General features: G+C 43.6%; 51 protein-coding genes (2 of these 51 running past the window's edge). 36 read left to right on the forward strand and 15 right to left on the reverse strand.

The window, feature by feature from the left end; all coding sequences use genetic code 11:
• Positions 1-133 carry the final stretch of a FixH family protein gene (locus ACUXV2_RS05045; RefSeq protein WP_446245958.1) on the forward strand. The gene continues 620 nt to the left of window position 1, outside the view, so 133 of the gene's 753 nt are visible here — the last part of the coding sequence; its start codon lies off the left edge, out of view; its stop codon occupies positions 131-133.
• Between the two features lie 155 nt (positions 134-288).
• Here ACUXV2_RS05045 and yhfH read toward each other — a convergent pair whose 3' ends face one another.
• Entirely contained in the window at positions 289-423 is a 135-nt protein-coding gene (yhfH, locus tag ACUXV2_RS05050; protein ID WP_175988265.1) for a protein YhfH, read from the reverse strand.
• A 195-nt stretch (positions 424-618) separates the two neighbouring features.
• Between yhfH and ACUXV2_RS05055 the strand changes: the two genes are divergently transcribed.
• The 4 genes from ACUXV2_RS05055 (at position 619) to ACUXV2_RS05070 (ending at position 6,725) form a co-directional block, all read left to right on the forward strand.
• Positions 619-1,353: an MBL fold metallo-hydrolase gene (locus ACUXV2_RS05055; RefSeq protein WP_446245959.1), complete on the forward strand. Its 735-nt coding sequence runs from the start codon at positions 619-621 to the stop codon at positions 1,351-1,353.
• Positions 1,354-1,363: 10 nt separating this feature from the next.
• Complete coding sequence (locus tag ACUXV2_RS05060) at positions 1,364-2,350, forward strand: lipoate--protein ligase (protein WP_446245960.1); 987 nt, start codon at positions 1,364-1,366, stop codon at positions 2,348-2,350.
• Between the two features lie 234 nt (positions 2,351-2,584).
• Positions 2,585-4,993 carry a M14 family zinc carboxypeptidase gene (locus ACUXV2_RS05065; protein WP_446245961.1) on the forward strand — a complete coding sequence of 803 codons (2,409 nt, stop codon included), beginning with the start codon at positions 2,585-2,587 and terminating at the stop codon, positions 4,991-4,993.
• Between the two features lie 175 nt (positions 4,994-5,168).
• Positions 5,169-6,725, forward strand: a complete 1,557-nt coding sequence (locus ACUXV2_RS05070) for a fatty acid--CoA ligase family protein (protein ID WP_446245962.1) — start codon at positions 5,169-5,171, stop codon at positions 6,723-6,725.
• Between the two features lie 202 nt (positions 6,726-6,927).
• On the opposite strand, the gene ACUXV2_RS05075 is transcribed toward ACUXV2_RS05070, so the two are convergent.
• A complete protein-coding gene (locus tag ACUXV2_RS05075) occupies positions 6,928-7,242 on the reverse strand; it encodes a hypothetical protein (protein ID WP_446245963.1) in 315 nt (104 codons plus the stop codon).
• Positions 7,243-7,444: 202 nt separating this feature from the next.
• Here ACUXV2_RS05075 and ACUXV2_RS05080 point away from each other — a divergent pair, with 202 nt between their 5' ends.
• The 3 genes from ACUXV2_RS05080 (at position 7,445) to ACUXV2_RS05090 (ending at position 11,041) form a co-directional block, all read left to right on the forward strand.
• Positions 7,445-8,221 carry an enoyl-CoA hydratase-related protein gene (locus ACUXV2_RS05080; protein WP_446245964.1) on the forward strand — a complete coding sequence of 259 codons (777 nt, stop codon included), beginning with the start codon at positions 7,445-7,447 and terminating at the stop codon, positions 8,219-8,221.
• 496 nt (positions 8,222-8,717) lie between these two features.
• Complete coding sequence (locus ACUXV2_RS05085; protein ID WP_446245965.1) at positions 8,718-9,686, forward strand: nuclease-related domain-containing protein; 969 nt, start codon at positions 8,718-8,720, stop codon at positions 9,684-9,686.
• Positions 9,687-9,790: 104 nt separating this feature from the next.
• Positions 9,791-11,041, forward strand: coding sequence for a YeeE/YedE family protein (locus tag ACUXV2_RS05090; RefSeq protein WP_446245966.1), 1,251 nt, complete (start codon positions 9,791-9,793; stop codon positions 11,039-11,041).
• Positions 11,042-11,084: 43 nt separating this feature from the next.
• On the opposite strand, the gene ACUXV2_RS05095 is transcribed toward ACUXV2_RS05090, so the two are convergent.
• A complete protein-coding gene (locus tag ACUXV2_RS05095; RefSeq protein ID WP_446245967.1) occupies positions 11,085-11,642 on the reverse strand; it encodes a helix-turn-helix domain-containing protein in 558 nt (185 codons plus the stop codon).
• Positions 11,643-11,746: 104 nt separating this feature from the next.
• On the opposite strand from ACUXV2_RS05095, the gene ACUXV2_RS05100 reads away from it, so the two are divergent.
• The 3 genes from ACUXV2_RS05100 to ACUXV2_RS05110 all read left to right on the forward strand — a co-directional run bounded on the left by ACUXV2_RS05100 (position 11,747) and on the right by ACUXV2_RS05110 (position 14,538).
• Entirely contained in the window at positions 11,747-12,472 is a 726-nt protein-coding gene (locus ACUXV2_RS05100; protein WP_446245968.1) for an AzlC family ABC transporter permease, read from the forward strand.
• Entirely contained in the window at positions 12,465-12,776 is a 312-nt protein-coding gene (locus ACUXV2_RS05105) for an AzlD domain-containing protein (RefSeq protein ID WP_446245969.1), read from the forward strand. Before ACUXV2_RS05100 ends, ACUXV2_RS05105 begins: the two co-directional genes overlap by 8 nt.
• Before the next feature lie 493 nt (positions 12,777-13,269).
• Entirely contained in the window at positions 13,270-14,538 is a 1,269-nt protein-coding gene (locus ACUXV2_RS05110) for a M48 family metallopeptidase (protein ID WP_446245970.1), read from the forward strand.
• A gap of 36 nt (positions 14,539-14,574) precedes the next feature.
• On the opposite strand, the gene ACUXV2_RS05115 is transcribed toward ACUXV2_RS05110, so the two are convergent.
• Positions 14,575-15,237, reverse strand: coding sequence for a DUF421 domain-containing protein (locus ACUXV2_RS05115; protein WP_446245971.1), 663 nt, complete (start codon positions 15,235-15,237; stop codon positions 14,575-14,577).
• 116 nt (positions 15,238-15,353) lie between these two features.
• A complete protein-coding gene (locus ACUXV2_RS05120; RefSeq protein WP_446245972.1) occupies positions 15,354-15,590 on the reverse strand; it encodes an IDEAL domain-containing protein in 237 nt (78 codons plus the stop codon).
• A gap of 197 nt (positions 15,591-15,787) precedes the next feature.
• On the opposite strand from ACUXV2_RS05120, the gene ACUXV2_RS05125 reads away from it, so the two are divergent.
• Positions 15,788-16,321 (forward strand): competence protein ComK, encoded by a 534-nt coding sequence (locus tag ACUXV2_RS05125; RefSeq protein ID WP_446245973.1) that lies wholly within the window; start codon positions 15,788-15,790, stop codon positions 16,319-16,321.
• A gap of 48 nt (positions 16,322-16,369) precedes the next feature.
• Here ACUXV2_RS05125 and ACUXV2_RS05130 read toward each other — a convergent pair whose 3' ends face one another.
• Positions 16,370-16,774, reverse strand: coding sequence for a hypothetical protein (locus tag ACUXV2_RS05130; protein WP_446245974.1), 405 nt, complete (start codon positions 16,772-16,774; stop codon positions 16,370-16,372).
• Between the two features lie 210 nt (positions 16,775-16,984).
• Here ACUXV2_RS05130 and ACUXV2_RS05135 point away from each other — a divergent pair, with 210 nt between their 5' ends.
• The 4 genes from ACUXV2_RS05135 (at position 16,985) to ACUXV2_RS05150 (ending at position 23,774) form a co-directional block, all read left to right on the forward strand.
• Positions 16,985-18,952: a S9 family peptidase gene (locus tag ACUXV2_RS05135; protein ID WP_446245975.1), complete on the forward strand. Its 1,968-nt coding sequence runs from the start codon at positions 16,985-16,987 to the stop codon at positions 18,950-18,952.
• 269 nt (positions 18,953-19,221) lie between these two features.
• On the forward strand, positions 19,222-19,863 hold the full coding sequence (locus ACUXV2_RS05140) for a TVP38/TMEM64 family protein (protein ID WP_446245976.1): 642 nt from the start codon (positions 19,222-19,224) through the stop codon (positions 19,861-19,863).
• Positions 19,860-20,420 carry a signal peptidase I gene (gene lepB, locus ACUXV2_RS05145; protein WP_446245977.1) on the forward strand — a complete coding sequence of 187 codons (561 nt, stop codon included), beginning with the start codon at positions 19,860-19,862 and terminating at the stop codon, positions 20,418-20,420. Before ACUXV2_RS05140 ends, lepB begins: the two co-directional genes overlap by 4 nt.
• Positions 20,421-20,561: 141 nt before the next feature.
• Entirely contained in the window at positions 20,562-23,774 is a 3,213-nt protein-coding gene (locus tag ACUXV2_RS05150) for a BTAD domain-containing putative transcriptional regulator (protein WP_446245978.1), read from the forward strand.
• Positions 23,775-23,819: 45 nt separating this feature from the next.
• On the opposite strand, the gene ACUXV2_RS05155 is transcribed toward ACUXV2_RS05150, so the two are convergent.
• Positions 23,820-25,334: an HD domain-containing phosphohydrolase gene (locus ACUXV2_RS05155; RefSeq protein WP_446245979.1), complete on the reverse strand. Its 1,515-nt coding sequence runs from the start codon at positions 25,332-25,334 to the stop codon at positions 23,820-23,822.
• Positions 25,335-26,113: 779 nt separating this feature from the next.
• Between ACUXV2_RS05155 and ACUXV2_RS05160 the strand changes: the two genes are divergently transcribed.
• The 12 genes from ACUXV2_RS05160 to ACUXV2_RS05215 all read left to right on the forward strand — a co-directional run bounded on the left by ACUXV2_RS05160 (position 26,114) and on the right by ACUXV2_RS05215 (position 38,717).
• Positions 26,114-27,334, forward strand: coding sequence for a substrate-binding domain-containing protein (locus ACUXV2_RS05160; protein WP_446245980.1), 1,221 nt, complete (start codon positions 26,114-26,116; stop codon positions 27,332-27,334).
• A gap of 105 nt (positions 27,335-27,439) precedes the next feature.
• The gene (locus ACUXV2_RS05165) at positions 27,440-28,204 is read left to right on the forward strand and encodes an ABC transporter ATP-binding protein (protein ID WP_446245981.1); all 765 of its coding nucleotides are present in this window, start codon (positions 27,440-27,442) and stop codon (positions 28,202-28,204) included.
• Positions 28,188-28,895: an ABC transporter ATP-binding protein gene (locus tag ACUXV2_RS05170; RefSeq protein WP_446245982.1), complete on the forward strand. Its 708-nt coding sequence runs from the start codon at positions 28,188-28,190 to the stop codon at positions 28,893-28,895. The genes ACUXV2_RS05165 and ACUXV2_RS05170 overlap by 17 nt, the downstream gene beginning before the upstream one ends.
• A gap of 13 nt (positions 28,896-28,908) precedes the next feature.
• Entirely contained in the window at positions 28,909-29,769 is an 861-nt protein-coding gene (locus tag ACUXV2_RS05175; RefSeq protein ID WP_446245983.1) for a branched-chain amino acid ABC transporter permease, read from the forward strand.
• A gap of 4 nt (positions 29,770-29,773) precedes the next feature.
• Entirely contained in the window at positions 29,774-30,772 is a 999-nt protein-coding gene (locus ACUXV2_RS05180; RefSeq protein WP_446245984.1) for a branched-chain amino acid ABC transporter permease, read from the forward strand.
• A 13-nt stretch (positions 30,773-30,785) separates the two neighbouring features.
• A complete protein-coding gene (locus ACUXV2_RS05185) occupies positions 30,786-31,823 on the forward strand; it encodes a 3-oxoacyl-ACP synthase (protein ID WP_446245985.1) in 1,038 nt (345 codons plus the stop codon).
• Positions 31,810-32,721: an intracellular short-chain-length polyhydroxyalkanoate depolymerase gene (gene phaZ, locus ACUXV2_RS05190; RefSeq protein WP_446245986.1), complete on the forward strand. Its 912-nt coding sequence runs from the start codon at positions 31,810-31,812 to the stop codon at positions 32,719-32,721. Before ACUXV2_RS05185 ends, phaZ begins: the two co-directional genes overlap by 14 nt.
• Positions 32,718-33,461, forward strand: a complete 744-nt coding sequence (fabG, locus tag ACUXV2_RS05195; protein ID WP_446245987.1) for a 3-oxoacyl-ACP reductase FabG — start codon at positions 32,718-32,720, stop codon at positions 33,459-33,461. Before phaZ ends, fabG begins: the two co-directional genes overlap by 4 nt.
• Before the next feature lie 44 nt (positions 33,462-33,505).
• Positions 33,506-34,681 carry a thiolase family protein gene (locus tag ACUXV2_RS05200; protein ID WP_446245988.1) on the forward strand — a complete coding sequence of 392 codons (1,176 nt, stop codon included), beginning with the start codon at positions 33,506-33,508 and terminating at the stop codon, positions 34,679-34,681.
• Positions 34,682-35,066: 385 nt separating this feature from the next.
• Positions 35,067-36,161 carry an endonuclease gene (locus tag ACUXV2_RS05205; protein WP_446247002.1) on the forward strand — a complete coding sequence of 365 codons (1,095 nt, stop codon included), beginning with the start codon at positions 35,067-35,069 and terminating at the stop codon, positions 36,159-36,161.
• 471 nt (positions 36,162-36,632) lie between these two features.
• Positions 36,633-38,162, forward strand: a complete 1,530-nt coding sequence (locus tag ACUXV2_RS05210) for a class I adenylate-forming enzyme family protein (protein ID WP_446245989.1) — start codon at positions 36,633-36,635, stop codon at positions 38,160-38,162.
• 6 nt (positions 38,163-38,168) lie between these two features.
• Positions 38,169-38,717, forward strand: coding sequence for a GNAT family N-acetyltransferase (locus ACUXV2_RS05215; protein ID WP_446245990.1), 549 nt, complete (start codon positions 38,169-38,171; stop codon positions 38,715-38,717).
• A 30-nt stretch (positions 38,718-38,747) separates the two neighbouring features.
• Here ACUXV2_RS05215 and ACUXV2_RS05220 read toward each other — a convergent pair whose 3' ends face one another.
• Positions 38,748-39,908, reverse strand: coding sequence for an MFS transporter (locus ACUXV2_RS05220; RefSeq protein WP_446245991.1), 1,161 nt, complete (start codon positions 39,906-39,908; stop codon positions 38,748-38,750).
• Between the two features lie 170 nt (positions 39,909-40,078).
• Here ACUXV2_RS05220 and addB point away from each other — a divergent pair, with 170 nt between their 5' ends.
• The 3 genes from addB (at position 40,079) to ACUXV2_RS05235 (ending at position 47,736) form a co-directional block, all read left to right on the forward strand.
• A complete protein-coding gene (addB, locus tag ACUXV2_RS05225) occupies positions 40,079-43,567 on the forward strand; it encodes a helicase-exonuclease AddAB subunit AddB (RefSeq protein ID WP_446245992.1) in 3,489 nt (1,162 codons plus the stop codon).
• Positions 43,560-47,327 carry a helicase-exonuclease AddAB subunit AddA gene (gene addA, locus ACUXV2_RS05230; protein ID WP_446245993.1) on the forward strand — a complete coding sequence of 1,256 codons (3,768 nt, stop codon included), beginning with the start codon at positions 43,560-43,562 and terminating at the stop codon, positions 47,325-47,327. Before addB ends, addA begins: the two co-directional genes overlap by 8 nt.
• A 103-nt stretch (positions 47,328-47,430) precedes the next feature.
• Positions 47,431-47,736, forward strand: coding sequence for an HNH endonuclease (locus ACUXV2_RS05235; RefSeq protein ID WP_446245994.1), 306 nt, complete (start codon positions 47,431-47,433; stop codon positions 47,734-47,736).
• A gap of 100 nt (positions 47,737-47,836) precedes the next feature.
• Here the strand turns inward: ACUXV2_RS05235 and ACUXV2_RS05240 are convergent, their stop codons facing one another.
• The 6 genes from ACUXV2_RS05240 to ACUXV2_RS05265 all read right to left on the reverse strand — a co-directional run bounded on the left by ACUXV2_RS05240 (position 47,837) and on the right by ACUXV2_RS05265 (position 49,868).
• Positions 47,837-48,055: a spore germination protein gene (locus ACUXV2_RS05240; RefSeq protein WP_032089211.1), complete on the reverse strand. Its 219-nt coding sequence runs from the start codon at positions 48,053-48,055 to the stop codon at positions 47,837-47,839.
• Between the two features lie 68 nt (positions 48,056-48,123).
• On the reverse strand, positions 48,124-48,582 hold the full coding sequence (locus tag ACUXV2_RS05245) for a spore germination protein GerPE (protein WP_446245995.1): 459 nt from the start codon (positions 48,580-48,582) through the stop codon (positions 48,124-48,126).
• Between the two features lie 7 nt (positions 48,583-48,589).
• Positions 48,590-48,769 (reverse strand): spore gernimation protein GerPD, encoded by a 180-nt coding sequence (locus tag ACUXV2_RS05250; protein ID WP_446245996.1) that lies wholly within the window; start codon positions 48,767-48,769, stop codon positions 48,590-48,592.
• On the reverse strand, positions 48,750-49,373 hold the full coding sequence (gerPC, locus tag ACUXV2_RS05255) for a spore germination protein GerPC (RefSeq protein WP_446245997.1): 624 nt from the start codon (positions 49,371-49,373) through the stop codon (positions 48,750-48,752). Before gerPC ends, ACUXV2_RS05250 begins: the two co-directional genes overlap by 20 nt.
• Positions 49,374-49,400: 27 nt before the next feature.
• A complete protein-coding gene (locus tag ACUXV2_RS05260; RefSeq protein WP_446245998.1) occupies positions 49,401-49,634 on the reverse strand; it encodes a spore germination protein GerPB in 234 nt (77 codons plus the stop codon).
• Positions 49,635-49,646: 12 nt separating this feature from the next.
• Positions 49,647-49,868 carry a spore germination protein gene (locus ACUXV2_RS05265; protein ID WP_172248996.1) on the reverse strand — a complete coding sequence of 74 codons (222 nt, stop codon included), beginning with the start codon at positions 49,866-49,868 and terminating at the stop codon, positions 49,647-49,649.
• 128 nt (positions 49,869-49,996) lie between these two features.
• On the opposite strand from ACUXV2_RS05265, the gene ACUXV2_RS05270 reads away from it, so the two are divergent.
• The 4 genes from ACUXV2_RS05270 to ACUXV2_RS05285 all read left to right on the forward strand — a co-directional run bounded on the left by ACUXV2_RS05270 (position 49,997) and on the right by ACUXV2_RS05285 (position 55,707).
• Positions 49,997-51,184, forward strand: coding sequence for a DUF418 domain-containing protein (locus ACUXV2_RS05270; protein WP_446245999.1), 1,188 nt, complete (start codon positions 49,997-49,999; stop codon positions 51,182-51,184).
• 41 nt (positions 51,185-51,225) lie between these two features.
• Positions 51,226-52,119 carry a fumarylacetoacetate hydrolase family protein gene (locus ACUXV2_RS05275; RefSeq protein WP_446246000.1) on the forward strand — a complete coding sequence of 298 codons (894 nt, stop codon included), beginning with the start codon at positions 51,226-51,228 and terminating at the stop codon, positions 52,117-52,119.
• A 77-nt stretch (positions 52,120-52,196) separates the two neighbouring features.
• The gene (locus tag ACUXV2_RS05280; RefSeq protein WP_446246001.1) at positions 52,197-52,556 is read left to right on the forward strand and encodes a YisL family protein; all 360 of its coding nucleotides are present in this window, start codon (positions 52,197-52,199) and stop codon (positions 52,554-52,556) included.
• Positions 52,557-52,770: 214 nt separating this feature from the next.
• Complete coding sequence (locus tag ACUXV2_RS05285; protein ID WP_446246002.1) at positions 52,771-55,707, forward strand: bifunctional diguanylate cyclase/phosphodiesterase; 2,937 nt, start codon at positions 52,771-52,773, stop codon at positions 55,705-55,707.
• 157 nt (positions 55,708-55,864) lie between these two features.
• On the opposite strand, the gene ACUXV2_RS05290 is transcribed toward ACUXV2_RS05285, so the two are convergent.
• Positions 55,865-56,428, reverse strand: a complete 564-nt coding sequence (locus tag ACUXV2_RS05290) for a DUF2777 family protein (RefSeq protein WP_446246003.1) — start codon at positions 56,426-56,428, stop codon at positions 55,865-55,867.
• Positions 56,429-56,576: 148 nt separating this feature from the next.
• Between ACUXV2_RS05290 and asnB the strand changes: the two genes are divergently transcribed.
• On the forward strand, positions 56,577-57,671 hold the 5' portion of the coding sequence (gene asnB / locus ACUXV2_RS05295) for an asparagine synthase (glutamine-hydrolyzing) (RefSeq protein WP_446247003.1). 762 nt of this gene lie beyond the right edge of the window; only the first 1,095 of its 1,857 coding nucleotides appear in the window; its start codon is at positions 56,577-56,579; the stop codon falls past the right edge of the window.

Here is a 57,671-nt window from a genome sequence, read left to right on the forward strand (position 1 = left end):
TGCCGCTGATGAAGCAGGTATTTATAATGGTTCTTATGCCTTCCCTGAGAAGGGGAAGTATAACGTTCAGGTCCATGTGACCAAAGGGGAAGAAATTCACGAACACACCATGCAGACAGTAGAAGTCAATTAACAGTAAAAAGGATGCTCTTAATTAAAAGAGCATCCTTTTTATTATCCAGTTCCGTCGGCCAGTCCCCTTGAGAAGTCAAAGAACGTCATTTCTGACAGGTTTCACTCTTCGGATGGATACATCCGTTTCCTTTAGCAACTAGCAACCTTTGATTCCTAGTATTCGTAATCGGTTGTACATTTCTCGCAGTAAATACCGTAGCATTCATGCTGCTCTTCAATTACTTCCCCACATTGTGCACAAGACTTAGGCGGCAAATTTCGAAAGAATTCCATAATATTTTTTACCATGTTCATCACCCTCCGTAATTTTTATTCACCCGTCATTTGTTTGTGTTATATAACTGGTGTGTTAATTTATTTTATTGTATTATAACAGTATGAATCCCGTCAATGATTTATTTCAAATTGGGCGGAAAAAATGAAAAAATAGGCAGAATGCAGTATAGTAGGGTTGTATGACAAATTTCGCCGGGGAGGTTCAATATGAAACTGACCATCATCGGTCATTGGGGTGGCTATCCGAAGGCAGGCGAAGCCAGCACAGGGTATTTGCTCGAACACGATGGCTTTACATTATTAGTGGATTGCGGGAGCGGGGTACTCTCTCATTTGCAAAAATATATTGATCCAACTGAATTGGATGCCGTACTAATTTCCCATTATCATCCGGATCACATCGCTGACATCGGCGTACTGCAGCATGCTTTATTAATACAGTACTTTCTAGGAAAATCAAAAGGCACGTTGCCGGCTTATGGCCATAATGAAGATGCTCATGGTTTCAGGTCACTTACATATAAACAATTCATGGAAGCTCACGAGTACAATGAGAATTCCAAATTAACGATCGGACCATTCTCCGTCACATTTGTGAAGACCAAACATCCGGTCCCATGTTACGGTATGCGAATTGAAGCGGATGGAAAATCCATTTTCTACACAGCGGACTCAGCCTTCAAACATTCCTTTGTGACGTTTGGACAGGATGCAGATCTGCTGCTTTGTGAGTGTAATTTCTATGGCGGGATGGATGCTTCGGGTGCAGGTCACATGACAAGCCTGGATGCAGGAAGGCTTGCTCATGAATCTGGGGCGAAGAAGCTGATTCTGACCCATCTTCCTCATTTTGGTGACCTTGAACAATTAGTCTCAGAATCGAAAACAATCTACAAAGGTGAGGTACAGCTCGCCAAACAGGGTATGGAAATCGTCATTTAGGAGGATTACAATGTTATTTATCGATAATAAAGGGATCACAGATCCAAGAATCAACCTGGCAATTGAAGAGTATGCATTGAAGAATCTTGACATCAACGAAAGCTACTTATTGTTCTATATCAATGAACCTTCAATCATCATCGGTAAAAATCAAAATACGATCGAAGAAATCAATACAGAATATGTGGAAAAAGAAGGGCTTCACGTAGTGAGGCGTCTTTCAGGCGGAGGTGCCGTATACCACGACCTCGGTAACCTTAACTTCAGTTTCATCACGAAAGATGACGGTGAAAGCTTTCATAACTTCCAAAAATTCACGGAACCCGTTGTGCAAGCCTTAAACAAGCTTGGTGTCAATGCTGAACTGAGCGGACGGAATGATTTGCTGGCAGAAGGAAGAAAAATATCAGGAAATGCCCAGTTTTCTACAAAGGGGCGTATGTTCAGTCACGGAACGTTATTGTTTGATTCAGAAATGGAAAACGTTGTATCTGCCCTTAAAGTGAAAAAGGATAAAATTGAATCAAAGGGAATCAAATCCATCCGCAGCCGGGTCGCAAATATCTCTGAGTTCCTTCCTGAAAAAATGACCATTGAAGAGTTTCGTTCCACGCTTCTTGATTATATTTTTGATGGAAGCGATGTAGAAGAATATGTGCTGACAGAAGAAGATTGGAAAAACATCCATGAACTTTCCAAAGAACGTTATCAGAATTGGGAATGGAACTATGGAAAATCCCCGAAATTCAATCTGCAGCATTCACACCGTTTCCCGGTTGGCCAGATTGATGTTCGCTTGGAAGTGAATAAGGGCTCCATAGAAAATTGTAAAATATACGGAGACTTTTTTGGAGTCGGCAACGTTGATGAAGTTGAAGATAAGTTGACTGGCACACGATATGAACGGAAGGAGATCGCACAAGCTTTGGAAGGTGTGGATATCCAACACTATTTTGGAAATATAACAAAAGAAGAATTTGTTGATTTGGTGTATTAATACAGGAAGATGTTGAAAAGTGCTCCCGTTTTGGGCAGCACTTTTTTTATTTTCACAGAGTAGATTACTCCGTGAATGAAATCTTAATTTCTAAGAGTTCAGGGGTGAACACATATTGAAGTTTTTAATGGATTTGGTAGGATTCTACCACTAAAAATATAGAACTAAATATTTATGTACCAAGTTGAATTATTATTCTATCATTATAGTATTACATAATTTGGAGGTACATACATGAAAAACAAGTTTATTGCAGGAATTGCTAGTTTTACGCTGCTGGCTTCGACCCCTTTCAACGTAATGGCCGAATCTCCCCAAACGGTCATCCAAAACACCCAACTAGAGGAAAAAGAGAAAAGCTTATTCAATAGTGAGCACTATGATTTTGTGAAGTACTCACAGATAGAAGGAAAACTGGATGCTCTTGCCAAGGAGAGCAGCCGGATTACCGTTGAAAAGAGCGAAACAAAGTCTGCTCTTGGGCAGGATATGTATGTCGTGACAGTGTCCGATCCTTCTGCAAAAGGAAAATTCGGATTTTATAAAGGTCTGCGGAAAAAAATGATCCAATCACCTGAAAAAGCTCAGGATTTCATCGATAAGCACCCCGATCTAAAAGTACCGGTCATGATAAACGGTTCCATCCACGGGACCGAGTTTGTAGGCACTGACGCAGTTCTTCAGTTAATTGAACGATTTGCAACCGACAATGACGAGGAGACAAAAACGATTCTTGAAGACCATATTCTCATTTTCAACGTGACAGCCAATCCGGATGGGCGTATCGGTGCAACCCGCTTCAACGGGAATGGGATCGATCTCAATCGTGACTTCATCACTCAGTCCCAGCCTGAAACGGAACATATGGTGGATTTGATCACGGAATGGAATCCGATGGTGTTCCTTGATCTTCATGGATATGTGAAGGGGTACGGCGGACCTTCAAAACCTGGTTTAATTGAGCCGTGCACCCCTCCCCATAATCCAAACTATGAATATGATCTGTATTCAAAATGGGCCATGAGTCAGGCGGAAGCAATGGAAGCAAGCATAGTAGGAAATAAGGCTGACTATGATAATACCAATACAGAGACATCAAAAGTAGATTATCAGAATATGGAGGGTACATACATCCCGCAGCGTGATGATTCGGCAGGATGGGACGATTATCCGCCAATCTTCACTCCGATGTATGCTATGTATCATGGGGCATACGGATTTACGCTTGAAGCACCGACAAATGATTGGGATGGAGTCAAGTGGACGTATGATGCTGTAATGGGAGCGTTGAACTTTGCAAGTGAAAATAAAACGGAAATGGTAAAAGATCAAATTGAAGTGTTCAAGCGCGGCGTCCAATTTGATCATCCCTTCCACAAAGAAGGTCATTTCCCGTCAGCGTATATTTTACCTAGTGACGTACAAGATCAAACGGCCACTCAAAAAGCTGTAGAGCACCTTCAAGAAAATGATATTACCGTGGAAGAAGTAAAGAAAGAGTTTACGTATGAGGGTGTGAACTATCCGAAAGGAACGTACATCGTCCGGATGGATCAGGCGAAAGCAGGACTTGCCAACACCATGCTTTGGGATGGTGAAGATATCACAGAAGATACGCCGAGCATGTATGACATTTCCGCATGGAACCTTCCGGAATTATGGGGATTCGAAGCAGTTGAGGTCAGCAGTGAAGATCAACTGAATGTGAAGTCCAATGAAGTGCGTGTACTTGATTCGAAAGGTGAAGTGATTGGTGACGGACCATTCGCCATTCCAAATTCTTCAGTGGAATCTGTATCGCTGGCAAATCAGTTATTAAATGATGGCCACACTTTATACAGAGGCAGCGATGGTACATTATATGCTGACAGTTCAGCTAAATCAGAGCTTCAGGGGCTCGTAAAAGATTCAGCTGTCATAATCTCCACCGAAGCCATCCCGGAGGATGCAAAAGAAATGACCGCCCAGACTGTTACAATCCTTAAAGATGGCGGAATCAATAAAGCTCAATCACATTCCGGGACCAAACTGGCACTTAAGCGTATGGGATTCCAAGTTGTTGAAAAGACTCCTGTGCAGGTAGCAGAAGAAGGATTGGGAGATAGTGATGTCTTCATTTATAATGGAAAGTCAAACTTGATTTCTTATGAAAACAGTACTGCCAATAAGGAGTTTGGTTTACAGGACGAAGCTCAATATGAAGAGTTTAAAGCAAACGTGGAAAGCTTTGTTGCTCGAGGTGGAAACTATCTGGCCATCGGGGCAGGCGCTTCCCAAGCATCTACTAAACTTGGCCTCAGTGATGTAGAAGTAAAAACGGGCGGCTCAAACAGCAATGGAATCGTTCAGCTGACACACGGGGATTCAACTTATACAGCCGGGTATAATGCCGGGGATCTAGGGTTTGTCTACCAGCCGACCTGGTACTCAAATACTGAAAACAAAGAAGTGTTATCAAGCTATAAAGATAGTGAAGATTTCTTCATGGCAGGTCATTGGAAAGGCAGAGAGCAGGCTCAGGGCAAACCGGTCATGGTGAAAGACGGGAATGTCCTGTTCATCGGCTTGGAACCAACGTTCCGCGATCATACAGATTACCTGTTCCGACTGGTGTCAAACGCCATTTTTGCCGGATCGAACTAATCATGATGCAGAGGAAGACTGTCCTGGTAAGGGCAGTCTTTTCCTATTTTCCATCAACTTTTTTATGAAGCGGGGGACTTGTATTAATAGTATTCTTTATATAAAATATATTTTGAATACTTTTAATAATTAGATGAATGACCATTCATTCATTTTACAAAGGGGAGGGATTTCAATGAATATTTCATCACGATTGGAACAAATTGCTCTGGAAAATTCGGATAAGACAGCTTATCATTTCCTGGCTCACTCGAGTACATACGGAGAATTAAATGCTGCTGTGTCCAAATTTGCAAGCGGCATGGAGCAGCTGGGGTTGAAAAAAGGGGATCATATCGCACTTGTGCTTGGGAACTCACCACATTTTGTCATAGGGTTGTATGGGGCGCTTCGCCTCGGACTAAAGGTCATTCCCGTTAATCCGATTTATACACCTGACGAAATCGGCTATATCCTTAAGAACGGGGATGTTAAAGCCGTCGTTACATTAGATCTGCTTCTCCCATTGATTGAGAAGATGCAGCATCTTTTGCTTGATGTGCAGAACTTCATTCTTTGTGAATCTGGTGATGAACGGGCAAAAGGGATTGATCTAGAAAAACTTTCTTCGGTAAATCCAAAATTGAAATCGTTTACAGAGGTCCTGACAAATGGAGAGATGGGCTTTAAAGGACCCCAAATCGATGAAGAGGAAGTCGCCATCATCCTATACACTTCCGGCACAACCGGAAAGCCTAAAGGAGCGATGCTGACACATAAGAATATTTATTCAAATGCTATGGATGTCGGAAGCTACCTGAAGATGAATGAAGAAGACAGAGTCATCACCGCTCTTCCGATGTTCCACGTTTTCTGTCTGACCGTCGTCTTGAATGCACCATTGATGACCGGGGCGACATTATTGATTGTCCCGCGCTTCAGTCCAAGTGATATTTTTGCCCTTTCGAAAGAGTATCAGCCGACTGTGTTTGCCGGTGTTCCGACGATGTACAACTTTCTTTATCAATATCCTGAAGGCAATCCGGAAGATTTATCTTCGCTGCGACTATGCATATCCGGTGGTGCCTCTTTACCGGTTGCCTTACTTAAAAACTTCGAAAAGAAATTCAATGTTATGATTTCGGAAGGGTACGGATTATCAGAAGCATCTCCTGTCACATGCTTCAATCCACTGGACCGTCCCAGAAAACCTGGTTCAATCGGAACCTCCATCATGAACATTGAAAATAAAGTAGTCGATGAACTCGGAGATGAAGTTCCTGTCGGACAGGTGGGAGAACTGATCGTAAGGGGTCCGAATGTCATGAAAGGCTATTATAAAATGGAAGAGGAAACAGCGGCAGCCATCCGTGACGGCTGGCTGTATACCGGGGACCTGGCCCGGATGGACGAAGAAGGCTACTTCTATATCGTAGACCGCAAAAAAGAATTGATCATCGTCGGCGGCTACAACGTCTATCCGCGTGAAGTGGAAGAGGTTCTCTATAATCATCCTCAAATTGTGGAAGCTGCAGTCATCGGTGTACCTGACCCTGAAATGGGAGAAGCAGTAAGCTGTTATGTAGTCAAAAATGACCCATCACTCACGGAAGACGCAGTAAAGGAATATTGCAAAGAACATTTGGCAAAGTATAAGCTTCCTTCTCATATTGAATTCCTCGACGAACTACCAAAAAATACAACTGGGAAGATATTGAGAAGAGCGTTGAAAGAGCAAGTGCTTCAATCTTAATAATAAACTGTTCCTAAAGGATTGTTCCTTTTCGTACAAAGTGCAGAAGTGTTGGGATGTGCCCTTTTAGAACACAATCTTTAATGAGATAAGGACATGCCCATGTAACGGTAGTTGCCTGTGTATAGTGCATCATCAATGTTTGTAAAAAAAAACTGATAAAAAGCTGTTCAGTGTAAACTGAGCAGCTTTTTTATTCCTGCTATTTCATTGCTTTACTTTGCTGGAGAAGCTTTGATTCACCTTTCTCCCACTTTTCTACCTGTTCAATGGCTTGTTCCGGGGTAAAGCCCTGCCCTACTAATACTCCTGATAAAATAAATTCCTGAAATAGATGAGTCAGGTTAATTCCTTCTTCTACCTCTGTAAGAGCACGGTCCACTAGAGGCTGGATGTACTCAACCCACTGATCTGGAAGACTTTTAGCCTCTCTAAAAGTATGAGTATTCCAATCTGTCCCTCCATGGGAATATTGATTATGCTGAGGATGATAGTTATGGTTAAAACCATAGTACATACTAAATGCAGCTCCTTATTAGATAAGTATCATTGTCAGTTTATGGAGTAGGCATGTATCTGTTGTGCCTATTTTAAAAGCATTGCCACTGATATGATTAGCTATTTTGCTCACACATCCAACATTTATGAAAGGGTTTTCTCTTTTTTTGTCGAATGATACATACTGAGAAACTACTATACAAACAAAGGGGAGAACCATCTTGGAATCTATCTTATTGGAACAAAAGGGGCATACTGCCATTGTAACGATCAACCGTCCAGAGGCGATGAATGCCTTTAATTATGATACGTTAAATGAATTACAGCAGGTAGTGGACTCACTGCGCATCAATCCTGATGTACGAGTTGTGATTTTTACAGGAAGCGGTGACAAAGCATTCAGCGTGGGGGCTGATTTAAAGGAGCGTAAAACGTTAACCGAAGCGCAAGTGCTTAGAAATGTATATAAAATAGGAGAAGTCTTTCAATCCGTTGCCACCCTTCCTCAGCCGACGATTGCAGCAATGAACGGTTACGCATTCGGCGGGGGAATGGAGCTTGCCCTCGCTTGTGATTTCAGACTGGCTGCAGCCGGCACATCAATGGGACTTACTGAAACAAGCCTTGCCATCATCCCTGGAGCGGGAGGGACACAGCGCCTGCCGAGATTGATCGGGGAATCGAAGGCGCTTGAACTCATCCTTACTGCCAAGAGGCTGACTTCAGAGGAAGCTCATCAAATCGGCCTGGTAACAAAGGTGGTAAGCAAGGATCACTTCCTCGAAGAAGTTGGTGCATTCGTCGAACCAATGCTCTCAAACGGTCCAATCGCCCTGCAGCAGGCTAAGTTCGCCGTGAAGAACGGAATGAATGTAGATCTTCAAACCGGTTTGCAAATCGAAAGAAAAGCATACGAAATCACGATACCGACAGAGGACCGCGTGGAAGCGTTACTCGCATTCAGTGAGAAGAGAAAGCCGGAGTTTAAGGGGAAATAATCTTATATGGAAGCTCGCCTGTTTTTTGGGGCGGGTTTTTTATTTTAGGATTGGATAGGGGGGAGGGTTCGAGTGTTCGAGATGGATTAGGGCTTGGTATGAGTGTGAAGGTTCATCCTTCATGTTCTGGGGGCAGGTTATTGGTAGATTTGTCTGTTTTGGCTGGATAGTAGTGGATGGGGGAGTTGGTGGATGATTGAGGATTGGGGGGGGGATGAGGTTTTTTTGAAAAAGGGTTTTGACAAATTGAGATTTTGTTAATGGGGTGTGGGATGAGATAAAGAAAATTCGACTAGTTGCGCAATTATCAGGATTGTGGCGCAATTATTTTTAATGTAGCTCAATAAATGATAAAGCGGCGCAATTATCCATAAACCTGCGCAATTATCGGGAAAGTGGCGCAAATAATATTAATATATTTATATTCCAATCAGTGAGCAGGATTTTCTATATTTAAAGAGAAGATTTTATAGATAAATGATGAAGGAGTGATCAATTGTTTGCAAAAGACAGATTGAAGCCGGTAAAAATTGACCAAAATGAAGCCTTGTTGAGGGGGTTGGATAACAACCATCCGAAGATTCCACTCATTGAACAAGATCTCAAGAAAAGAAAGGCAGGTTTTAATGGAGAAAAAGCGGTGGACTACCAATTAAGTTTTTTAACTGATAAAAAATATATGATATTCAATGATTTAAAACTTCCACTAACCCCTCACCACTTTCAAATCGATTCGCTACTATTTACGCCTTACTATACTTTAATCCTTGAAATAAAAAACATATCCGGTACCCTCACAATCGATTCCGAATTTAATCAACTGACTAAGAGTTTCAATGGAATAGAAACAGGTTTTCTAGACCCTATAATGCAGGCACAACGTCAGAAGCTGTTCCTCCAAAGGTTTTTTTATGATCATAATCTGATTATCCCTCCGATTGAATACCTCGTGGTGATAAGTAATCCCAATACAATTCTTAAAATGGCCAATCGCCAGACCCTCCAGCCCCCATACGATAAAATCATCCACGCCCAAAACCTAATTAGGGAAATCAGTAAATTGAATAGTATTTACACCGAGGAGAAAGTCACTAAAAAAGAGCTCAGAAAGATTAAGAAAGTACTTCTTAATAAGCATGACACCAATTTTACGAGCATATTGAATACGTATGGGATCAATGAGGATGAGATACAAAGAGGTGTATTCTGTGAGATTTGTTCTAAAAAAATGGAACGTGTCTACGGAACTTGGTACTGTAGTAGCTGCAAGTTTTCCTCAAAAAGAGCACATCAACAAAAAATTAATGATTATTTCTTATTGATAAAGCCTTTCATTACAAACAAAGAACTGAGGAAATTTCTTGATTTAGAATCCCGAAAAACTGCAGAAAAAATATTAAACTCCCTCAACCTAAAAACCACCGGCACCACCAAAGCAACCACCTACCATAAAGAATTCCACTAACCAATCACCATCAACCCAAACAGCCCTTTTGACATCACACTCCAAATCTATTACTATATTTAAATAAATTCCAACTAAATCAATAAGATTAAGGAGGATATAACATGGGAAGCTATGTTCAACCTATAGATGAAACAAAAGGACCCAAGAAAGGGAGTACTGAGTTGAACCCTCCCCAGATTTCTTTAGTGGCTGGGGGGACAGTGGTGGCAGCTATTCTTGCCATTTACCTGTTATTTACCCAGGAAATAGGTCAAACGGTTCTGCTTATTCTTGGACTGCTATTGGGATATACTCTGTTTCACGCAAGATTCGGCTTTACTTCCGCATTCCGGAGAGTGGTGTCAGTTGGGAATGGGCAGGCGCTCAGATCTCATATGCTGATGCTTGCTGTGGCGGTTACGCTGTTTGCGCCGATTCTCGCTACAGGTTACACATTCTTTGGCGGTGAAGCTGCCGGATATGTATCACCGGTCGGTGTGAGTCTGGTTGTCGGTGCATTCATGTTCGGGATTGGTATGCAGCTTGGCGGCGGTTGCGCGTCAGGTACTCTCTATGCCATCGGCGGAGGGCGTTCCGTGATGTTCATTACCCTGCTATTTTTTATTGTTGGAGCGACGGTAGGGGCGGCACATCTTCCGTTCTGGACAGAGGAATTGCCATCGTTTGAACCGATTTCACTTGCGACTTCGACACCGCTGGGGTATTTCGGCGCATGGGCCGTCTCCATCTTGCTGTTTGGCTTCATTGCCTGGATTACCTTAAGGATCGAAAAGAAGAAGAATCCGCCGAGAATGGCGGCTCTTCCAACGACGAAAGGGTGGAAACGAATCCTTCGAGGATCTTGGCCGCTTTTTGCAGCAGCGATTATTCTTGCTGTGTTGAATGCACTGACACTCATGACGAGAGGAAATCCTTGGGGGATCACTTCAGCATTTGCGCTTTGGGGTTCAAAAGCGGCAGCGATGTTCGGAGTGGATGTAGCGAGCTGGGGTTATTGGAGTGGAGCGAATGCGGAAGCACTGCAATCGTCGATTTTCGCTGATTCCACCACTGTCTTGAACTTTGGTGTGATTCTCGGGGCGTTCCTTGCATCAGCAGCAGGAGGACTGTTCCGATTCAATAAGATCACTGGTAAAAATGCAGCTGCATCCGTCATTGGAGGTCTGCTGATGGGATATGGTGCACGTTTGGCATTCGGCTGCAACATCGGTGCTTATTTTGGAGGGATCGCTTCATTCAGCCTTCATGGCTACATTTGGGGCTTACTGGCATTAGCCGGTACCTTCCTGGCTTTATATCTCAGACCTTTATTCGGCCTTTCAGTACCGAAACCGAAGGATACGTTCTGTTAACTGCAGATAAAAACTCCTGCCTGTTCAAACGGCAGGAGTTTTTTTATTCATTCCCATAGTAAATCATCATTTGGCATACAGCCTTGTCTTCGGAAGGATTCATATATTGATGACCTGAATCCGCAGCAAAACGGATTGAACTTCCTTCGTCTAATTCATAGGTTTCATCTGCTATCTTTAAGGATATCTTACCGGCAATCACACTGATATATTCCTCTACACCAGGGGGATGACCATCATTCTTGTAGGAGCAGCCGGGTTTCATCTCCACCCGGTAGCTTTCCCATTTCTTAAAAGGGTCGAAAGGGAAGATCGGGTAAACAATATAGTTCCCGTTATCTTCAAGTACAGGCTGTACTTCTTTATAGTGAGTGATCGATACCTGATGCTGCGGTTTTTCAATCAGTGAAGAGAAGGAGACCTTAAGGCCATTTGCAATCTTCCACAGGATGGCGACGGTGGGATTTGAATCACCCCGCTCAATCTGTCCGATCATAGCTTTGCTCACGCCGGTGGCCTCAGCCATCTGTTCAAGGCTCATTCCGCGTTCCCTGCGAATCTTTCTGATGTTCTCACCAATTTGTATCGGGAAATTTTCCATTCTCAAAACCTCTCTTGTATACTATAACGTCTGTATGTATAATATAATAAATTATCAAATTATTAAAATAGTTTATACCCTTCTATTATAAAGGATGTGAAGAGATGGAGGCACTGCTTTCAACAAAAAAAGTAAGTGATTTTCGTCATGGGCTCCAGGGTGGGATCAGTATCGCGATTGGCTATATGCCGGTAGCACTTACTTTTGGTTTATTGGCAAGAACCACAGGGCTGACTGTCACGGAAACGATTTTGATGAGTATGCTCGTATTCGCAGGAGCCGCTCAGTACATATCCCTAAGCTTGATAGCAGTGGGGACAGGGATTCTTGAAATCATTCTCACCACGTTCATCGTGAATATCCGTCATTTTTTAATGTCTGCTTCATTGAGTGAGAAGCTTGAAGAGGATGCGTTGTATAAAAAATTGACCTATGCTTTCGGGATAACGGATGAGACGTTTACCGTCATCAGTGTGAAGGACGGGAAAGTGAAGACCGGCTTTGCCTTTGGAGTCATCCTGATTTCGTATGGGAGCTGGGTGATCAACTCAGGAATCGGATATTTTATTGGAGAAATTCTTCCCCAGTTCCTGCAGGCAAGCATGACCATCGCCCTTTATGCCATGTTCGTTGGCCTTCTTGTCCCGTCAATGAAAAAGAGCATTAAGGTGGCCTTTCTTGCAGTGACGGCAGGAGCTTTAAACAGTGTCCTTCTGTTTACTACAAACTTATCAAATGGCTGGTCCATTGTACTGGCTACGCTTGTGTCTGCCATCATTGTCGAAGCAGTTGTCATGGTGAAACGGAAAGGGGGAGGAAGCGATGAATAGCATGGTAATATGGATGATCATCGGGATGGCAGTGGTCACTTACATCCCTCGGATGCTTCCTTTTCTTGTTTTTAAAGGGAAAGAACTTCCCCCGTTTCTGCAGGGGGTCCTGAAAAATGTCCCATTCGCTGTATTGGGGGCACTGATTTTTCCAAGTATATTATTGATTCAGGAAGGAAATCTTTTATTTGGGGTGGTGGGGACGGCTGCAGCATTCCTTATTGCTTTTCTGGGAGCGAATGTGATCGTGGTAGTCATCGGCGCCATTTCCATTTTATCTCTCTATTCGGTATTCTTAATGTAGTGGATGAAGTCACGTTTCCCCGTGGCTTTTTTATTTGGGTTGTCCGCCTCCGCTTTTCTAGTGTCGAGCTCCGGCGGCTAGAGGCTCGAGACATAAGTCATGCCATCCAATAAGGCAAAGAGCGCCTTTATGGCTGCCCTGTCTTATGCTTGTCGCCTCTGACAGAGCCGCCTTCGCTTTTCTATTGTCCAGCTCCGGGGCTTAGAGGCATATGTCATAAGCCAAACCGGCCAAGAAGGCAAAGAACGCCTTCATGTCCGGTTCGTCTTATGCCACCCGCCTCTGACCAAAGCCCCTCCGCTTTTCTAATGTCCAGCTCCGGCGGCTAGCCCCTCGAGGTCATAAGCTAAATGGTCCAAAAAGGCAAAGAGCGCCTTTATGGCCCATTCATCTTATGCTTGTCGGGGCTAATCGAGCCGCCTCCGCTTTTCTTGTTCTATTTAAAAGGACAAGGTATTACATATAGTAAGAGAGAAGGAAGGGAGGAAGTAATTTGGTAAGGAAGTGGGCTTTCCGGGCGGTATTGGGTTATTTGCTGCTTGGATTATTTTTATATGTGTATTTGTTTTTTCTGGCTGACTCCTCGTTACCCGACAGCTTTAAAGGGAGCAGTGCAGATCCTGCTACGTTCATGAATGCAAGAGAGATCATGCTGAGTGAGGAATTTTCGAAGATCAAGAATCTCTTGTTCTTTCTGTCGACGCCTTATGAATGGTTGTTTTATTTTTTGATTCTCATTTTTGGAATATCAAGAGGTTTTGAAAAGTGGGCGAGAGGTACGGCCAAGAATCGCTTTCTTCAAACGGCTGTTTACCTGTTCTGGTTATCTCTTGCTTCATTCATTGCCATTTTTCCTTTGCAGTTCATTTCATATAAGATTTCAAGGACGTACAATATCTCTACACAGAATTTTTCCATGTGGATGAAGGATGAATTGACGGATTTTTGGGTGAATTACCTGATCATGTTCATTATTGTCTCTGTTCTGTATGGTCTGATGAAGAAGTTCAAGAATAGATGGTGGCTGGCAGCATGGGCGTTGTCCGTGCCGTTCACGATTTTCATGATGTTCATCCAGCCCGTGGTGATCGATCCTTTGTATAATGATTTCTATCCGCTGAAGGATAAGGCGCTTGAGGAAAAGATCCTGACTATGGCTGAAAAAGCAGAAATCCCGGCTGACCATGTGTTCGAGGTCAATATGTCGGAAAAGACGAATTCCCTTAATGCGTATGTCAATGGTGTGGGCTCGAATTCCCGGATCGTTCTTTGGGATACGACACTGAAGCAACTGACAGATAAAGAAATTCTCTTTGTCATGGCCCATGAAATGGCTCATTATGTTGAAAAACATATCTATATCGGAATTGCGATTTATTTACTGCTTTCGTTTTTTGGATTATTTTTGGCAAGCAAGCTGATGAGGGGAATTGTTGCGAATTATAAGGATGAGGTCAAGGTGTCGAGTGTATCCAGTCTCAGTTCATTGCCTTTATTCCTCCTGATTACGTCCATGCTGATGTTTACGGTCAGTCCATTTTCAAATTGGATTTCCCGTTATCAGGAAACACGTGCAGACCGGTACGCGATTGAAATGACCGAAGATAAGCAGGCAGCGATCACTTCTTTCCAGAAGCTCTCGAAAGTCGGTCTCTCTCAGGTGAATCCACCTATATTGGTGAAGATTTTCCGATACGGGCATCCAACGATGATGGAACGTTTGAGTATGCTTGAGCAATATGAAAAAGAGGAAAAGGAATAACGAAAAAGGAAAAAAGGAAAAAGCCTGGTCATCCGACTAGGCTTTTTCCCTTTTACTGATGATAAGGTTTTTCTTCTTTTCCGTCATATAGGCAAAGATGACTTCTTTTGGGTGGACGCCTTGATTTGATAATTGAGCAAGCAGCCAATCCCTGTTTTTGCCTAGGAGGTGCAAGTTTCGCTTTTGAATCTTTCCATCGACAATAACAGAAATCGGGAGTCCTTCATCATCGATCTTTAAATCTAAATGCTGAACCGTTACCGGTGTGTTTTCCACTTTAGGGATGACACTTACTTCTCCGATTGGTTCAAGCATGGCATAATCCACATCAGAGATTTTTGGGTAGCCATTCGCTCTCAGGATGGATGTCAGCTGGATAAGGGAGATCTTTGATTTTTCAAGATTATCTTCCAGGATTTCGCCATTTTTGATTAACAGCGTCGGCTCACCCAGGAAGAATTTGTTCCCCCATTGACTCAATGTGAGGTATGAGAATAAAACATGAAGCCCTACCAGTATCACAAGCGCCGTGATGGTTGGCCAGAAATCTGTACTGATGAGTGGTTCCGAAGCAATCGTCCCTACAATGATGATGGCCACAAGATCGTAAGGTGTCATTTGGACAATGGTTGATTTCCCCATGAGACGCATTGCCGCAATCGTAATTAAATAAAGGACAAGTACCTTGATGAATATCATGTAGTTCGCTCCATATAGTGTGATTTGCGATTAGCTTTCACCATTAGGAACGAAGTCATTCTTTGGGACGGAACAAAAAGGAAGGCTGGCCCGTTCCCAGGGCCAGCCTTTCATTATTATCCATAACAAATATTGATTTCCTTCAATTCTTCTGTAAGTTTCATAAATAACGATTCATCTTTATGATCCAGGGCCGCATCAATGTCTTTTAACAGTTTCGTCTTTTGGGTTTTCAGTATGCTTTCGTATAGAAGCATATCAATGTAAATCTCCATCACGCTTCTTTCAGCGTTTCGTTTCCGGGTCATCGCAGAAGCTTTCATCATTTCGGTATAGGACTTTTTATTTTCCAATACGATCACCTCTGAATTCTTTTTATTAGTATATGGAAGGAGAACCAAAAATTCAACCAAAAAATTAAATATTCTGATAATTTTTATAATGGAAATAAGTGCCGTGTAAATAATTTCAGAATTTTTCAATTATAATGGAGACACCTGGTGGTATTTGTGGTATTATTTTGGAGAAATATGTAAAAGGAGGAGAAAATATGAAGGGGAAATCTCGAATTTTGGAAGAATATGAAGTGAATCCTCATACATTGATGTTAAAGCCCATTGAATATGGTGCTAAGACATTTACAGAAATCATTGAGATGGAGGATGTCATTCTTTCTCCGTTCAAACCAATGGACATCCTGAAGAAAAGCTGTGAATTCTTTGGTTCTTCATATCAAGGAAGAAAGGATGGGACGAAAGAGCTGATTGGTATTTCATATAAGGCCCCAATCATGTTAAACCCCCAAATGTCGATGTTTTTATTTCCGACTGCTTCTCCTGTGAAAAGTGAGTGTATGTGGATCTCCCATTCCCATGTAACGAGTTATTCTGCTGCCGAGAACGGTCAAACCTCAGTGACCTTTCAAAATCGGGAATCTCATCTCGTTCCCATTTCATACAGTTCGTTTGAAAATCAGATGCTCCGTACGTCAAACCTTCGAATCGCCTATTCCCAGCGGGTTTCAGAGATGGAAAGCAAGTATACCATGAAATCATTTTATCTTAAGAACAAAACAAATGCGTGAGAAGCCTTGTATCACGCTTTTTTACTTTGGGAAAGCTGATGGAACACATCAGGCCTGGCGGGGACGGTCCGGGCTCTCCGCAGCGGATTTGGTTTCAAGGAACCGGCGAAATAGATAATGGCGCATTAAGTCTTCGACCCTGTTTCTGAGCCGGGGGTTAAAATAATTGTGATGTTCCTCGTATCCCTTATACAAAAACATATACATCGTGAATGCATCGTCTGATTGAATCCTTTCTACTTTCATCTTATTCGTCCTCATATACTTTTTTACATATGCCAGTTCGCCCTGGATGACTTTCATGGTTTCCTCAATCAACTCTGAATAAGGACGCTTGAGTTTAAATGGGCTTTTGTCTACAATTTGTAAGTCTCGATTTAATATTGTCAGTACCATAGGCAGGTAAATGGCCTGTTCTAAAATGTTTCGGTCATTCTCTGGGATTCGTGTCATATGAAAAGACCCCTTTTCATTCAGTTATCGAACTTATGTTCGTATTTCTATTTTAAGGTGAAATGACTGGACTTTCAATAGCGAAAAATGGAGAATTGGGTATTTGTTGTTAGTATGAAGGGGAGGGATCATTCCTATCCATTAAAGGAATTAAACTTCTGCCGTCGAATTTACAATTTAGGACAAAATGAAAAGGGAGTAATTTTTATCATGGAAGCCAATGGAATCGAAATAAAAGATCTTTATCATATAAAAGCACTTTCCGATCCGCGGATTTCACCGGATGGCGAAGTGGCGGTCTTTGTACAGACGGTCATGGATGAAGAGAAGAATGATTATCTGTCACATTTATTCTGTCTTGATCTGGCGGCCGGCCATAGGACCCAATGGACATTCGGGGAGGGGAAAGTTTCTTCGCCAAGGTGGTCTCCGAACGGAAGGCAGATTGCATTTTTATCGAATCGAACTGGAAATACACAGCTTTATGTGATGAACCGATATGGCGGGGAAGCAGAACAATTGACAGAAACCCAAAGAGGGATATCAAATCCTGTCTGGTCGCCATGCGGAAAGAAAATAGTGTGTGTGATCCGCTTGGAAAAAGGGGAAGGGTTCCAGGACACAGAGAAAGTAGAAGAGAAAATTAAGCCATATGCTGTTTCAACGATGAAATATAAATCTGATGACCGGGGGCTCCATGATGATCGATATGCTCAATTAGTGATGATCGACATTGAGTCCAAAGAGATGAAAAGGCTGACGGATGATAAGCACGATTACGCGCTCCATGACTGGAACGGAAACTACATAGCTTATTCTGCAGATTTAGAAGAGGATAAAGATTTTTCTTTTGCATCATGCCTGTATTTGCTGGATATAGAAAAAATGGAATCGCACAGAGTGACAGAAGAGCAAGGGTACTATGGGGGAGCAAGTTTTTCGCATGACGGGAGACACCTCGCCTATATAGGCAATAATCGTGAATTCGAGAATGCCACTCAAAATAAAGTTTATTTATACAACATGGAATCCGGCTTTACACTGCCGCTTACTGAAGCGATGGATATCCCGGCGGGGGACTATCTCAACAGTGACAGTATACAAGGGGATTCAGAGACGGGGATTGTCTGGTCAAAGGATAACGAAAGCCTGTATTTCATCGCTTCCGATCGCGGAAATACGATCCTTTATTATGCGCATATAGAGGGAGCGATTTATCCAGCACTGTTTGAGGAAGAGCAGCATATCTATGGATTTGACTTTCACTCGGAAGAACAAAAGGCGGTGCTCGCCATGAGCAAGCCCGAAGAACCCGGTGAGCTCTATACGCTCCATGTCCCGACAGGACTGATAAAGAAAAAGACGGATGAGAACAGCGGATGGTTGAACAGCCGGAAGCGTTCATCGCCTGAGATGATCATGTTTGGCGGGGGAGATGGAATACCCGTTCAAGGGTGGATCATGAAGCCCGTAAACTTCGAGAAAGGGAAGAAATATCCTCTGATCGTAGAAATTCATGGAGGACCCCATACGTTGTATGGCAATACCTTCTTTCATGAACTGCAGCTGCTCGCGGGTAAGGGATATGGCGTATTATATGTAAACCCGCGGGGGAGTCATGGGTATGGACAGGAATTTGCAGATGCAGTACGCGGTGATTATGGGGGCGGAGACTACAGGGATATCATGGCAGCAGTTGATTATGTCCTGGAGGAGTATGAATGGATTGATGAATCACGGCTTGGTGTGACCGGGGGGAGTTATGGTGGATTCATGACCAACTGGATCATCGGCCACTGTGACAGATTTAAAGCGGCTGTCGCCCAGAGGTCAATCAGTAATTGGATCAGTTTCTATGGAGTGAGTGATATCGGGTATTACTTCTCTGAATGGCAAATGAAGTGCGAGCTGCATGATATAGAAACGTTATGGAAGCATTCACCTTTAGCATATGTGAAGAATATCAACACGCCTCTCTTGATCCTGCACAGCGAAAAGGATTACCGCTGTCCGGTTGAACAGGCTGAACAATTGTATATCGCATTGAAAAGGGATGGAAAACAGGCAAGATTTGTCCGGTTCCCGGAATCGAATCACAATCTATCCCGAAGCGGTATCCCTTCCTTGCGGGAAGCAAGACTACAGGAAATCATCGATTGGTTTGAAGAATATCTATAAGTTCCCTGCCGCCATTTCGAATTCGATATGGCGGTTTTAACCATTTATTGCTGATATTTAAGTGAAGTTGACGTTTGATCGACCATCCGATGACCGATACAAAATAGATGAAACAATATTATTAGATTGCCTGTTTAAATTTCCTTTCTTTAGGAAAAGGTTTAAATACAAGAGTATGGAAATATGAAAGTGGTATGATATGATAAAGTGAGCAATAACGCGAACACGAATGAGATTTGTTCATCGTCGTATAAGGGGAAACATATACTATGGATATTAATTCAATTAAAGAGTGGTTTACCCTCGAAAATATAATGGAAATCATTCAGCAGTATAGAGCCCTGGGGCCTTTTGCAGGAATTCTGCTGCCGATGCTGGAGGCCTTCCTTCCCTTCCTGCCATTAGTTGTATTTGTAATGGCGAATGCCAATGCTTTTGGTTTATGGTTTGGGTTTCTTTTTTCCTGGATAGGGGCAGCTGCCGGAGCATTGCTTGTTTTTTTACTTGTAAGGAAATATGGGGATGCAAGGGTGTTTCGCTTTTTGCGAAATAATCGTCAAGTGAACAGGCTGACCAGATGGGTAGACAAGCACGGATTTGGACCATTATTTCTGCTTTTATGCTTCCCATTTACGCCGTCAGCCCTTGTAAACGTCGTGGCAGGCTTATCAAGCATCAGCATTGCTCAATACATGCTTGCTGTTTTAACTGGAAAAATGGTGATGATTTTTACCATAAGCTTCATTGGATATGATATTATATCATTAGTGCAAAAGCCTATACGTACCGTTATAGTAGGTGTAATCATCTTTGTGTTGTGGTTAGTTGGAAAACAAATCGAAATACGTTTAAATAAAAAGCTGGAAATCGATCAGAGGATTGAACGGAAAAAGCAGGAGGAATCGAATTGAGAGAAGAGGTAAAAAGAGAAGGTCTTGAATGGATCAAAGCTCTGGGTATTGGGTTAATCATTTTCATTGTCATTCGAACTTTTCTTTTCTCAAATTATGTAGTAGAAGGCGAGTCGATGATGCCGACTTTGGAAGATGGCAATAAGCTTGTCGTAAATAAAATCGGATACCAATTGGGAGAATTGAATCGGTTTGATGTAGTGGTCTTCCATGCAAACGAAAACGAGGACTACGTGAAAAGGATCATTGGACTGCCGGGAGATAAGGTAGAGTATAAAGACGATAAACTTTACGTCAATGGAGAATATTATCCGGAGCCATATTTGGATAAATTCAAACAGGAATACATCGGCAATAAGCTGACGGGTGACTTTACGATTGAAGAAATCACTGGGGAACAGACCGTACCCGAGGGGAAAGTATTTGTTCTCGGCGACAACCGCAGGGGAAGCATGGACAGCAGATATTTCGGGTTTATAGAACAGGAGCAAGTTGTCGGTAAAGTGGATCTCAGATATTGGCCATTGAGTGAATGGGATATGCAATTCAAGAACTGATGCAGGGGAAGAATTTTGTTCAGAGTAAAGAACGAAATTCTTTTTTTTTTGTCTTTTTTTATTAAGTAGGACCCTGACGCCATAGACTACTATAAATATGATAAAATAGTAAGAAAATTCGTTCGTTTTGAGGGTGATAGTGTGGCAGCAGAAATTCCTATTATTGAAACGAAATTTGTTCCGCCTGTTGTCAAAGAGACATACATAAGACGACCTGGGTTAATGAAGAAAATGAGAACGATTACAGATTATAAACTGCTCATTGTTCATTCAGGTGCAGGTTATGGGAAAAGTACAGCCATCAGTCAATTTTTACAAGACGAAAGCCTTGACTATTGCTGGTATTCCATAACGGCCAATGACGACGGGATCGTTCCTTTTATCACAAATGTCTTATACAGCATACAGAAGAAGGTTCCTCAATTTGGCAGGGAGTTGAAGGAGGCACTCGCTTCAATCGGCCAGTATATCAAAGAAGAAGATTTATATAAGTTAAGTGCTGTCTTTATTAATGAGTGCATGAAAATCCCACACCCTTTGACCATCATACTTGATGACTACCATCTGATCGATCATTCCTTTCTTATTAATCAGTGGATGGAAAAAGTGGTGGAACACCTTCCGAATCATATACACTTCTTTCTCTCGACCAGGACCAAACCTTCATGGGCTTCTTTCATTCAGCTGAAAATCTCCCGGCAGCTGCTGGAAATAACAGAAGCCGATCTATGCCTGACTGACGACGAAGTAGAAATACTTCTAACTGACTTCTATGATACTGTGATTCCTGAAGCGCAGATCCAAGCCATCTGTAAATTGACTGAAGGCTGGGTGATCGCAGTCAGCATGATTCACTCACAGCTGCAGGAGAATCCAGACATCTTAATGGTGGATAAGCAGTATTCTTCATTAACGGAACTTTTTCAATATTTGGCCCATGAGGTCTTTTCAAAGCAATCCCCCATTGTTCAGCAATTCTTGAAGCAAATCTCCATTCTTCAGGAAATCAATGGTGAAACATGTGAAGCGATTTTTGATGTGCCCGGATCACACCAGATGCTAAAACAGCTTTCAGAGAAAAATGCTCTTCTGCAGGAGATGGAAGGAGCCACTTATTATCGTTTGCACGCCTTGTTCCAAACGTTCCTGGAAAGGAAACTGGCAGAGGATAATGCACAGCTGTACAATGAGCTGCAACTGAAATGTGCTTTTTATTTTGAGAGAAATGGACAGTGGGAGAAAGCAGTGCTGCATTATTTCAAAATGGGAAACTTGGATGCTGTTGCTTCCATATTATCGAGGGAATCGGAAGGCATGATCAAGAGAGGGCACCTGGAGACGCTTGGGGACTATCTCCGTCAGCTGCCTCATGAAATAAAAGACCGCTATTATTCCCTTTGGGTATATCAAGGGGAGTTCTTCCGCTATCGCTCTTTCTATGAAAAAGCGGAAAAAGCGTACACAACAGGAATTCAAAAGGCGATTGAAAAAGAAGATGCATTAATCCTCAGCAGAGCGTATGAAGGGATAGGAAGAATTTATCTTGATACCATACAGCCCGGTAAAGCCCAGCGCTATTTGTTGAGGGCGATTGAATCGTTAGGGAATGAACATGATCATTTCCTCCAGGAAAAAAACCAGCTTTACTATTTAATCTCAGAAAACCTGGTCAATTCAGGAAAAGCGGTCCAGGCGAAAATGTGGTACGAGAAAGGGAAGGAAAATGGGGTCATGATGGAAGAAGGAAATCTTGGCGCAAGGATGCTTCTCCGTACAGGGAAGCTTCAGGAAGCGAAGGCACTTCTCCTCGACAAAGAACATCATGACGGGCTTCCTCAGTCTCACCGGGAAAAGGAGTTACTGCTCTCATTGATTGAATCCTTCATGGGGAATGGGAGTGAAGCAAAAGTACTAGCTCAACAGGGGATCAGCCAGGGCATTAAATCGAAATCACCATTTGTGGAAGCGTGCGGATGGATACGGATTGGGCATGCAGTCCAATTATTAAATGAATATGATTGCGAGCTTGCGAAAAACTGTTATGAGACCTCGCTGGAATTGATGAGTCAAATCAATATTTCAAGGGGGAAAGCAGAACCATTCATGGGTTTATCGATCATGTACAGCAGAAGGGGTGACTATCAAAAGGCAAAAGAGTATGCGGAGGAAGCACTGCATGAAACAGAGAAAGTGGAAGATGCCTGGCTTTCATCATTAATCCTCCTGAGTGCTGGGATAAATGATTATTATCGCGGAGAGGAAGACGAAGCTTTTAAACTGTTCACCAGGGCAGGCAGACAATTTGATGCATGCGGGGACGGTTATGGAAAAATGCTTACAAATCTGTGGAAAAGCGCAGTTGCCTACAAACGGGAGAACGATGAGGAATTTCAAGAATATATGACGGCTTGTCTGAATGATGTACAGATAGGGAATTATGAGTTTGTTTTCTCTAAACAGACGACTTTCGGCCCAAAAGATTTACAGAGCATCATCCCTTTATTAGTGAAGGCCAATAAGGAAGGAATTCATTCTTCTTATTGCCTGGAACTCTTAACGAAGATGGGGTATGAATCACTTTCTTCCCACCCGGGATATACTCTCAAAGTCCATACGCTGGGCAGCTTTGAAATATGGCTCGGAGACGAGAGAGTAACCGAAAAACAATGGCAAAGAGAAAAAGCCAAGGAGTTATTTCAATACTTCCTCATTCAAAGGAATCACATTAGGCGGAAAGAAGAAATCATAGAAGAATTGTGGCCGGAAGGGGGCGGCTCTGACCGGGACTTTAAGGTGGCGCTGAACACATTGAATAATGTGCTGGAACCAAACCGTCCGGCAAGAGGAAAGGCATTCTTCATCAGCAGGGTACAGGATGGATACAAGCTGAATGGGCAGGCAGGCATCGAGTATGACAATGACCAATTCACAAGCTGGATATCACAGGGCTTAAAGGAGCGGGATGCTGACAAATCAATTCAATATCTTGATAAGGGGATGCTTTACTACAAAGGGAGCTTCCTTCCTGATCGAAAAGGCACTTGGTGGACAGAGAAAGAAAGAGAAAGACTGAAGCACCTCTACTTGAGGGGACTGGAGAAAAGGGCACAGCTGGCGGTAAGAAAAGAAACCTATGAGGATGCCATCGATTGCTGCCTGATCATCATCGAACATGATCCGCTCTGGGAGGAAGCGTATCGTATCCTGATGTATTGTTACTATCAGAAAAATAACCGTCCCCAGGCAGTGAAATGGTATCAGAGGTGCAAGGAATTATTGGACAGCGAACTGGGTGTTGCCCCCATGGAGGCAACCAAAAGAATGTATGAGATGGTGATCGGAGTGAGTGGATAGAGAAAACAGGTCCAGTGTGTGGACCTGTTTTTATTGTAGGAAAAATTAAATGGCCTTTTCTTTTCGACTATCTGATTCGGAATGTCGCATGGCTCTGAAAAACGCATCTACAAAAACCGGATCCCATTGAGTGCCTTTCCCTTCTTCGAGGATATCAAAAGCCTTGCTGTGGGGCATGCCCTTTCGATACGGACGGTCTGAGGTCATGGCATCAAATGCATCTGCTACAGCCATTAACCGCCCAAATACAGGTATTCCTTCTCCTTTTAATTTATCAGGGTACCCTAAGCCGTCGAATCGTTCATGATGATGCTTGATTCCTGGCAGGATAGGAAGAAGTTCAGGAGTCAACCGGACACTTTCCACAATCTCCGACCCGATCACTGGATGTTTCTTGATTTGTTCAAATTCCATATCGGTGAGTTTTCCTTCTTTCAAAAGAATATGGTCCCGGATCCCTATTTTGCCAATGTCATGCAAGAGTGCAGATTTTCTTAATAGGTCAATTTCAGGTGAAGACCAGCTGCATTCTGCAGCGATCAATACAGAATATTCAGCCACACGTTTAGAATGGCCAGCTGTGTATGGATCCCTTGCATCAAGGGTTCCGGCGATTACAGCGAAGAATTGATCTAAAAGCTGCTGATTTTTTTGATCACGAAGATCGATTGCCTCGACCATGTGATTGAAGCCGGAAAACAAGTAAGAAAACTCATCGGTGTATGTATTTAATAGTGGTGCGAATTTTCCTCTCTCGACTTCTTCAAAACGATTCATAAGATCCCTAACAGGTTCGTCAATACTTTTGAACAGAAGAAGGGCACCGTAAAATGCAAGCAAAGTAATGATGAGAATCAGGAACCCAGCCCATTTCCAATAATCTGTCAGTATATCAGATTGAGAAATTGATAACTTGATTTGTGAAGCAAGTGTAAAAAGTAAAATAGGAAATAAAGCAAGAAAGAGTGAACCAGCAAGCAGTTTCTTTTTTAAACTTACAAAAACTTGCGAATTTATTGATGGGTCTTTTCCTGTCAGCAAGATACTTTTTTGAATGATATCCTTTTGAAGAGGATGACAAGCTTTAAAGGTCAAGTTATATTCTATCAGACTATGAAGTGCAGCGACTAAGAAGGCCCCACACCACGCATAAATGATATATTTATTTGGAATCGATAGCCAACTAAAGCGGATAAAGATAAGTGTCAGCAAAGAAGCCGGGATGGCTAATCCTAAAAAATGCGGGATCATGATTCTTTTGACCGTCAACAAAGGAAATATTTCTGCTTGTCTATACGCTTTTATTAATCCTCTCGAATCATACCCTTCATTCCTGTATACATTTTTGATTGGCCCGACATGCTTCCGGTAAACATAAAATTCACATGAGAACATGATAAAGATCGATAGCAAAATCACCATTGCCATAGCGGTTGATTCAGAGTCTTTCATAGGAATGGTTTGAAATATAAAGACAGACCCTACCCCGAAAACGGCTATAAAACTGCCCAACAAGTAACTGAAAATCATTTTTCTTTGAAATTGGGAAAATACGTCCAAGGATAAATCCTCCAATTTTACTGATATGTAGGTTTATTATATAGGAAAAAAGACTTCTATGAAATGATGGTCAACAGAAAAAATATATACCCTTCCAACTCTTCATTTGGAATTTTGTTTTTCATTTATAAGTAAGAAAGTCATTTTATGCACCGTCTTATGCTTGTCGCCTCTGAACGAGCTGCCTCCGCTTTTCGGTTGTCCAGCTCCAGTGGTCTGCTCCCGTTTGAAAATTAACCTTAGGCTTTTGAGGCAAAAAGCGCCTCTAAAGCCCAAGAACATTTTTCAAAGGGAGCAAAACGCCCACTTCCGCTTTTCTACTTGTCCAGCTCCAGGGCTTAGAGGCACATGTCATAAGCCAAACCGACCAAGAAGGCAAAAAGCGCCTTCATGGCCGATTCGTCTTATGCCACCCGCCTCTGGGCAAAGCCCTTCCGCTTTTCTACTTGTCCAGCTCCAGGGCTTAGAGGCACATGTCATAAGCCAAACCAACCAAGAAGGCAAAGAACGCCTTCATGGCCGGTTCGTCTTATGCCACCCGCCTTTGGGCAAAGCCCTTCTGCTTTTCTACTTGTCCAGCTCCAGGGCTTAGAGGCACATGTCATAAGTCAAACCGACCAAGAAGGCAAAGAACGCCTTCGTGGCCGATTCGTCTTATGCCACCCGCCTCTGAGCAAAGCCCTTCCGCTTTTCTACTTGTAACTCATTTGTAACTCCTTTTTCCTATCATATGGTCAAAGCTATTTTTCGCTTTAGTTCATAAACAAGGGGGATAAAAGATGAAGAAATCGATGAAGTGGTCTGCTTTGATGATTCTGCTGTCATGTATGCTGGTTGTGTCCACGGCATGTAATTCTGAATCCAGTGGGGGATCCGGTGGTGAGTCTTCAGAGAAAGAAACTGTGAAGATCGGGGTTTTGGCTTCGTTGACGGGTGCTTTGGAGTCGTATGGGAAGCAAACGCAAAGAGGATTTGAGCTCGGGCTGGAATATGCGACAGACGGAACGATGGAAGTCAACGGAAAGAAGATAGAAGTTGTTTTTGAAGATACTGAGACAAAACCGGAAGTGGCAGTCCAAAAGGCCACTAAATTATTGGAAGAAGAAGAAGTCGATTTCCTTGTCGGTTCGTCAAGCTCCGGTGATACTCTGGCGGTGCTTCCACTCGCAGAAGAATATGAAAAGATCATGATTGTCGAACCTGCAGTCGCTGATAGTATTACAGGTTCAGAGTTTAACCCGTATATTTTCAGAACGGCCCGTAACTCTTCACAAGATGCGGTAGCAGGAGCGGCTGCGATTGCAAAGGATGGAGTGAAAATCGCTACCTTGGCACCTGATTACTCGTTTGGGCGCGATGGGGTGGCTGCTTTTAAAACAGCTGCAGAAAATCTTGGTGCAGAAATTGTCCACGAAGAGTATGCCGATCCTGCAGCAACGGACTTCACTTCCAATATTCAAAAAGTGATAGAAAGTAAGCCTGACTATCTATTTGTCATCTGGGCTGGTGCCAATTCACCTTGGAATCAAATTGCTGATATGAAGCTGCAGGAGAAGGGAATAAAAATTTCAACAGGAGCACCTGATATCGCGGCACTGTCGGCAATGGAGCCTCTTGTGGGGATGGAAGGATTCTCTGTTTACTATCATGAGCTTCCAGATAACGAAATCAATGACTGGTTAGTGGAAGAACATAAGAAGAAATATGACGGAGAGGTTCCGGATTTATTTACTCCAGGAGGGATGAGCGCGGCCATCTCAATCGTGGAAGCACTTAAGAAGACTGAAGGCGATCTGGACCCTGATACTCTGATCAAAACGATGGAAGGGATGAGCTTTGAGACACCTAAAGGGAAGATGACATTCCGGGAAGAAGATCATCAGGCACTGCAGACCCTTTATGCCATCAGGCTCGAGAAGAAAGATGACGTTCCATATCCGGTGCCAGTTTTAATAAGGGAGCTTTCACCTGAAGAAACAGCTCCTCCGATCATGAATTAAGGCAGACAGGGTTGTCCGGCTTGCCCTTTGCTCTCTCTATCAGCAGAGGGCATGGGGGCGGTCGGCCTTTTTCATAACAACAGATGAAAAGATGAGGTGAAGCATGTGAATATTTTAGAAACAAAAGATTTAACGATTAAGTTCGGCGGCCATACTGCAGTTGATAACGTATCGTTCACTGTTCCGGAAAAGGAATTCAAATCGATCATCGGTCCGAATGGGGCAGGGAAGACGACACTATTTAATTTATTGAGCGGACAATTGAAACCGACAAGCGGGGATGTCTTCCTTAGAGGAAAGCAAGTGACGAAACTTTCCCCTACCAGAAGAACGCGTCTCGGGATAGGTCGTTCTTTTCAAATCACCAATGTGTTTCCTAATCTGACAGTTTTAGAGAATGTAAGGCTGGCAGTGCAATCGAAACGGGGAATCCGTTATATCATGCATCGTGATAAGAATGGCTTCAGTGATATCGTAAGTGAATCCCATCAATTATTGGAAATGGTGATGCTGACAAAAAAGGTGGATTTCCTTGCTGCTAATCTGGCGCACGGAGAAAAAAGGAAGCTTGAGATTGCCATGCTTTTGGCACTTGATACAGATATCCTGCTGCTGGATGAACCGACTGCAGGCATGTCATTAGAAGAAGTACCCGCGATTCTTGACGTGATCCGAAATATCAAAGAACAAGGAAATAAAACAATCGTTCTGATTGAACACAAAATGGATATGATCATGGATCTTTCCGATTCAATCATGGTGTTATTCAATGGACGGTTATTGGCAGATGATCATCCGAAAGAAATCATGAAGAATGAACAAGTGCAATCGGCTTACCTGGGGGGACTTTACGATGAGCACACTGCTTAAGGTAGAGAACATCGAAACCTATATCGGGCAATATCACATCCTTCAAGGGGTCTCCTTTGAAGTGAAAAAGGGGGAGGTAACCGTCCTTCTCGGCAGAAACGGAGCAGGAAAAACGACCAGCCTGAGGAGTATCATGGGCCTTACGCCTCCTTCATCCGGCAGGATCATTTATAAGGGCGAAGAAATCCAAGGGCTGCCTACTTATAAAACGGCTAATAAAGGAATCGGTTATGTTCCGGAAGATCAAGGGATATTCGGCGATCTGACCGTCGAGGAAAATATGAAGGTAGCCATGAAAAAACAGGATGGGGAAACGAAAGACCGGATGGAGTGGATTACCGATTTATTTCCTGATTTAAAGAAGTTCTGGAAGAAAGCAGGGGGCAATCTCAGTGGAGGACAAAAGCAAATGCTTTCAATAGCAAGGGCTTATCTGAATAACAATGAATTAGTCCTGATTGATGAACCAAGTAAGGGGCTTGCTCCTATCGTGGTCGAAAAAGTGATGGAATCAATCGTGGAAATGAAAGAAAGGACGACGATTCTGCTGGTTGAGCAAAATTTCATCATGGCGAGCAAAATAGGGGACCGCTACTATATCATCGATGATGGAACCACTGTTCACAATGGGCATATGGAGATGCTAGTGAAGGATGAAAACATGAAAAAGAAATATCTGGGGATTGCATAAGGGAGGGGATCAAATGGACCTCATCATCAATTTAGCGTTAAACGGCCTGGCGACAGGGATGCTGATTTTTCTGTTGGCCGCGGGTTTGACCTTGATCTTTGGGTTGATGGATGTCTTGAATTTTGCCCACGGTGGTTTATTTGCCTGGGGAGCCTACAGTGGGGTGTGGGTCTACGCTCTGACAGACAGCTTTGTACTGGGGATCATCGCAGCCATTGTGACGGGGCTGATTCTGGGGATGATCACTGAAAAGTTCATCATACAGCCGGTGTATGGAAATCATGTTCAACAGATTTTGATCACTCTCGGGTTTATGCTTGTTCTTTCAGAACTGTTGAAGGTCGTCTGGGGGCCAAATCAATTATCGACGGCCGCTCCCGATTATCTTGCAGGGAGCTGGGTGATCGGAGATGTCATTATCATTAAATACAGACTGTTTATTATTGCTGTAGGATTTCTGGTATTTGGACTTGTTCAGCTTATTTTGAGAAAGACGAGAGTCGGTTTAGTGGTTCGTGCAGGAGTCATGAATAAGGAAATGGTAGAGGCATTTGGGATCAACATCAAGAAAGTATTCATGTATGTATTTATGGTCGGCTCGGCGCTTGCTGCGCTCGGGGGGATTTTGCTGGCTCCTTATTCGGGTGTGATTTATGCCGAAATGGGGATGGAGTTTGCGATCCTTGCTTTCATCGTAGTGGTGATTGGCGGGATGGGAAGCTTTCCGGGATCCCTGTTCGCAGCCATTTTGGTAGGGTTGACCGGTTCGTTCATGACGTATTACGTACCGGAGCTGTCGTTGGCTGTCAATATGATACTGATGGCACTCGTACTTATTTTCAGGCCGCAGGGATTATTTACAGTAAAGGGGTGAGACGATGAAAATCCTTCAGAGCCGTTCAAATTTGTTTATGGGGACCGCACTGGTTTTATTGGTGTTATTTCCTTTGTTTAATGATTCCAGAAGCATGATGATTTTATTGACTCAGGTATTCATATTCGGGATCTTCGCGATGAGCTATGACCTCCTGCTTGGTTATACAGGAATCGTATCGTTCGGTCATGCCATGTTTTTTGGAATAGGGGCTTATTCGACCGGAATATTTTTAGACCGCATGGAGCCGAACATGTTCTGGTTTTTTGTATCTCTGTTAGCAGGCTTCGTGATTGCCGGGATCGTCAGTTATTTAGTCGGACTTTTGACCCTTCGTCTCAAGAGTCACTTTTATGCCATGTTGACCCTTGCTTTTGCCGGATTATTCCTCGTTGGTGCTGAAAAGTGGAGATCGCTGACATTTGGGAATGATGGATTTACATTTCGTACTCCTGACTTCATGAAAGACAGGATGACCTTTTATTTTATATGTCTCGCTGTGATGGCCGTTGTATTTTTTGTGCTGAGAAGATTCACGCAATCCCCTGCAGGCTCTGTTCTTCAGGCCATTCGGGAAAATGAGCAGAGAGCTGAATCCCTCGGGTTTCATGTACTTCATTATAAAATTATCGCGAGTATCATAGCTGGGGTACTGGCCAGTTTGGCAGGTTCGCTTTATGCCATCTCTTTACGTTTTGTGAACACGAGCGTCTTTACGATGGATATCACGCTGGATGCTTTACTTATGACAATCATCGGAGGAGTAGGGACATTGATCGGTGCAATCATTGGTGCAGGATTGATTGAATTTGCCCATCACTGGCTTACAGAGCTTGCAGGCACTTTTCCGATTTTTGAAAGGTGGATCATCTTTTTCGGGATCCTCTATATCCTTGCTGTCATGTTCTTCCCTGCGGGCATAGTCGGTTCACTCCGCAAAATAGGAAATAAAAAGAAACCCGTGAAAAAGCACAGGGAAGAAGAAAAGAAAATAGCAGGTTGAGGAGGGAAGCACCATGACAGTTGGAATTCTGAGTACAGGAATTTATTTACCTGAAAAAATCATGACGGGACTGGAAATTGCTGAGCAAGCAGGACTTCCCACAGAAGTTGTCGAAAATAAAATGGGAATAAGAAAGAAAACGGTTCCAGGACCAGGGGACCATACATGTGCCATGGGTATCAAAGCCGCAAAATCCGCGATTGAAAAAGCGGGGATCGATCCGAAAGACATAGATGTCGTCATTTATGTCGGAGAAGAACATAAGGAATACCCTCTTTGGACAGCGGCCATCAAGCTGCAGGAGGAGATAGGCGCGTACCGGGCGTGGGCATTTGACACCGCCCTCAGGTGCGGAACGACGATCATGGCTATGAAACTGGCAAAAAGCCTCATGGAAACCGATCCTGATATCAGCACCGTGCTTCTGGCGGGAGGTTACCGGAACAGTGACTTCATCAATTACAAAAATGAGAGCACTCGTTTCATGTTTAATCTGGCTGCCGGGGGCGGCGCCATGATCCTGAAGAAAGGACTGAAGAAAAACCTTCTGCTGGAAACGTCTTTGGTGACGGACGGTTCTTTTTCAGAGGATGTCATTGTTCCTGTAGGAGGAACTGTTGAACCGCTGACTTCAGAAGCTCTTCAGCAAGACCGTTATTATCTTGATGTCCCGGACCCCGATGGAATGAAGAAAAGGCTGGAACAAAAATCAATGGATCATTTTCTGAAAGTGATTCGTGAGTCTCTTTATAAAAGCGGTTTTGAGGAGAAGGATATTGCTTATGCAGCGATTCTTCATATGAAGAAGTCCGCTCATCTATATGTGCTGAAAGAATTGGGATTAAGCGAAGAACAATCGATTTACCTTGAAGACTATGGTCATATAGGACAATTTGATCAGATACTTTCACTTGAGCTTGCTGACAAGAGTGGCAGGTTGAAAGAAGGGGATGTCGTTGTCCTTGTGAGTGCCGGAATCGGCTATGCCTGGGGCGCGTCGACAATCATTTGGGGGGAATCCACAAGGGGGACTGTAAATGGCAGTGATTGAATTGAAAAAAATACTGCTTTCGAATGGTGAAACAATGGCTTATCGTGAAAGAAGCGGGGGCCATCTTCCAGTGGTGCTGGTCCATGGGAATATGACTTCTTCAAAACATTGGGATTTACTGCTTGACCGGATGGATGAGCGTTACAAACTCTATGCAATCGATATGAGGGGTTTTGGAGGATCCAGTAATCATCAACCCATTACGAGCATTAAAGATTTATCATTGGATTTAAAAGACTGGGCAGATGAAGTGGGGCTCAGGGATTTTTGCCTGGTAGGGTGGTCTACAGGGGGCGCTGCAGCCATGCAATTCGCCGTTGACCATCCGGGGTATTGCGATAGGATGATTCTTTTAGCTTCAGCTTCAACGAGGGGATATCCTTTTTTCGGCACGAAAGAAGATGGAACGCCAGATAATGCCAATCGATTGAAAACGTTGGAAGAAGTGAAAAGGGATAAAGGAAAGACCATTCCTGTACAAGCGGCCTATGACACGAATGACAGGGAGTTCCTGCGTACATTATGGAATGCGCTGATTTATACGGATGCCAAGCCTGATCACGGGCTGTATGAAGAATACATCGATGATATGAGAACACAGCGGAATCTGGCAGAAATCTATCACGCGTTAAATACCTTTAACATCAGTGACGGTCACAATGGACTTGTGGAAGGTACCGGGCAGGCAAGCTCCATTTCCATTCCCGTCCTGGTGTTAAGGGGGGATAGGGATTATGTCGTGACGAAAGAGATGACCGAAGAAATTGTGCATGATATCGGTGAAAATGCAAGATTTACAGAGTTAAAGAATAGCGGTCATTCCCCGCTGGTTGATGACTTGGAACAGCTGGTTGAGAGAATGACGTCGTTTCTGCAGCAAAAGGAGGAAATAACATGAGATTAGAAGGTAAAGTGGCCCTGATCACGGGAGCTGCGAATGGAATTGGATATGCGGCAGCAGATGTGTTTGTAAGAGAAGGGTGCTATGTCGCACTTATTGATTTTGATGAGGAAAAAGGAAAAGAAAAAGTAAAGTCCTTGAATGAACTTGGTGTTGGAAAAGCGGAATTCTTTCAAGGGGATGTAGCTGACCGTTCTTCTGTGGACAGTTTTGTAAAAAGAGCCAAAGAACATTTCGGGAAAATCGATATTCTCATCAATAATGCTGGAATTACAAGGGATGGGATGCTTCATAAGCTTTCAGCAGAGAACTTTCAAAAAGTGCTCGATGTCAATTTGACGGGCGTGTTCAATTGTACACAGGCTGTCCTTCCTCACCTGATTGAAAACGGGAAGGGGAAAATCATCAATACCTCTTCCGTAAGCGGTGTCTATGGAAATGTCGGGCAGACAAATTATGCTGCGGCTAAAGCGGCAGTCGTCGGGATGACAAAGACATGGGCGAAAGAGCTGGGACGCAAAGGAATCAACGTCAATGCGGTGGCACCCGGCTTCACTGAAACCGGTATGGTTGCAAGTGTTCCTGAAAAAGTGATCGAGGGCATGAAAGCGATGGTGCCGATGGGGAGGCTTGGGAAGCCCGAAGATATTGCAAAAGCGTATTTATACTTAGCATCTGATGACAGTGATTATGTGAATGGCACCGTTCTCCATGTAGACGGCGGCATCATGATGTAGAAAAGAACTCTAAAAATCGAGACGAATGAAAGGGGAAGAGCAATATGAGAAATGTCGTAATCACATCAGCCCTTCGCACACCCGTTGGAGCATTTGGAGGGGCATTCAAAGACCTGCTGCCGACAGACTTGATTGTACCTGTAATGAAGGAAGCAGCCAAGCAGAGCAAATTGAATTCGAGTGACATTGATGAAGTCATCCTGGGACATTGCATACAGCGTACTGATCAGCCGAATACCGCCCGTACGGCTGCACTTCTTTCCGATTTTGATGATAGTACGACAGGTTTCACAATACAGAGACAGTGTGCCAGCGGGATGCAGGCGATCATCTCGGCTGCCATGCAGATTCAAACTGGCTTATCTGATATCATCTTGGCAGGTGGAGTGGAAGCGATGAGCTCAAGTCCCTATATTTTAAAGCAGCACCGTTTCGGACAAAGGCTGCAGCACGGAGAAATCCGTGATTCGGTATGGGAAGTACTCGAGGATCCGATTCACGGTATCATGATGGGAGAAACGGCCGAAAACTTGGCGGAAACCCACGATATCTCCCGTGAAGAACAGGACCAATTCGCTATGCTCAGTCATCAAAGAGCGGTAAATGCAATCGAGAAAGGTTATTTTGATTCACAAATCGTTCCTGTTACAGTAAAAGAACGCAAAGGAGAAAAAGTAATCGACGCCGATGAAAGCCCGCGCCCTGGCTTGACTGCAGACAAGCTTGCAAAATTAAAGCCTGCTTTCCGTGAGGGTGGGACCGTAACAGCAGGTAACTCTTCCAGTTTGAATGACGGAGGAGCGGCACTTATCCTGATGAGCGAAGAGGAAGCAGAGAAAAGAGGACTGCAGCCGCTTGCTCGAATCGCCGGATACTCAGTTGCAGGGGTCGATCCAAAAATAATGGGAATCGGACCGGTGCCGGCCATCCAGAAGGGGATACATAGGGGGAACTGGACATTGGATGAAATCGATTTGTTCGAGATCAATGAGGCCTTTGCCGCACAGTACCTCGCAGTGGAAAAAGAGCTTGGTCTTGATCGTAACAAGGTGAATGTAAACGGAAGCGGCATCAGCATCGGACATCCCGTCGGGTGCACGGGTGCAAGGATCGCCGTCAGTCTCGTGCATGAATTGAAAAGGCAGAACCTGAAGAAGGGAATTGCTTCTTTATGCGTAGGCGGAGGTATGGGGGCTTCTGTTTTAATAGAAAGCATGTAAGTTTTATAGATAAGGAGGAGTACCAGTTCCGGGAAGGGGCTGGTACTTTTTTGTTGCAGGGAAGATCGGGAAGATGAATTTCCTCTGGGTTCATTCAGGAAGTTGAACCTTAAGAGCGGGTCTTCTTCTCAGTATAGCGACTGAAAGTCCACGAGTGACCATTTTTATCCATATTTATGGTCTATTCTACCAGTCATCCAAATGAATCCAATCATACATTTTACTTATTTTAGAATATTTACATTAATTTAACCCTATTAGAAAATTTTCTGGTGTACGCTAAATGAGTATTAATACTAAGGAGGCGTTACGTTTGAAACAGTTCTCAGGAAAATTGGTCAATATCATCACAGTATTTGTAATGGTTTTATTTATCTTCAGTGGGATGCAACTGGACAAAATCAACGCTGCGGGGAGCGGTACATGGAGTTCGCCGTTTTCAGTAAGCCAGGCGATATCGAACCAAACCGGTGCAGCCTATTCAGTTGAGGGGTATGTAGTAGGGCAGCCAACCTCACAGACATCTGTCGTGACGAGCAGCTTCCCGAACGATTATGCCCTTGCACTGGCTGACTCACCTTCGGAAACAAATACATCAGATATGGTATATGTACAGATTCCTTCTTCTTTCCGTTCAAGTTATGGTCTTCAAAGTAATCCGGAGTTGATGGGGCAAAAGCTTAAGGTGACGGGGAACCTTACAGATTATTTCTCTCATCCGGGAGTGAAGTCGACATCTGCTTTTGAAGAGGTACAGGGGGATTCAGACCCTGCTGACCCGAACGATCCCCCAACCTATGAAGGATATTATTCTACGGCTGAAGGAAAGACAGGTTCAACCCTTAAATCTGCACTGCACAACATCATTGATGATCACATCACACTTTCCTACAGTGAAGTATGGGAAGCGCTTAGAAATACTGACGAAGATCCTGGGAATTCAAACAACGTTCTTTTATTATACTCTGGCCGGTCACAATCGAAATTCACCAACGGCGGCGGAGTGGACGACTGGAACCGCGAACACGTCTGGGCAAAATCACATGGTGACTTCGGAACGGCACAGGGGCCGGGGACAGACCTGCATCATTTGCGCCCGACTGACGTAACGGTTAACTCCTCAAGGGGAAATCTCGATTTTGACAATGGGGGAGGCGAACACAGTGAAGCTCCGGGGAATTATTATGACGGCGATTCCTGGGAGCCTCGCGACGAAGTGAAAGGGGACGTTGCAAGGATGATTTTCTATATGGCAGTCCGCTATGAAGGCGACAGCGGTGAAATAGACCTTGAGTTGAATAATATTGTGAATAACGGAAGTGCTCCGTATCACGGGAAAATGTCCGTCCTGCTTGAATGGCATGCACAGGACCCTGTAGATTCAAGAGAAATTCGCCGGAATGATATTATTTTTGAACAATATCAAGGTAACCGCAACCCATTCATCGATCATCCTGAATGGGCAGAAATGATTTGGTGATAGGATTGCCTGAACGCCCGGGACGTACCAATGTCCCGGGCGTTTTTTTATGGATAATTATTAGAAATCGTGTGCAAAATGAGAATTTTGAATGAAATTAAGAGAAATTTATAAAATTGTGGACGAATAACTAGGGGGTTTAGTTCTAGACATGTAGTCGACCCGGGTTGACTGCTCGCGTAAAATAATTACGCCATATCTTGATTTATTGCGCCAGTTTTTCAATAATCGAGCCACTTTCAGGATTATTGCGCAACATTTTGAATAATTACGCCACTTTCAGGATTTTTGCGCAACATTTAGAATAATTGCGCCACTTTCCTAGAAATTGCGCCACTTGTCGAAAACTCCGAATCGCTGCATCGCCCTCAAAAGCCCAATACTAAACCAGCTGCACCTGCCTAATCCTGTAACTCATTTGTAACTTCTCCTCACTAAAATAAAACTAATCCAATCCAAGGAGGAGATGAGATGGAAAGAGTGACAGATTGGTTGCAGAAGCGATCGATCATCTCTCCTGATCGCGTGGCACTTGTAAATGGATCCAGTAATGAGATGATTACGTACCGCTCACTTGATGCGAGAGCGGCAAAGTGGGCTTATTATATGAAGGAAAAAGGGATACAAAAAGGCGACCGGATTGTTGTAATTTCAAAAAATCATCCTGTGTGCTTTGAATTGCTGTTTGCCTGCAGCAAAATTGGAGCTGTTTTTGTGCCTTTGAACTGGCGTTTGTCGTCTTCGGAGATCGATTCGCTGATAGGTGACTGCACCCCTGAACTGGTCTTCTTCCAATCTGAATTTGGGCATTTGGTCAATGGCCGGCAAAAAGGATACAAACCTGAAAAGATTGAAGAGACTGCAAATGCGGTGTACGGTGGAACTGAACTGGCATCACAAACATCACTTTCAAAAGATGATCCGTGGGTCATGGTATATACCGGCGGGACAACTGGCAAGTCAAAGGGAGTCGTCCTTTCGTATAAATCGATCAATGCAAATGCCCTGAATACGGTCATAAGCTGGAATTTAACAGAAGAGGACAGTACGATTACGTACCTGCCGACATTCCACACTGGCGGACTGAACGCACTATCATTACCGATTCTGATGATAGGGGGAAAGGTGGTGACGGCTGACCGATTCCAGCCTCTCCAAGCGATCGATATGCTGAATCACCATGGATGTACGATCGTGTTGTTGGTACCGACGATGTATCACGGGCTGATGGAGGAGAAGGAATTCAAGCATGCCTCTTTTCCGAAGATGAAGGTGTTTCTCTCAGGTGGTGCGCCTTGTCCCGGAAAAGTGTATGATGTCTTCAAATCCAAAGGTCTGCAGTTTAAGGAAGGGTATGGATTGACCGAAGCCGGACCAAATAACTTCTATATCGATCCGGGAAGAATGAAGAAAGGATGTATTGGAAAATCGATGATGCTCAATGAAGTGAAGGTCGTCGATGACAATGGTCAGCGCGTTAAACCCGGCGATGTAGGTGAATTGCTTCTCGGTGGAGACCATCTTTTTAAAGGGTATTGGCAAATGCCGGAGGAGACGGCAGCAGCACTTAAAGACGGATGGCTCCACACGGGGGATTTAGCAAGGGTGGATCATGAAGGTGATTATTATATAGTCGGACGCAAAAAAGATATGATCATTTCAGGAGGAGAAAACATATATCCTCAGGAAATCGAACATTGGCTGTGCGAGCATCCATCCATCTCAGAATGTGCCGTCGTAGGGCTGCCGCATGAAAAGTGGGGAGAAGTGGTCACAGCATATGTTACGTTACGTGATGGCAGGAGTATTTCCGGCACTGAAGCAAAGGCTTACTGCCTTGAAAAATTCGGTGCATTTAAGATTCCGAAACACTATCACGTTATCGACGAAATACCAAAAACAGATGTCGGGAAAGTAAATAAAAAAGCTTTGGTAGAAAATCATACGTTAAAAATAAAGGGAAAATCCACCTGTTCCTCGAATACTACAAACTCGAGGTGAAAACAGATGAAACAATTACTTACAGGTACGAATCTTTATCTGTCAGGCTTACATGAAGATGATGCAGAGCTTCTTGTCAAATGGAGTCAGAATGAAAAACTTCAGCGGCTGTTGGATGCTCTTCCGTTCAAGCCGAAGTCAGAAAATGAAGTGAAGGATTGGATAGGTGGAGGGGAGCATAATTCCTATCGGCTGGCCATCCGCTTAAAAGAAAGCAGCCGATTGATCGGCTACGTTGAGATTGACGGGATTCTCTGGGCGCACCGGGTAGGAGGGCTCTCAATCATTATCGGGGAAGAAGAATGTCTGGGAAAAGGATATGGCAGGGAAGCGATGGAATGCATAATGGCTTTTGCGTTTGAGGAGCTCAACTTACACCGACTCCAATTAACGGTGTTTTCTTATAACATTCAAGCTATACGTTTATATGAAAGTCTTGGTTTCACAAAAGAAGGAAGCTTCCGGGAATTTTTGCAGAGAGACGGACAACGTCATGATATGCATTTATATGGATTGCTCGCAGAAGAATGGAACACACGCAGAAAAGAAGGATGAACTCCTTCTTTTTTTGTTTTAGTACGATAATTAGTCACTCTTCATTTCAACATTTCCACTGAAAGCCAATCGGACCCCGATTACAACATTCACCATAAAGAAGCCCGTCAGCAATAACAGTGCCTGAGCATAACTTACCTTCATTGCGAGAAGAGGGGCAAGGCTGGTTCCTCCCAATAAAATGAACGAGTAAAGACTGAGTGCCTGACTTCTGTCCCCGTTGCTGATATCTCCTATCAGGGTGATGACCGTAGGGATCAAAAGGGAAATGGAAGAAACAAATAGAATGGAAGACATCATTAAAAGTAGGGGGGCAGATACAGTAAGGTAAATAAAAGAGAGGCCAAAGGACGACACAGCAATGGCAATGCCCATAAATAATGTTTTATAGGCTCCGATTTTTTCAAGCAGTGTGCCAGTAAATAGAGATAAACTCACACCCAGCAGGCCGAGAAGTCTTGATTGCAACAGAAGTTCATCTTCCCCATGAAGAAATCGTGTCAAACTGTCATAATAGAAGACAAAAGAAGAGAGAAGAGTAAACACGATGCCATAGAGCAAGAGCAGTTGTTTGTTTTGCAACAGTCTGTAAAGGACGGCAGCTGCGCGCATTTCATCTCCATTGTATCGGACAGCCGTATGCGGCAGGATTCTTTTCCCTGTGAGGAATAGGATGAAATACATGATGGAAAAAAATAAAAAGACTATCGTCCAATGACTGATCAGAGTGATCCCTGCGCTGAGTAACTGCCCGAGAATGCCCGCGAACAGAAACCCAGAATTAATCATGGCGAGGAGAAGTGTCCGTTTTTTATCTTCAAACAGGTCGTACGTATAGGAGAAAGCCACAGGTGCAAAGCTCCCCAGGCAAAAACCCTGCAGTCCCCTGGTGATGAACAAACTCAAAGAACTGAAAGAGAACATGACCAAGGCAGTTGAAATGGCAGAAGCCAGCATGCCCAGAATCAATATTTCTCGTTTTCCGAACCGGTCGGCAATGTTGGCGAATGTTAATAATCCGCATGCGTAGAAAAACGTAAATGCACTTCCTGCTATCACCACTGATTTCGAAGGAATATCCATTGAAGCGGCAATCTCCCCGTAGATCGGTATGAATGTATAAATGTTACTTGCGACCATGATCCCCATGCTGACCAGTAAGACAGAAATCAATTTATAGGATACATGCATTGTTTCAATCACCTGCCTTCTTTACTGTATGCAGAAGCTCCCAAATATTTTCAAGCAAGAATCAGGCAGGATGGATTTGCTCAGAAGTAGAATGGTTTATAATGGACCTATACAAAAAAACAGAAAACCTATTGGTTAACATAGAGATACATATCTAAAGGAGTGAGAGTATGGCAGTCAGATTTATACTGGGACGGGCAGGTACCGGGAAGAGTTATGGAATGCTGTCTGAAATAAAAGAGAAGCTGCTCGGGCAGCCGAATGGTGCCCCGATCATTTATCTGGTACCTGACCAGATGTCGTTTATATCGGAGTACGAATTAGTGAATACCCCGGGATTGAACGGGATGATACGCGCCCAGGTTTTCAGTTTTACGAGACTGGCTTGGAAGATCCTCCAGGAAACAGGGGGGATGAGCCGTTATCACTTATCCAGCGTTGGTTTGAATATGATGATTCGAAAGATCATAGAAGAGAATAAAGACGACTTGCATATCTTTTCAAAAGCTTCCGAAAAGCCGGGATTCATCGACCATGTGGAAGCCATGCTGACAGAATTCAAGCGGTATTGCATAAAGCCTCAGGAGCTGGAGGAATTCAAACAGGAAAAGGCACAGTCAAAGGCATTAAAGGATAAACTTCATGACCTTGAACTTATCTATGAGAAATTCGAAGAGAGACTGCTGGGGAAATATATAGACTCTGAGGATTATTTTCAGCTTCTGGCTGACAATGTGAAAAACTCCGGGCTTCTTAAAGATGCCGAGATATACATAGACGGATTTCACAGTTTCACACCGCAGGAATATCTCATCATTGAACAGCTGATCCAGCATAGCAGGAATGTCACGATTGCCCTGACAGCGGATTCCGATCAGCAGTTTGGTTCATTTAATGAGCTGAGTCTGTTCAGGATGACGAATGAAACGTATGATACGCTTCAGGACATCTGCAAGAGATCGCATCAGCCTGTTGAAGAGGAAGTATTCGTCAAACCGATCCGATTTAAGAGCAGCACAATGCGGCACATCGAGAAATATTTTGAGGACCGTCCTGCTGTTCCCTATACAGGGGTGGATGCACGGGATTCAATTCAATTTCTGGAAGCATCCAATCGACGGGCCGAAATAGAAGGGATTGCAAGAGAAATCAGAAAGCTTGCCCGGCTTGAAGGATATAGATACAAGGATATCGCTGTACTGGTGCGCAATAGTCAGGATTACCGGGATAAAATAGAAACGATTTTCCAAGACTTCGAGATTCCTTTTTTCCTTGACCAAAAGAGAACGATGCTGAACCACCCTCTGATTGAACTGATTCGTTCCACTCTTGAAATCATGAATTCCAACTGGAGATATGAACCAGTATTCAGGGCTGTGAAAACGGATCTGCTATTTCCTTACCAAAAGGATGCTGCTGACCTGCGGGAGCAGATGGATCGCCTGGAAAATTATGTTCTGGCATACGGTATCAAGGGAGAACGCTGGACGGGTAAGGAGCGCTGGAAGTACCGCCGTTTCAGGGGCTTGGAACATGTTGATTCTCCCCAAACCGACAGAGAAAGGGAGCTTGAGCATGAAATCAATGAACTTCGGCTATTCATTTCGGCTCCAATCGTCCGTCTGGGTAAACGATTGAAGAAGCAGAGTACCGGGAGGGAGTTTTGTGAAACACTTTATCTTTATTTAGAAGAATTGGATATTCCAGCAAAGCTTGAACGATTAAGAATTCAGGCTGAGGAGCGTGGCGATCTGGTGGCTGCCAGGGAGCATGATCAAGCCTGGAGTGCGGTCATTGAACTATTGGACCAGTACGTAGAAATGCTTGGGGATGAAGAAACCACGATGAAGAAATTCACTGCGATTCTGGATGCAGGTATAGAATCGATGAAGTTCTCGCTTGTCCCGCCGGCAATAGATCAGGTGATTATTGCTGATCTCGAGAAGTCCAGGCTGGCAGATATTAAGGCAGCCTTTATGATCGGAGTCAATGACGGTGTTCTTCCTGCAAAAATGAGTGAAGAAGGTGTATTGTCAGACGAAGATAGGGAGGCAATGCTTCTAAAAGGCTTTAAGATAGCACCGACAAACCGGACAAAACTACTTGATGAAGACTTCGTTGCCTATAAAGCATTTACAACACCTAGTGAAAGATTGTATATCAGCTACCCGATTGCAAATGAAGAAGGAAAAGCACTTCTTGCATCTTCGTATATAAAGAGGCTGAAAGAAATGTATCCGGAGGCGGAAACGAAACTGTTGATCAATGAACCTTCGGAGCTGCCTGAAGAAGAGCAGCTTCATTATGTATGCCATCCGAATGTCACGATTTCGCACTTGACTTCACAGCTGCAATTAAAGAAACGCGAGTATCCGATTTACGACTTCTGGTGGGATGTTTATAACTTCTATGCTTCTTCTCCTGAATGGAAGTGGCAGGCGCAGCATATCTTATCAAGCTTATTCTATGAAAATAAAGCCGGAAGTCTTACAGAAGAAACGAGCAGGGACCTTTACGGTGAGAATATCCTGGCCAGTGTATCCAGGATGGAATTGTTCAACAGCTGTCCTTTTTCGCACTTCGCCAGCCATGGCTTGAAGCTCAGGGAGAGGGAAATGTTTAAACTTGAAGCCCCTGATATCGGGGAGATGTTCCACTCCGCATTGAAATGGATATCTGATGAGGTGGAGAAACATGGTCTTACCTGGGCAGGATTAACCAAGGCTCAATGCATGCAATTAGCAAAGGATGCGGTGGCGATGCTGGCACCGAAGCTGCAGCATCAGATTCTCCTAAGCTCAAACCGACTTCATTATATAGCGAAGAAGCTTGAACAGATCATCGGCCGTGCCAGTCTCATACTGAGTGAGCATGCAAAAGCGAGCGGATTTGTGCCTGTCGGGGTCGAACTTGGATTCGGACCGAATGCCGAACTGCCGCCATTTCAATTTCAATTGAAAAACGGTACGAAGATGGAACTTCAAGGCAGGATTGACCGGGTGGACAAGGCTGAAGATGAAAATGGGGTATATCTGCGCATCGTCGATTATAAATCCAGCGCGAGGGACCTTGATGTGACAGAGGTTTACTATGGACTTGCGCTGCAAATGCTGACGTATTTGGATATCGTCTTATCCCACTCGAAACAATTCGTAGGTAAAGAGGCACAACCTGCAGGAGTATTGTATTTCCATGTTCATAATCCGATGATCAACAGCAAAAAGGTTTTGACACTTGATCAAATCGAGAATGAAATATTCAAAAGCTTCAAGATGAAGGGGCTCGTTCTGGGGGATGCGGACATCATCCGTTTGATGGACCGGACACTCGATACGGGTAGTTCGGATATCATTTCTGCGGGAATTAAAAAGGACGGAACTCTTTCATCAAGATCCAAGGCTGCTACGAAAGAAGATTTTTATTTTATGCGAAAACATGTAAGAAAGCTTTATGAAAATGCAGGCAATCGAATTGTTTCGGGTGCCGTTGATATTACACCTTATAAACTGAAGGACAGGACTCCATGCCAATTCTGTTCTTACCGTCCTGTATGTCAATTCGATCAGTCACTCGAAGAAAATGACTACAGGGTCCTGGGAACGGCAAAAGCAGACGATCTGCTTGCAAAAGTAAGAGAGGAGGTCAATGAAAATGAGTAATTGTTCCATTCCCGTTAAACCGGAAGATGTCACATGGACTGATGATCAGTGGAAAGCCATCTGGGCAAAAGGCCGGGATATCCTGGTTGCAGCCGCTGCCGGATCCGGAAAGACGGCCGTGCTGGTCGAACGCATCATCCAGCGCATCCTTTCAGAAGAAGACAGGCTGGATGTCGATGAACTCCTGGTTGTTACTTTCACAAATGCATCTGCTGCTGAAATGAGGCACCGTATTGGTCAGGCGATTGAAAAAGCAATCGATGAAGATCCGCACTCGACACATCTCAGAAAACAGCTCAGCTTATTGAACCGTGCTTCGATATCGACATTGCACTCTTTCTGTCTAGAAGTGATCCGAAAATACTATTATCTCATCGATATCGACCCCGGGTTCAGGATCGCAGATGATACAGAGGGTGATCTGATCCGTGACGAAGTGCTTGATGAATTATTTGAAGACGAGTACGGAAAAGAAGAAAATACTGCTTTCTTCAGGCTGGTGGATACCTATACAAACGATCGCAGTGACGGTGCCCTTCAGGAAATGATTCGAAAATTATATGATTTCTCCCGTTCACACCCGAACCCGGAAAAATGGCTGCAGGATCTAGAACAGATGTATGACATCAGTGAGGAGTCAGAGATTGATGCCCTTTCATTTATGGAACCTCTGAAAGTCGATATCAATCTGCAGCTGCAAGGTGCCAGAACCTTGTTCCAAAAGGCGCTTGATTTAACGAAGGTTCCGGGGGGGCCATCACCAAGAGCAGAAAACTTCCTGGATGATCTTTCGGTTGTCGATGGGCTGCTTCAGGCCCAAAAGATATCTTGGAATACTCTGTACGAGGGAATGCAGAGCCTTCACTTCACTAAATTAAAGCCGTGCAGGGGGGACGACTTCGATAAAGAACTTGCAGATGAGGCCAAGAAATTCCGGGATCAGGGAAAGAAGATGCTTGAGAAGCTCAAGGAAGAATTTTTCATGAGAAGGCCCCAATCATTCTTGGCGGATATGAAAAATATGAGAGAGTCCATTCATACCCTTGCAGAACTCGTCATTGAATTTGGACGCCGTTTCAAAGCCGTCAAGGAAGAAAAGGGGCTCGTGGATTTTGCCGACCTGGAGCATTTCTGTCTTGATATTCTTAGGGAGCCGGCTCAAGGTGATGAGCTTATTCCGTCCGAAGCCGCCCTGCAATACAAACATTCATTTAAAGAAGTGCTGGTGGACGAGTACCAGGATACGAATATGGTGCAGGAATCCATACTGCTCCTTATCACAGGGGAAGAGGAGAAGACAGGGAATCGGTTCATGGTAGGGGATGTTAAACAGTCCATCTACCGCTTCCGTTTGGCAGAGCCTAATCTATTCTTGACAAAGTATAACCGTTTCCTGCCTGAGCCTGGTGAATCGGGTTTGAAGATTGACTTGTCCCAAAACTTCCGAAGCCGTAAAGAAGTACTGGAGGGTACAAATTTTCTATTCAAACAGATCATGGGCATATCAGTCGGAGAAATGGAGTACAACAAGGAAGCTGAACTAGTGAAGGGTGCACCGTATCCTGAAGACTTGGAGTACCCGGTCGAGGTAGCCCTGATCGATCAGGAAGCAGTTGAAAAAACTCCATCCTCAGATGAAGAGGAACTTTCCGTTTTTGATGAAGAAGATATTGAAAAGTCTGTTCTGGAAGCAAGATATATGGCTCAGAAAGTAAAAGCGATGATTGAAGAAAGAACCCCTGTTTTTGATGCAAAAACAAAGACAGAACGGCCGGTTCAATACAAAGACATCGTGATACTGCTTCGCTCCATGCCATGGGCAGCAGAAATCATGGAAGAGTTCAAACGGCACGGGATCCCGATTTATGCGAACTTGTCCACGGGCTATTTCGATGCAACAGAAATTTCAATTATGTTGTCTCTCCTCAAAGTAATCGACAACCCTTATCAGGATATCCCACTTGCCTCGGTTCTCCGCTCTCCGATTGCAGGGCTGGATGAAGAAGGGTTAGCGAGTATACGTATACATTCGAAAGCAGGCAGCTATTATGAGGCATTGAAGAAGTTCGCTGCACAGAAGCCTTCAAGACCAGACGAGGAAGAGACATTTGAAAAGGTGAAGTTATTTCTATATCAGCTTGACCGATGGAGAACTAGAGCTCGTCAAGGGTCAGTCACAGAACTGATCTGGCAGTTATACCGTGATACACGGTTCTATGATTACGTCGGCGGAATGGCGGGAGGCAAACAGCGGCAGGCGAATCTCCGTGCACTTTATGACAGGGCCCGTCAATATGAATCGACTACTTTCAGGGGATTATTCCGTTTCCTGCGGTTCATTGACCGTATGAGAGAACGGGGGGATGATTTAGGTGTAGCAAGGGCGCTGAGTGAGCAGGAGGATGTTGTGCGGTTAATGACGATCCATTCGAGTAAAGGATTGGAATTTCCGGTTGTATTTGTTGCCGGTACGTCAAAACAGTTCAACCTGATGGACCTGAATGCTTCGTACTTATTGGATAAAGACTTGGGGCTTGCAAGCAAGTTTACCGATCCGGAGAAAAGGATAAGCTACCCTTCCCTTCCGCAGCTTGCATTCAAGCGGAAAAAGCGTATGGAAGCCATCTCGGAGGAAATGAGGGTATTATACGTTGCGCTTACTCGTGCAAAAGAGAAGCTTTTTCTAATCGGTACCGTCAAAAGCTTCGAAAAATCAGTGAAGAAATGGAAAGGAACGATGAATGAAAGTGAGTGGCTGCTGCCTGATTTTGACCGTGCAGGTGCTGTTTCCTACCTTGATTGGATTGGACCTTCACTCATCCGTCATCCCCACTGTGAAGAACTGCATGAAGGGGCGCTTGGAGGAATCGGAAGTAACGATGAAATCTATCATCACCCATCCTGCTGGAATGTAACGAAGATCCACAAGTCAGAACTGATGGAGGAAGAGGAAACTTCCGATAATCGAACTGACGGCTGGAGAGAAAATGTAAAAGACGGAAAAGAAATGAACGCTGAGTCACCCTATAAAGAAGAGGTGTTTGAACGTTTATTATGGAAGTATCCAAATATGAGGGCTGCCAATCTGCGTTCAAAACAGTCGGTCTCGGAATTGAAGAGAATGTATGAAATAAGGGATGAATCTTCTAGTGTAGAATTGCTCAGACGCCAGCAGAAGCCCGTATATAATCGACCTTCATTCATGCAGAGTAAGGAACTGTCCCCGGCTGAGAAAGGGACGGCCATGCATACTGTCATGCAGCATATATCCTTTTCAAAAGGCAAGCCTACCGAGCAGACGGTCTCTGCCCTGCTAGAAGACCTTGTCAGAAAAGAGATCCTGACAGAAGAACAGAGAACCTCCATTTCCGTCCTGAATATCCTTGGCTTCTTTGATAGTGAGCTAGGTAAGCGGATGGTAAACGCGAAGGATATACAAAGGGAAATTCCATTCAGCATGAGTGTGCCCTTAAGAGAAATTTCAGAAACAGGCGACGAAGCGGTTGAAGAAACGATTCTTGTTCAAGGTGTCATCGACTGTGTTTTCAGGGATGAGAAGGGACTGGTACTTTTAGATTATAAAACAGACGGTATTCATGACCGGTATAAAAATGGGTTTGAAGAGGCCAAAGAAATACTCGAAAACCGCTATAAAGTCCAAATCGAGCTCTACACAAGAGCCTTGGAGTCTATTTGGAAAGAGACAGTATCTGAAAAATACCTCTATTTCTTTGACGGAGGCCATTTACTGGAATTGTAAGGAAATAAGCCGCTTCAGGATGGAAACATCTTAGAAGCGGCTTTTTAATTGAGCTGCATGAGGGAATGATAGAATAAAATACAGTACAGGGAACTGATGATAAATGAACAATAAAGCTATGGGAACATGTGAGCTTTGTGCGCGGCAAGAGGTTGCTACAACGGTCCATCATCTGACTCCGAAAGAAGTCGGCGGTGCTTTCATGCCTACCGCTGAATTATGTATTCCATGTCATAAACAGATCCACTCACTATATACAAATGAAGAACTAGCAGCGAGGCTGAATACCATCGATGACTTAAGGAGAGATGAAAAGATAAGCAAATTCATTAAATGGATACGGAAACAGCCGTCAACCAAATTAGTCAAAACGAAAAAGAGCAATGAGCTAAGGAAGGGGAAGCGCTGATTCTTGAACAGAGCCGCTTGTTCGAGGTGAACAGGGGCAGGGGTACTTGAAAGCATGCAAAACAAAAAGCAAAAAGCCCTCCATTTGACTTTTTGCTTTCTTAATTATTTCCCGTAATCGGCTGATCTACAACATTGCAATCAAATGTGTTGGTGATGCTGAAGACATTATAGCTCAACTGGAATGGACCTGTATTGAATCCACCTGAACCGCCAAACGTTTTTGAGGCGGATTTCGGGGAGATGATGGCAGTATCTCCAAATTGAACATTTCCTCCGCCGACACTTAAAATGGAAACCGGACCTATGATCGCTGGCATATAAAACATCCTTCATTTGTAGTCTACACTGTTAATCTATGTGATAAAGATGAGAGCGTTCATTCATTTTAATCTTCGAACTCAACGAACTCAATCACTTCCCCTTCTTCCGCTGCAGGAATTTCCACCTCTTCTATTTTTTCGATTTCTTCTTCTCCATATTCAATATCTCCTTCGAGTTGACGGATGTTTTTAACCCTTGAACTCATGTAAACATCGCACGTATTTCCTATGTGAACAATAGAGGAGAAAGCCGTTGCCCTTATATCCATGCAGTTGACCTTTATGGGTGAAAGATTCAATCGGCTGACAGAAATTCCACGTTTAATCGGCGGCAGTTCGATGTCTATATTGAATACGTCAGCATCAAAGTGTCCTTCACTGCCCAGGAAGAACTCTTTTTCGCGCTGAACAGCGAATGCTTTTGTTGTAGAAAAAATGGATTGAGAGTCCCCAAGCTGATAAACGGAAGAGAAGGAGAGAGTGATGCCCGACAGTTCATTCACGATAGAATATCTTTTAAACATAAAACCATTAACCCTTCGGAGTGAGAGGGACGAAGGGACCGATCAATAACGATTCAGGGGGTGTGTCAAAGGCTGATGCAAGCTGGATGACATCAGCATCCCCAATCAGTACCAGGGAGGCACTGGCTACACCTGCGATTTCAATATTGCCGACAGATAATTCCCTGTTAATCACTTGCAGATTCATCATTATTCATTCCTTTCATATTATCTGGCATTTGTGACATGAATGAAAATAGTGCAGAATGAATATCTTGTTTTATTTTAGAAATGATTTTTTGCATCCATTCTTCCTCTGTGTGCTTTCCTTCTACAAACGGAATATTACTCATGTAAAATTCAATCCGCTGCGGCATTTGATTCAGGAGATCCTGTTGAATCATTTCGTGATAGGAGGTGTCTATGGAACGCTGAAGCTGAACCTCATTATCCGAAATCAGCACCGGAAGCTCATCTTGAATGTATGCAGCCACTTCTTCTGTAATCTTTTCGCGATACGGGGTTAAATCCTTTACCGACTTTTTCTTTCCGTTGGGGGCAACGGCAATGTCTTCGATTTCTTCATTGAGACCCCCTGGATTCAGTCCTATATTAAGGGTTCCATCCAATGATTCAACCTTAAGTTGATCAAATTTATATTCGATTTTTTCAACGTTGATTTTTGGTGAGTCTTTGACAGCGGTGAGCTCTTCTGAAAGTTTATTGACCTTTTGTTCCAGCGCGACAATTTTCGTATTCAGGTTTTCGATGTATTGATAGAGCTGTTGTGGCGTCAAGTAATATTGGTTCATGTTCACACCTCTTTCTTTCGCCGCGGATTATGCTCGGGGAGTCTGTAAAGGAACAAGGGGAGATGCAGTAGGGCCCCCGGGTGCTCCTTCTCCTCCATTTTTCTTCGCTTCCGGTGCAGGTTCGGTAAACCCGCCTGTATTGTAAAGGTAGCTGTTCGAATTGATTTGACCGCAAGTACCTATCTGAAGAACAGAGGAATTCGTCATTCCCCCTATTTTAATAAAACGGATTTGAATGGTTTGCTGAAGGTAATAATTCATATGGCATCACCCTCATAAATTAAAGTTTATACCTTGGTCCATGACTTCATCGTCCACCGTGTATGTCAAAGAACTTTCGTTATAGACGGAAATCCCTTTACCTGTTATGAAAGAACCGGCACCAGCAAAGGTTTTGGCAGTTGAAATCGGACTGATGGTAAACACGTCTCCGATATGAAAGACGCCGCTGGAACCAACGCTGACAACTTGAGCTATTCCTACGATTGCGGGCATTGTAACTCACACCTTTAAGACTAAGTTAATTATTGTTATTCTATGTGAAAGGATGAAATGAGTGATAATCGCCTAAATAGCCGTTGTCATGTACAATGAAAGAGACCTATATGCTGGAGGAAAAATGAATGAATACATTATCACCGATTGAACACTCGGAAAGAATCGTCAGTTTGGATGTTATACGGGGTATTTCCCTTATGGGAATATTCATCATTAATATGATTTCTTTTCATTCGCCGTTTCTATATATGGATCCGTATTCCTGGTGGAAAACACCTGGTGATGCTGCCCTTTATCCCTGGATCGATGTTTTCGTGCAGGCAAGCTTCTACCCCTTGTTTGCAATGATGTTCGGTTACGGGCTGTCAATTCAACAAGAGCGGGCTCACAATAAGGGAATGCCTTTTTATTCGTTTGGAATTAAAAGATTGCTGATATTGCTTTGCATCGGCGCCATACATGCTTTCTTGATTTGGTCAGGGGACATACTGATGAATTATGCGGTCTTCGGGCTCCTCCTGTTATTGTTTATGAGATTATCAGGTAAAAGACTGTTGATGCTCGGAAGTCTGCTGCTTCTATTGCCTCAATTGTTTTTTAGTATTTTATTAGTATTGATGACATTTTCAGATCCTGCAGGTGTTGCACATTATACGAATATAGGTGCAGTCCAGGATTCTGTCGCAGCATATGGTTCCGGCAGCTTCACTGACGTCATGCAGCAGCGTTTCAGTGATTGGTCTGCGGTGAATTCACCTGGGAATCTCCCTTTTCTTGCCCTTTCCATCCTGCCGGTCATGATGATCGGGGCAGGAGCAGGAAAGTTGAAACTGCTTGAAAAAGCAGCAATGCATAAAAGGAGCTGGATGCTGCTTGGAGCAGGGCTGTTCATCACAAGCATAGGCATAAAGATGCTTCCTCTGCTGATAGAAACGAATGTTGCGTATTCTTACATACAGGATTATTTGGGAGGTCCTTTCTTATCAGTATCTTATGCTGTAATCCTGGCTTTATTATTAGAGAATAAAAAAATGAAAAAGTGGACCAAGCCCCTTGCATCAGCAGGAAGGATGTCAATGACGAATTATCTTTTGCAGTCCATTATCGGTACATTGATTTTTTATTCTTACGGATTTGGCCTTTATGGGGAAGTGACCTTGACCACAGGAACGTATTTAGCCGTCGGCATCTTTGCCATCCAGATGCTCCTTTCTGAAATCTGGCTGTCTAAATTTAAGTATGGACCTGTGGAAAAGCTTTGGCGCGTACTCAGTTATGGGCGAAGTGCTGTGGCGAAAAAGGGAGAACGGTAATTTACGAATCTAATTGATTGAGTGAAGGGGATGGAAGGCGGATGAAACTGACGAGTTTTAATGTGAATGGAAAAGAAACATATGGGATTGCGCTAGGAGAACATGTGATTGATCTTGTAAGTTTATCGAAAGTCTATGGTGAAGATTTTCCGCCGGGTGTGCAGGAAGCCATCGAAAGCGGTGAGGGGTTCCTTCCAATGGCAGCCGAGCTTCTAAAGCGTGCCCAACGCGAGGGTGCTACCGGTGATCATAGCCATTCTATGGACGAAATCGAATGGCTGCCCCCGATACCCTCTGTTAAAAGAAATATCATGTGTGTAGGCAAGAACTACCGGGAACATGCCATTGAAATGGGCAGTGAAAAAGACATCCCTGAACATATCATGATATTCACTAAAGCGACTCAAACGGTGACCGGACACAAACAAATGGTCCCTGTACATGAGGGTGTGACGGATGAGCTGGATTACGAAGGGGAACTTGCAGTCGTGATCGGCAAAAAAGGTAAGGCCATCAAGCCTGATGAAGCAATGAATCATGTTTTTGGATTCACGATTGTAAATGACCTTACAGCACGGGACCTGCAGAAAAAACATGGCCAATTTTTCATTGGAAAGAGCTTGGACTCCTCTTGCCCGATCGGTCCCTATATCGTGACAAAAGATGAAGTCGGGGATCCTCACAAACTCGATATCCGGACAAGTGTCAACGGGGAGGTCCGCCAGTCTTCAAGCACGGACCTGATGATATTTAAAATCCCTGATATCATTTCAATTCTATCGAAAGGGATGACCCTCGAACCGGGAGATATCATTGCGACAGGTACTCCTGCCGGTGTTGGAAAAGGCTTTAATCCGCCCCGCTTCTTAAAAGCAGGAGACAGGGTAGATATTGAAGTCGAGGGTATTGGAATTTTGACAAATCAGTTACAGTGAGAGGTTACATTTCTGTTGCTGATTGGGATGTGGTAATATATTATGAGCGTAAACAATCTTGCTGTGGGAGGTTCACTATGTTTGATAACACACATGCCCATATTACAACCTGGGCGATCGCGATTATTCTTTTCTTCGTAGCCGTAAGATTACATAATGCCGGCAAAGCGAAAGGCATGAAAGTAGTTCAGATGATTCTTCGTCTGTTCTATCTGCTCATCATCCTGACAGGGGCATTATTGTTCTGGAAACACCAAGGCATCAATCCTGCCCTGTATGGTATAAAGGCATTGGTGGGGATTTGGGTCATCGGTATGTTTGAAATGATCCTTGTACGCATGAAAAAAGGGAAAAGCACGAAAATGTTCTGGATTCAGTTGATCATTGCCCTCATCATCGTACTCGTCTTAGGATTCCAGCTGCCGCTCGGATTTTAATACTGTTTTGAAAAAGAGTCTGCTTTCAGCAGGCTTTTTTTATTGGTGTGGTTTTAATGAGGTATGACCGAAGAGGCTTACTGACTATCCGTGGAAAGCGAAGTCTTTCATGGAAACCAGATGCGGCATGATCAAAGAATAAAAAATAAATATCCAAAACTGTCGAATTGTGGTATTTTTGTAGTATCATGTCTTTTAAGAGTAGGTGTGGAATATGATTACGTCCTTTCAGTACATATACAAAGACGAAAACTCCTTAAAGCAGTTTATTCAAGAGAATGATTTACATCTATTTCCTTCTCTCCTCATTCAAGCCTTCGTCGGTCATTCTTCCATTACGTTCATCACTTCGCTTCAAAAAGAAGTAAGTGATTTATTACCCCAGGCAACGCTTATCGGCTGCAGTTCAAATAGTCAAATATTTGAGGGATGTCTCACTTCCGAGATCGTCCTTTCTTTTACAGCTTTTGATAAGACTGAGGTCAATGCTATTCTGCTTGATGCAGCAGACCTTAACCCTCCTGATGCCGGTGAACGACAGTATAACGAACTGATCCGGTTTGATACAAAAGCAGTGATTCTTTTTGTCAGTCATCTAAAATTGAATATAGCGGATATCCTCGAGGGGATGACAAAGGACAATGATGAATTCAAAATTGTTGGGGGAGTATGTGCCGATGATCCGGAAGTGCGGCCTTCATTTGTATTCACAAACGATAGAATTACCCGTAACGGATTGGCAGCCGTTTCTTTGAATCATTCTGATTTACACGTTCATACGTATGCGCTGGAACATTGGCAGGAGGTCGGTCCCTCGTTTGAAATCACGAAATCGGAAGGGAACATGATTTATGAAATAAATCATAAGAAACCTCTTCAGCTGCTGGAAAGGTATTTAGGAAAAGCTTTCGTCAAAGAACTGCCGGACTCTTCCATTGAATTCCCGTTTCTATATCAACGGGGAAACGAAAAAACAGCTGTTTATGTTATTAACATCTTGCCGCACGGTGCAATTGAAGTAAGCAGGGAGTTAAGCGAGGGGGACATGGTGAGCTTCGGCTTTGTAAATGTCCAGGATTTGCTGCAATCCACCACCAAGCAATTGAACAAGCTAAAGCGGCGTCCGGTGGAGTCCCATTTTGTGTACAATTGTGTTGCAAGAAAAAGATATATTCGGGATTTTACCAATCAAGAGCTTTCTAAATTGAATTCCATTGCAAGTGTAAACGGCTTTTTCTCCTATGGTGAGTTTGGTTATGATTACAATAAGAAACCCAAACTCCTGGCCCATTCGTTGACCTACATAGGGATTTCGGAAGAGGTCAGGGAACCTCTTGGTGATTTTAAGACAGATTTCCAGCTGGCTCCTGAAGCAAATGCGATGATGTCTTTGACAAATTTGATCAATACTGCTTCCACCGATATCAAAGAACTTACTCAAAATATTGAAATATCCGAAGAGTATTATCGTTCTCTTTTTGATAACAATACGGATTTTGTTTACAGTACCGATTTGAGGGGGCGTTTCACTTCACTGAATCCTTCGTTCATCAAAACATTCGGTTACAATGAAAAAGAGCTCATCGGTAAAAATGCATTGAATTATATCATGCAGCAGGATCAACAAAGGGTAAGGAGACATTTTTATCGTGCAATGGACGGCAGGGAACAGTATTATGATCTTCCCATTGCCACTAAGGATGGAAAAATCAATTACTTCCAAATTAAAAATATACCGATTACGGTAAATGGTCAGTGTGTAGGTATATTTGGAATTGGGAAGGACGTCACCGAGCAGAGACAGTCGGAAAAGAAGATTACCCAGCTGGCATATTATGATGGAGATACTGATTTACCAAACAAGCAAAAGTTCAGGGAGATTATCGATGAACATACTCATCGGGCAAAAAAGAAAAAACGGGAGTTAGCGGTACTTTTCATGGATATCGACCGCTTTAAAATCATCAATGATACGCTCGGGCACAGAGCAGGCGACCTCATCATTAAAGAGCTTGCCCAGCGTCTGGCGGAAACACTTCCCAAAGGTGCGTACCTTGGCAGGTTCAGTGGGGATACATTCACTGTTCTTTTATCGAAAAACGTGAATGAGGAAAGCATCTCTTCGTTGACTGACGCTATTTTAAAGGTTATCAGGGAACCTTTTTCGTATGAGGGGAAGGAATTCTACATGACCGTAAGTATAGGAGTAGGAATATACCCAAGGGATGGTGAAAAATCCTCAGAAGTACTGCGCAATGCGGATGCCGCTTTAAATTACGCAAAAGCCAGAGGGGGGGACAATGCTGTCTACTTCTCTAGGGATATGAATGAGGAAACAATGCGTAAAGTGGAAATGGAATCTCACTTGCGTAAAGCCGTTGCAAAGAATGAATTATACATCGCCTATCAGCCGATCATTGAAGTTCCGAATGAGTCGATGATCGGGTGTGAAGCACTCCTTAGATGGCAGCATGAAGAGATGGGGCTTATTTCTCCGGGGGAATTCATCCCGCTGGCGGAAGAAACCGGATTGATTCAGGAAGTGGGGAGATGGGTGCTGATCCAGGCGTGTGAGCAGCTGAAAACATGGCTGGATAAACAGCTTGGAGATTTCTATATTTCTGTAAATGTATCAGCCATTCAATTCCAGCATCCCTCATTTATAAGTGATGTTAAGGAAGCTTTAAGGGTTTCGGGGCTGCCTGCGAAGTACCTCTGCCTGGAACTGACAGAAACCATCATGCTACATAATGCATCGTATTCGGTTCAGGTCATGAAGGCGCTCTCGGAGTTGGGAGTGAGACTCGCGATCGATGACTTTGGTACAGGTTATTCATCGTTAAGCTACCTGAAACTCTTACCGATCGATATTTTAAAAATTGACAGGTCTTTTATACGCAATATGAATGATCATTCCCCGGATATTGCAATTGTACAATCCGTATCAATGATGGGACAGGGGTTGAACCTGAAAGTGGTGGCTGAGGGAGTCGAAACACCGAATCAGCTGAAGCTGCTCAAACAACTGGGGTGTGATTATGCACAAGGTTTCCTCATTGAAAAACCGATGGATTCCAGCAGGATGGATGAGTTTTTAAGGGAATATAATTTAGTTGCACTTCAGGGGACAATGACAGGGCAATACAGATAAATAAAAAAATCGTGCTTCGCGGATGCCGGTCGTGAAGCGCGATTTTTTATTTAAAACGATTTATTGCATGCAGAATTTGATAGCACGAAAATTTGCTTTGTTTGTAAATAATGGCGGATCATATAAAGCCATCCGCCACCTCACGGACACCATCATGTCACATATTGAAGTTCTCGATTACGATCCGTTTCCCCGTACTGAGAGTAAATTCGAAGCGGTCCCGCTTCTTTTTGTAGTAAGTAAAGTGATGCTGGACTGCACATACTTCCTCACCATTATCAAAGTTGATAAAATTTACGCCCTGTTTCATTTTCTGGCTGCCCAGGAAAACAAGATGATTGTGACAGAATATACAATCATATAGTGAATAGTTTAAATTGTTTAAGGTAGATATAAATTGAAGGAAAGCATCATCGGAAATGTCATCAATCAGGTTTTCCAAAGAAAAGAGAATGTTCTTCTTAATTTGGATCCTGTCTCCATCATTCATTCTTATTCGTTCATATGGAGTGGCGATAACCCCGTTTTCCAGAAGTACACCGGTGATCCACGTATCTTCCCTGAAAAGCCTGATTTCGTGATTGATATAAAATTCCAATTCTGATTCTTCATCTGCATCTATTTCAAAAAAAAGCCATATGTCTTCATCAAAAAGGACGGTTCCTTCTGAAAATGCTCTCTTTTGGGATTTTAGGATGTTTGATCGGTAAATGTTACTCAAATGAATATCCCTCCTTAACTACATTTCTTATCATAATTATCATATTTCATTCATGTAAAGAATGAGTGAGGCAATTAACCATTTATCTTGAATTGCATAAGATAATCTATGTGTCAGAGAGCCCAGTTTGATTGACCAGAAAGTGAGGATGATCACAATGTGCGGAATTACAGGTTGGATACATTATAAACGAAATCTTTCAAACCAGGAAAAATTAGTGGAGAAAATGGCAGAGACACTGTCTAAAAGGGGTCCGGATGAAACGAATACATGGGTTGATCAACATGCGGCATTTGGTCATAAACGTCTGATCGTAGTGGATCCAGAAGGTGGAAGACAGCCGATGAGCATCACTCATCAGGAACAGACGTATACGATCTGTTATAATGGCGAGTTATATAATACTGAGGATTTACGTGCCGTGTTAAAAGGGAAAGGGTACTCATTCAAAGGGCATTCAGATACGGAAGTGCTTTTGACATCCTATATTGAATGGCGTGAAGAATGTGTAAATCATTTAAATGGGATTTTTGCATTTGCCGTTTGGGATAGTCAAAAGGAGCAAGTGTTCATCGGAAGGGATCGAATGGGCGTAAAGCCTTTATTTTATTTTGAAAAAGATGGGGGCCTCGTGTTTGGCTCTGAAATCAAGGCTTTGCTTGCTCATCCTGATAGTAAAGCACAAGTGACGCATCAGGGATTGGCGGAAGTATTGGGCCTTGGACCTTCCCGGACACCGGGTGAAGGTGTATTCAAAGATATGAAGGAACTGCGGCCTGCCCATGCACTGACTTTTTCGAAGGATGGGTTGAAAATATGGAGATACTGGAATGTGAAGAGTGAGCAGCATAAAGAGTCGTTTGTGGAAACCGTCGCCAATGTGAGATTCCTGTTATCAGATGCCATTAAACGCCAGCTTGTATCAGACGTTCCCCTTTGTACATTTCTATCAGGTGGAGTGGACTCAAGTGCCATTACTGCGATCGCTGCCAATACTTACCGCGACGAAGGTAAGGGGAATCTTCATACCTATTCAATCGATTATGAAGAAAATGATCAGTATTTTACCAAGAGTGATTTCCAGCCGAATTCCGATGCGCCTTGGATTGAAAAAATGTCCAATGAATTCAATACCATTCACCATCGCTGTGTCATCAGTCAGGAAGTACTGAAGAACTATCTGATTGAAGCAGTTCATGTAAGGGACCTGCCCGGTATGGCAGACGTCGACTCATCACTGTTA

Source organism: Rossellomorea sp. NS-SX7 (assembly GCF_052828565.1).

Bases quoted from the DNA above. Each gene is read 5' to 3' on its own strand.
- yhfH (WP_175988265.1), bottom strand. From the start codon at position 423: ATGGTAAAAAATATTATGGAATTCTTTCGAAATTTGCCGCCTAAGTCT.
- ACUXV2_RS05055 (WP_446245959.1), top strand. From the start codon at position 619: ATGAAACTGACCATCATCGGTCATTGGGGTGGCTATCCGAAGGCAGGC.
- ACUXV2_RS05060 (WP_446245960.1), top strand. From the start codon at position 1,364: ATGTTATTTATCGATAATAAAGGGATCACAGATCCAAGAATCAACCTG.
- ACUXV2_RS05065 (WP_446245961.1), top strand. From the start codon at position 2,585: ATGAAAAACAAGTTTATTGCAGGAATTGCTAGTTTTACGCTGCTGGCT.
- ACUXV2_RS05070 (WP_446245962.1), top strand. From the start codon at position 5,169: ATGAATATTTCATCACGATTGGAACAAATTGCTCTGGAAAATTCGGAT.
- ACUXV2_RS05075 (WP_446245963.1), bottom strand. From the start codon at position 7,242: ATGTACTATGGTTTTAACCATAACTATCATCCTCAGCATAATCAATAT.
- ACUXV2_RS05090 (WP_446245966.1), top strand. From the start codon at position 9,791: ATGGGAAGCTATGTTCAACCTATAGATGAAACAAAAGGACCCAAGAAA.
- ACUXV2_RS05095 (WP_446245967.1), bottom strand. From the start codon at position 11,642: ATGGAAAATTTCCCGATACAAATTGGTGAGAACATCAGAAAGATTCGC.
- ACUXV2_RS05100 (WP_446245968.1), top strand. From the start codon at position 11,747: ATGGAGGCACTGCTTTCAACAAAAAAAGTAAGTGATTTTCGTCATGGG.
- ACUXV2_RS05105 (WP_446245969.1), top strand. From the start codon at position 12,465: ATGAATAGCATGGTAATATGGATGATCATCGGGATGGCAGTGGTCACT.
- ACUXV2_RS05115 (WP_446245971.1), bottom strand. From the start codon at position 15,237: ATGATATTCATCAAGGTACTTGTCCTTTATTTAATTACGATTGCGGCA.
- ACUXV2_RS05125 (WP_446245973.1), top strand. From the start codon at position 15,788: ATGAAGGGGAAATCTCGAATTTTGGAAGAATATGAAGTGAATCCTCAT.
- ACUXV2_RS05130 (WP_446245974.1), bottom strand. From the start codon at position 16,774: ATGACACGAATCCCAGAGAATGACCGAAACATTTTAGAACAGGCCATT.
- ACUXV2_RS05135 (WP_446245975.1), top strand. From the start codon at position 16,985: ATGGAAGCCAATGGAATCGAAATAAAAGATCTTTATCATATAAAAGCA.
- ACUXV2_RS05140 (WP_446245976.1), top strand. From the start codon at position 19,222: ATGGATATTAATTCAATTAAAGAGTGGTTTACCCTCGAAAATATAATG.
- ACUXV2_RS05160 (WP_446245980.1), top strand. From the start codon at position 26,114: ATGAAGAAATCGATGAAGTGGTCTGCTTTGATGATTCTGCTGTCATGT.
- ACUXV2_RS05170 (WP_446245982.1), top strand. From the start codon at position 28,188: ATGAGCACACTGCTTAAGGTAGAGAACATCGAAACCTATATCGGGCAA.
- ACUXV2_RS05175 (WP_446245983.1), top strand. From the start codon at position 28,909: ATGGACCTCATCATCAATTTAGCGTTAAACGGCCTGGCGACAGGGATG.
- ACUXV2_RS05180 (WP_446245984.1), top strand. From the start codon at position 29,774: ATGAAAATCCTTCAGAGCCGTTCAAATTTGTTTATGGGGACCGCACTG.
- ACUXV2_RS05185 (WP_446245985.1), top strand. From the start codon at position 30,786: ATGACAGTTGGAATTCTGAGTACAGGAATTTATTTACCTGAAAAAATC.
- phaZ (WP_446245986.1), top strand. From the start codon at position 31,810: ATGGCAGTGATTGAATTGAAAAAAATACTGCTTTCGAATGGTGAAACA.
- fabG (WP_446245987.1), top strand. From the start codon at position 32,718: ATGAGATTAGAAGGTAAAGTGGCCCTGATCACGGGAGCTGCGAATGGA.
- ACUXV2_RS05200 (WP_446245988.1), top strand. From the start codon at position 33,506: ATGAGAAATGTCGTAATCACATCAGCCCTTCGCACACCCGTTGGAGCA.
- ACUXV2_RS05205 (WP_446247002.1), top strand. From the start codon at position 35,067: ATGCAACTGGACAAAATCAACGCTGCGGGGAGCGGTACATGGAGTTCG.
- ACUXV2_RS05210 (WP_446245989.1), top strand. From the start codon at position 36,633: ATGGAAAGAGTGACAGATTGGTTGCAGAAGCGATCGATCATCTCTCCT.
- ACUXV2_RS05215 (WP_446245990.1), top strand. From the start codon at position 38,169: ATGAAACAATTACTTACAGGTACGAATCTTTATCTGTCAGGCTTACAT.
- ACUXV2_RS05220 (WP_446245991.1), bottom strand. From the start codon at position 39,908: ATGCATGTATCCTATAAATTGATTTCTGTCTTACTGGTCAGCATGGGG.
- addB (WP_446245992.1), top strand. From the start codon at position 40,079: ATGGCAGTCAGATTTATACTGGGACGGGCAGGTACCGGGAAGAGTTAT.
- addA (WP_446245993.1), top strand. From the start codon at position 43,560: ATGAGTAATTGTTCCATTCCCGTTAAACCGGAAGATGTCACATGGACT.
- ACUXV2_RS05235 (WP_446245994.1), top strand. From the start codon at position 47,431: ATGAACAATAAAGCTATGGGAACATGTGAGCTTTGTGCGCGGCAAGAG.
- ACUXV2_RS05240 (WP_032089211.1), bottom strand. From the start codon at position 48,055: ATGCCAGCGATCATAGGTCCGGTTTCCATTTTAAGTGTCGGCGGAGGA.
- ACUXV2_RS05245 (WP_446245995.1), bottom strand. From the start codon at position 48,582: ATGTTTAAAAGATATTCTATCGTGAATGAACTGTCGGGCATCACTCTC.
- ACUXV2_RS05250 (WP_446245996.1), bottom strand. From the start codon at position 48,769: ATGAATCTGCAAGTGATTAACAGGGAATTATCTGTCGGCAATATTGAA.
- gerPC (WP_446245997.1), bottom strand. From the start codon at position 49,373: ATGAACCAATATTACTTGACGCCACAACAGCTCTATCAATACATCGAA.
- ACUXV2_RS05260 (WP_446245998.1), bottom strand. From the start codon at position 49,634: ATGAATTATTACCTTCAGCAAACCATTCAAATCCGTTTTATTAAAATA.
- ACUXV2_RS05265 (WP_172248996.1), bottom strand. From the start codon at position 49,868: ATGCCCGCAATCGTAGGAATAGCTCAAGTTGTCAGCGTTGGTTCCAGC.
- ACUXV2_RS05270 (WP_446245999.1), top strand. From the start codon at position 49,997: ATGAATACATTATCACCGATTGAACACTCGGAAAGAATCGTCAGTTTG.
- ACUXV2_RS05275 (WP_446246000.1), top strand. From the start codon at position 51,226: ATGAAACTGACGAGTTTTAATGTGAATGGAAAAGAAACATATGGGATT.
- ACUXV2_RS05280 (WP_446246001.1), top strand. From the start codon at position 52,197: ATGTTTGATAACACACATGCCCATATTACAACCTGGGCGATCGCGATT.
- ACUXV2_RS05285 (WP_446246002.1), top strand. From the start codon at position 52,771: ATGATTACGTCCTTTCAGTACATATACAAAGACGAAAACTCCTTAAAG.